General features: G+C 42.3%; 41 protein-coding genes (1 of these 41 cut by a window edge). 28 read left to right on the top strand and 13 right to left on the bottom strand.

Annotation, left to right across the window (positions count from 1 at the left end; translation table 11 throughout):
* From BLR37_RS22030 to BLR37_RS22050, 5 genes are all read right to left on the bottom strand, one after another.
* Positions 1-129, bottom strand: partial view of a MoaD/ThiS family protein gene (locus BLR37_RS22030; RefSeq protein WP_090772433.1) — the 5' portion only. Its footprint begins 105 nt before the window's first position; the window shows 129 of its 234 coding nt (coding positions 1-129); the start codon lies at positions 127-129; its stop codon lies beyond the left edge, outside the window.
* 83 nt (positions 130-212) lie between these two features.
* Positions 213-953 (bottom strand): sulfite exporter TauE/SafE family protein, encoded by a 741-nt coding sequence (locus tag BLR37_RS22035; RefSeq protein WP_090772435.1) that lies wholly within the window; start codon positions 951-953, stop codon positions 213-215.
* A 2-nt stretch (positions 954-955) separates the two neighbouring features.
* Entirely contained in the window at positions 956-2,134 is a 1,179-nt protein-coding gene (locus BLR37_RS22040; protein ID WP_090772437.1) for a molybdopterin molybdotransferase MoeA, read from the bottom strand.
* Between the two features lie 7 nt (positions 2,135-2,141).
* Entirely contained in the window at positions 2,142-3,122 is a 981-nt protein-coding gene (gene moaA / locus BLR37_RS22045; protein WP_090772439.1) for a GTP 3',8-cyclase MoaA, read from the bottom strand.
* Positions 3,123-3,341: 219 nt separating this feature from the next.
* On the bottom strand, positions 3,342-3,572 hold the full coding sequence (locus BLR37_RS22050) for a hypothetical protein (protein WP_039478548.1): 231 nt from the start codon (positions 3,570-3,572) through the stop codon (positions 3,342-3,344).
* A gap of 353 nt (positions 3,573-3,925) precedes the next feature.
* Between BLR37_RS22050 and BLR37_RS22055 the strand changes: the two genes are divergently transcribed.
* The 3 genes from BLR37_RS22055 (at position 3,926) to BLR37_RS22065 (ending at position 5,459) form a co-directional block, all read left to right on the top strand.
* Positions 3,926-4,525, top strand: coding sequence for a sigma-70 family RNA polymerase sigma factor (locus BLR37_RS22055; RefSeq protein WP_090772441.1), 600 nt, complete (start codon positions 3,926-3,928; stop codon positions 4,523-4,525).
* A 1-nt stretch (position 4,526) separates the two neighbouring features.
* On the top strand, positions 4,527-4,793 hold the full coding sequence (locus BLR37_RS22060; protein ID WP_090772443.1) for a hypothetical protein: 267 nt from the start codon (positions 4,527-4,529) through the stop codon (positions 4,791-4,793).
* A gap of 84 nt (positions 4,794-4,877) precedes the next feature.
* A complete protein-coding gene (locus BLR37_RS22065) occupies positions 4,878-5,459 on the top strand; it encodes a peroxiredoxin-like family protein (protein WP_090772446.1) in 582 nt (193 codons plus the stop codon).
* Here BLR37_RS22065 and BLR37_RS22070 read toward each other — a convergent pair.
* The 4 genes from BLR37_RS22070 to BLR37_RS22085 form a co-directional block, all read right to left on the bottom strand.
* Positions 5,456-6,691, bottom strand: coding sequence for an RNA polymerase sigma factor (locus BLR37_RS22070; RefSeq protein WP_090772448.1), 1,236 nt, complete (start codon positions 6,689-6,691; stop codon positions 5,456-5,458). The two genes, BLR37_RS22065 and BLR37_RS22070, sit on opposite strands and share 4 nt — an antisense overlap.
* A gap of 25 nt (positions 6,692-6,716) precedes the next feature.
* Positions 6,717-7,064, bottom strand: a complete 348-nt coding sequence (locus BLR37_RS22075) for a YciI family protein (protein WP_039478540.1) — start codon at positions 7,062-7,064, stop codon at positions 6,717-6,719.
* A gap of 129 nt (positions 7,065-7,193) precedes the next feature.
* Positions 7,194-7,646 (bottom strand): carboxymuconolactone decarboxylase family protein, encoded by a 453-nt coding sequence (locus tag BLR37_RS22080; protein ID WP_090772449.1) that lies wholly within the window; start codon positions 7,644-7,646, stop codon positions 7,194-7,196.
* A gap of 160 nt (positions 7,647-7,806) precedes the next feature.
* A complete protein-coding gene (locus tag BLR37_RS22085; protein WP_090772451.1) occupies positions 7,807-8,511 on the bottom strand; it encodes a FadR/GntR family transcriptional regulator in 705 nt (234 codons plus the stop codon).
* Positions 8,512-8,690: 179 nt separating this feature from the next.
* On the opposite strand from BLR37_RS22085, the gene BLR37_RS22090 reads away from it, so the two are divergent.
* The 8 genes from BLR37_RS22090 (at position 8,691) to BLR37_RS22125 (ending at position 21,810) form a co-directional block, all read left to right on the top strand.
* Complete coding sequence (locus BLR37_RS22090; protein WP_090772453.1) at positions 8,691-11,969, top strand: SusC/RagA family TonB-linked outer membrane protein; 3,279 nt, start codon at positions 8,691-8,693, stop codon at positions 11,967-11,969.
* Between the two features lie 18 nt (positions 11,970-11,987).
* Positions 11,988-13,529 carry a SusD family outer membrane lipoprotein NanU gene (gene nanU, locus BLR37_RS22095; protein ID WP_090772455.1) on the top strand — a complete coding sequence of 514 codons (1,542 nt, stop codon included), beginning with the start codon at positions 11,988-11,990 and terminating at the stop codon, positions 13,527-13,529.
* A 64-nt stretch (positions 13,530-13,593) separates the two neighbouring features.
* Complete coding sequence (locus BLR37_RS22100) at positions 13,594-14,517, top strand: dihydrodipicolinate synthase family protein (RefSeq protein ID WP_090772457.1); 924 nt, start codon at positions 13,594-13,596, stop codon at positions 14,515-14,517.
* A 91-nt stretch (positions 14,518-14,608) separates the two neighbouring features.
* Positions 14,609-15,751 (top strand): tRNA wybutosine-synthesizing protein 4 beta-propeller domain-containing protein, encoded by a 1,143-nt coding sequence (locus tag BLR37_RS22105; protein WP_143009648.1) that lies wholly within the window; start codon positions 14,609-14,611, stop codon positions 15,749-15,751.
* Positions 15,748-16,980, top strand: coding sequence for an MFS transporter (locus BLR37_RS22110; RefSeq protein ID WP_090772461.1), 1,233 nt, complete (start codon positions 15,748-15,750; stop codon positions 16,978-16,980). Before BLR37_RS22105 ends, BLR37_RS22110 begins: the two co-directional genes overlap by 4 nt.
* A complete protein-coding gene (locus tag BLR37_RS22115; RefSeq protein WP_244154732.1) occupies positions 16,973-18,547 on the top strand; it encodes a sialidase family protein in 1,575 nt (524 codons plus the stop codon). The genes BLR37_RS22110 and BLR37_RS22115 overlap by 8 nt, the downstream gene beginning before the upstream one ends.
* A 7-nt stretch (positions 18,548-18,554) precedes the next feature.
* A complete protein-coding gene (locus tag BLR37_RS22120; protein WP_090772463.1) occupies positions 18,555-20,627 on the top strand; it encodes a GDSL-type esterase/lipase family protein in 2,073 nt (690 codons plus the stop codon).
* Between the two features lies 1 nt (position 20,628).
* Positions 20,629-21,810, top strand: a complete 1,182-nt coding sequence (locus BLR37_RS22125) for an AGE family epimerase/isomerase (protein WP_090772465.1) — start codon at positions 20,629-20,631, stop codon at positions 21,808-21,810.
* 6 nt (positions 21,811-21,816) lie between these two features.
* On the opposite strand, the gene BLR37_RS22130 is transcribed toward BLR37_RS22125, so the two are convergent.
* On the bottom strand, positions 21,817-22,434 hold the full coding sequence (locus tag BLR37_RS22130) for a Crp/Fnr family transcriptional regulator (RefSeq protein ID WP_124561191.1): 618 nt from the start codon (positions 22,432-22,434) through the stop codon (positions 21,817-21,819).
* A gap of 199 nt (positions 22,435-22,633) precedes the next feature.
* Positions 22,634-23,854: a helix-turn-helix domain-containing protein gene (locus tag BLR37_RS22135; protein WP_090772469.1), complete on the bottom strand. Its 1,221-nt coding sequence runs from the start codon at positions 23,852-23,854 to the stop codon at positions 22,634-22,636.
* Positions 23,855-24,180: 326 nt separating this feature from the next.
* Between BLR37_RS22135 and BLR37_RS22140 the strand changes: the two genes are divergently transcribed.
* Complete coding sequence (locus BLR37_RS22140) at positions 24,181-25,566, top strand: arylsulfatase (RefSeq protein WP_090772510.1); 1,386 nt, start codon at positions 24,181-24,183, stop codon at positions 25,564-25,566.
* A 43-nt stretch (positions 25,567-25,609) separates the two neighbouring features.
* On the opposite strand, the gene BLR37_RS22145 is transcribed toward BLR37_RS22140, so the two are convergent.
* On the bottom strand, positions 25,610-26,503 hold the full coding sequence (locus BLR37_RS22145; RefSeq protein ID WP_090772471.1) for an AraC family transcriptional regulator: 894 nt from the start codon (positions 26,501-26,503) through the stop codon (positions 25,610-25,612).
* A 519-nt stretch (positions 26,504-27,022) separates the two neighbouring features.
* Here BLR37_RS22145 and spt point away from each other — a divergent pair.
* The 14 genes from spt (at position 27,023) to BLR37_RS22215 (ending at position 46,413) form a co-directional block, all read left to right on the top strand.
* Positions 27,023-28,228, top strand: a complete 1,206-nt coding sequence (gene spt / locus BLR37_RS22150) for a serine palmitoyltransferase (protein WP_090772512.1) — start codon at positions 27,023-27,025, stop codon at positions 28,226-28,228.
* Positions 28,225-29,346 carry a hypothetical protein gene (locus BLR37_RS22155; protein ID WP_090772473.1) on the top strand — a complete coding sequence of 374 codons (1,122 nt, stop codon included), beginning with the start codon at positions 28,225-28,227 and terminating at the stop codon, positions 29,344-29,346. The genes spt and BLR37_RS22155 overlap by 4 nt, the downstream gene beginning before the upstream one ends.
* Positions 29,343-30,332: an NAD-dependent epimerase/dehydratase family protein gene (locus tag BLR37_RS22160; RefSeq protein ID WP_090772475.1), complete on the top strand. Its 990-nt coding sequence runs from the start codon at positions 29,343-29,345 to the stop codon at positions 30,330-30,332. The genes BLR37_RS22155 and BLR37_RS22160 overlap by 4 nt, the downstream gene beginning before the upstream one ends.
* An 18-nt stretch (positions 30,333-30,350) precedes the next feature.
* The gene (locus BLR37_RS22165; protein WP_090772477.1) at positions 30,351-31,676 is read left to right on the top strand and encodes an inositol-3-phosphate synthase; all 1,326 of its coding nucleotides are present in this window, start codon (positions 30,351-30,353) and stop codon (positions 31,674-31,676) included.
* Positions 31,676-32,131, top strand: coding sequence for a phosphatidylglycerophosphatase A family protein (locus BLR37_RS22170; RefSeq protein WP_244154733.1), 456 nt, complete (start codon positions 31,676-31,678; stop codon positions 32,129-32,131). The genes BLR37_RS22165 and BLR37_RS22170 overlap by 1 nt, the downstream gene beginning before the upstream one ends.
* Position 32,132: 1 nt before the next feature.
* Positions 32,133-32,510, top strand: a complete 378-nt coding sequence (locus BLR37_RS22175) for a GtrA family protein (RefSeq protein WP_090772481.1) — start codon at positions 32,133-32,135, stop codon at positions 32,508-32,510.
* Positions 32,507-35,047 (top strand): DUF5686 and carboxypeptidase-like regulatory domain-containing protein, encoded by a 2,541-nt coding sequence (locus BLR37_RS22180; protein WP_090772483.1) that lies wholly within the window; start codon positions 32,507-32,509, stop codon positions 35,045-35,047. The genes BLR37_RS22175 and BLR37_RS22180 overlap by 4 nt, the downstream gene beginning before the upstream one ends.
* A gap of 10 nt (positions 35,048-35,057) precedes the next feature.
* The gene (locus tag BLR37_RS22185; RefSeq protein ID WP_090772486.1) at positions 35,058-36,350 is read left to right on the top strand and encodes a DUF4833 domain-containing protein; all 1,293 of its coding nucleotides are present in this window, start codon (positions 35,058-35,060) and stop codon (positions 36,348-36,350) included.
* Between the two features lie 3 nt (positions 36,351-36,353).
* Positions 36,354-36,995, top strand: a complete 642-nt coding sequence (locus tag BLR37_RS22190) for a sterol desaturase family protein (protein ID WP_090772488.1) — start codon at positions 36,354-36,356, stop codon at positions 36,993-36,995.
* On the top strand, positions 36,973-37,908 hold the full coding sequence (locus tag BLR37_RS22195; protein WP_090772490.1) for a phosphatase PAP2 family protein: 936 nt from the start codon (positions 36,973-36,975) through the stop codon (positions 37,906-37,908). Before BLR37_RS22190 ends, BLR37_RS22195 begins: the two co-directional genes overlap by 23 nt.
* A gap of 908 nt (positions 37,909-38,816) precedes the next feature.
* Positions 38,817-40,202 carry an IPT/TIG domain-containing protein gene (locus BLR37_RS22200; RefSeq protein ID WP_090772514.1) on the top strand — a complete coding sequence of 462 codons (1,386 nt, stop codon included), beginning with the start codon at positions 38,817-38,819 and terminating at the stop codon, positions 40,200-40,202.
* 20 nt (positions 40,203-40,222) lie between these two features.
* Positions 40,223-43,306 carry a SusC/RagA family TonB-linked outer membrane protein gene (locus tag BLR37_RS22205; RefSeq protein ID WP_090772492.1) on the top strand — a complete coding sequence of 1,028 codons (3,084 nt, stop codon included), beginning with the start codon at positions 40,223-40,225 and terminating at the stop codon, positions 43,304-43,306.
* 12 nt (positions 43,307-43,318) lie between these two features.
* Positions 43,319-45,397 (top strand): RagB/SusD family nutrient uptake outer membrane protein, encoded by a 2,079-nt coding sequence (locus tag BLR37_RS22210; RefSeq protein ID WP_090772494.1) that lies wholly within the window; start codon positions 43,319-43,321, stop codon positions 45,395-45,397.
* Between the two features lie 17 nt (positions 45,398-45,414).
* Positions 45,415-46,413, top strand: coding sequence for a DUF4973 domain-containing protein (locus BLR37_RS22215; RefSeq protein ID WP_090772496.1), 999 nt, complete (start codon positions 45,415-45,417; stop codon positions 46,411-46,413).
* A 1,250-nt stretch (positions 46,414-47,663) separates the two neighbouring features.
* On the opposite strand, the gene BLR37_RS22220 is transcribed toward BLR37_RS22215, so the two are convergent.
* Positions 47,664-49,370 carry a glycoside hydrolase family 43 protein gene (locus BLR37_RS22220; RefSeq protein ID WP_090772498.1) on the bottom strand — a complete coding sequence of 569 codons (1,707 nt, stop codon included), beginning with the start codon at positions 49,368-49,370 and terminating at the stop codon, positions 47,664-47,666.
* Between the two features lie 499 nt (positions 49,371-49,869).
* Here BLR37_RS22220 and BLR37_RS22225 point away from each other — a divergent pair, with 499 nt between their 5' ends.
* Positions 49,870-50,607 carry a 3-keto-disaccharide hydrolase gene (locus BLR37_RS22225; protein ID WP_090772500.1) on the top strand — a complete coding sequence of 246 codons (738 nt, stop codon included), beginning with the start codon at positions 49,870-49,872 and terminating at the stop codon, positions 50,605-50,607.
* A gap of 4 nt (positions 50,608-50,611) precedes the next feature.
* Positions 50,612-51,967 (top strand): Gfo/Idh/MocA family protein, encoded by a 1,356-nt coding sequence (locus BLR37_RS22230; RefSeq protein ID WP_090772502.1) that lies wholly within the window; start codon positions 50,612-50,614, stop codon positions 51,965-51,967.
* Positions 51,968-52,468 lie beyond the last annotated feature (501 nt).

Below are 52,468 nucleotides of genomic sequence, written 5' to 3' on the forward strand. Positions count from 1 at the left end.
TTTCAGCTCCGGAAATAAAGTTTCCAGATGTATTTTTAAGTTATCGGTATCGGTAGTTTCAGCGATGTCAATTTTTTGATTACTGACAAATTCGGCAATTTTCCCAAAACTGATGATTTCAATTTCCATCCGGCTAATTTACCTGTAAGATCTCTATTTTGCTCAATCCTTTTACAAATTGTCTGCCAGTGGCAAAATCACTGGCTTTCACCTTACGCATGGGTGAAAAGGAGTTTATAAGCCGCCATGGCCAGTACGCAGGCCAGTACATTTTTCAATACCGTTTGCGGAAATTTTAAAGCCCCGAAATAGGCCCCGCAAATTCCTCCTGCAAAGGCAACGCCTACATAAGCCAGCATGTGACTGTTAAATTCAAATCCTTTAATTAACTGACCACCCAAACCTGAAACAGAGTTAACGAAAATAAAAGCAGCGCTAATGGCTGCGGTTTGTTTCTGATCTGTCCATTTTAGCAATAATAATATAGGTGAGAGGATAATGCCGCCGCCAATGCCAATCATGCCCGATAAGAGGCCAATAATGCCGCCAATGGCTAGCGATAACGGAATATTGGATGGTTTAAAGTCTTTGGGATCGGTGTTTTTAAAGAAGAAAAAACGAATTACAGGGATCAGTAACAATACGCCCAGTATCTTTTTATAGATGGAACTTTCGATTGCCATCATACCGCCGACAAAGGAAAGGGGGATGGACGCAAGGGCAAAAGGCCAAAAGGTTTTCCATTTAAAATGCCCGCCACGGTAAAACTGAATAAAAGAAGTGGAGGAAACAAAAAGGTTGAGTAATAAGGCTGTAGGTTTCATTACAGCGGGCGAAATGGCAAAAATAGCCATCAGGGCTAAATAGCCGCTTGCTCCGCCATGACCTACTGAGGCATATAAAAAGGCTACAATAAATAGTAAACAGTAAAACAGAATAAAGCTCTCTTGCATAGTTATTGGGGTAAAATGAGTACGGTTACAGTTTCTCCGGCTTCGAAATTTTCTTGTGTTTCGTTTAAGCAAATGAGGCAATTGGATTGGGCGAAGGAACTCAGCCGGTATGATTCCTGCGCACCGAGTGGGCTAACTTTTCCGTTTTCGTAGCTGCCTTTCAGGAAATGCGTAAGTCCGGCAGGTTTGTTATAGCCATGGCTAAGCACGGCCTGAACTTCGGTTACAGGATTGCTTTTTAGCGATAAAACCTTAATAGCTGGCAGTACATAATTATAATAGCAGCTTAGTACAGAAGATGGATTGCCGGGTAAACCAAATACCAGTTTTTGGTTATATGTACCAAAGTATAACGGTTTGCCTGGTTTCTGTTTAACTTTATGGAAAATCTGCTTTACCCCACAACGGTTAGCCGCTTCAATCACGAAATCATAATCACCTACACTCACTCCACCGGTTAAGAGCACTAAATCATGTTTATCTAATGCTGTTTGCAGCACGTTTTGCAGGATGTTCAGGTCATCATCGGCCTCGTAAACTGTAATGCTGATTATACCCTCTGCTTTTAAGGCAGCCGACAACGAATAGGAATTAGATTCGTATACCTGACCAAAGGCCAATGCTTCACCAGATTTTTGTAACTCCCTGCCAGTTACAATTAGGGCTACCTTTGGTGAAGGAAATACGCTTACTTCGGTAATGCCGATACCTGCTAAAAAACCAACTGCAGCCGGACTCAGCAAATCTCCTTTTTCCATAGCCAGTGCACCTGCGGTAATTTCAGAGCCTATGCCGCGTACGTTTGAGCCTGATTTTAAGTTGGTATCCTGCAAGGTGATTTTATTACCTGTACGGATAATTTTCTCCTGCATCACCACGGTATCGGCTCCGTCAGGAAGTGGTGCACCGGTAAATATCCTGCTGGTTTCGCCCTCGCTAATGGTTAAGTGGGTTGAAGTACCCGCTGCCATTTCGCCAATCAACTGTAATTCTTTTTCATTGTCTGCAAATTTCATGGCATAACCATCCATTGATGATTGTCTGAAAGCGGGAATATCGAATCGTGCATAAATATTGGCCGCCAGTATAAGTCCCGAAGCCTGCCCAAGATCAATAACAACAGGGGCTAAGGGTGTAATATTTTCAGAAATAAGGTCTTTTGCTGCTTTAACGCTAATCATGAATGTTTTATCCTCCAATGGTAATCATACTCCGGTTTTGAATGGTGGTGGCATCAATTTTTTCAAAATCGGGTGCCAATTGTCCTCCAAGGGCTTTTTTCTTGCTCCAAATGGCTGCTTTAATGAGTGGGAGTATGGCTTCTTTTTTCCTGAGCGCCGTAAGCAAATCGGTTTCACTATCCGAAAAGAGACAGTTTTTTAACTTGCCATCAGCCGTTAGGCGCATGCGGTTGCAGGTATCGCAAAATGGGTTAGTCATGGTGCTGATCACGGCAAATGAGCCATCGTGACCGGGTATCATAAAGTTTTTGGCGGTATCGTGTGCTTCACCTTTTAGCGCAAGTACGGTAAAATCTTTTTCTATAATGGCTAAAATTTCGGCTAAAGAAAACATCTTGTTGCTGGTCCATCTGTTGCCGCTAAAGGGCATAAACTCAATAAACCGTACCTGGATGGGGTTATGTTTGGTCCAGCTGATAAAATCGGTAATTTCATTATCATTGAGGCCCTTCATCACCACCATGTTAATTTTGACCCTGATTTTGTGCTGCAAAAGCAATTCGATATTGCTACGTACCTTATGGAATACATCTCTCCGGGTAATGAGGAAAAATTTTTCGGGTTGCAGCGTATCGAGACTGATATTGATGGATTTAATGCCAGCTGCGATTAAAACCGGTAACATTTCGGCAATCCGGGTTCCGTTGGTGGTAATGGTCAGCTCAACGGGCAGTTTGCCAAGCGCGGTAATGATCTCTGCAGCATCTTTGCGTACCAGGGGTTCGCCACCGGTGAGCCTGATTTTTTTTACCCCATTGGCTACAAATATTTCAGCAAGTTGGATGATTTCGTCAGTTTGCATTAACCGCGAAGCAGGAGTAAAATCGTATTCTTCTTCGGGCATGCAATAAAAGCAGCGGAAATTGCAGTTATCAGTAAGTGATATCCGTAAATAATTGTGCACCCTACCAAAAGAATCTGTTATCATTTACCACGTGTGATTTGATGTAATCCTGTTCTTGTTGCACTTTAATTAGCAATATTGAACAGTTTTAAATCGGGTTTTCTGGTGAAATACGTTGGCTGATGCTAAAATATTCCGTTATTTAATGCTAATTTATGTATTATCTGTTAAAAGGTAATGAAAAATCAGTTAAAAGAACGCAGAAAATGACAATTCGTTGCGGTAAAAGCAGTTGTAAGCTTGTTAAAACGGATCGGAATGGAAAGCTTCGAGATGGGTACAGTTTAAACCAATGCTGTTAAACAGTTCGGTAATTTCTTTTGTCCAGTCTTTATTCGAATCTACCCGGAGAATCTTATCGTTATCCCACAAATCGATGTTCCATTTAATTTCTTTGAAGTAACGGTTCAACAGCGGACTAATTTTACTCAATTCACTATCGGTGAAGACATTTGTTTTGAAAACAGAGATCATAACGTAAGATTTTAGGTTTATTTTATGCTGTAGACGGATGACTTCAGGAATTACTTTAAATTTTTTGAAAATAATTAAGTTTTTTCTCAGCAGGAGGTTTATTAGGTTTTTCCCGCAGATTTAAGGAGATAATCGCAGATTTAATTTTAGTTTTTTCTGCGTGCATCTACGTTATCAGCGGGAGGCTTATTAGTTTTTCCTGCAGATTTAAGGAGATTTTATTATAGCTTGTGGAAGCCTAAAAACCTTCGTAAGAAATGACATTTAACAAGAAAATTAAAATATTTGTAAGGATTTAAGTTTTTCTCAGACTAAAGAATTAAGCATTACATTTATAATAGAAAACAATCCAAATGCAAAATGAAATAAGTAAAGATGTTGATCATAAGCGGTTTGTAGCCGAACCGCTTACCTGGGTAGTAAACTATGCCGACTATTTATACGCATTTGCGATGTCGCGGTTAAGGAATGAAGCGGTAGCCAAAGACCTGGTACAGGATACTTTTTTGGCTGCTTTGCAACGCTTGGATACTTTTGAAGGTAAAAGTCAGGAGAAAACATGGTTAACAGCAATCCTTAAAAACAAGATTGCCGATTTTTACCGTAAAAAATCTTCTGTGGCATTACGCGATTTAAAAATAAGCGATGCAGAAGGCGAACAGCACAATTTTTTTGACGCAGAAACAGGCCATTGGAATAAGGAACATAGCCCAGGGGCATTTGGATTGGAAGCAGAGGATCCGTTAATGATGAAAGAACTCCGTGCAATCTTAAACGATTGTATTGCCAAACTACCTGGGCTTTGGAGTGCTGTATTTTCGATGAAACATATGGATGACCTCGAGTCTGAATTGATCTGTACCGAGCTTAAACTTACTGCTGCCAATTTCTGGGTAATTATGCACCGTACAAAACTTAACCTGAGGGCCTGCCTTCAAAAAAACTGGAACTGATATGACCAATGCACTTAAAAATATAATATACAATTGTAATCAGGCTACTTTTTTGATTGAAAAAAAAATGGCCGGAAAAATTTCTGCCGCACAAACTTTACAATTGAAGGTTCATTTAGCAGGTTGTTCTGTTTGTAAGCTATATATGCAACAGAGTTTGCTAATTAACAGGTTATTTTCCAGCTTTTCTGCAGCTGATTTTAAACTTGATGAAGCTTTTAAAATAAGCCTGACTAAAAAAATAGAGAGAGAAATAAATAAAAATTAATTTTTGTTGTAAGGTATTCCATTATTCTTCGACAAAGGTTTAAAAACAATTAAAATATCAGTAAAACGCTAAAGCATTAAAAACATGAAAAGAATTATCCTATCCCTGGCGCTGGTTGGTACACTGTGTTTACAGGTAAAGGCACAAAAAGGGTTAGCAGTAGGCTCAAAAGCTCCTGTATTTACCGGAACAGACCAAAACGGCAAAGAAGTGAGCCTAAAAAATGCACTTAAAACGCATCGGGCTGTTGTATTGTTTTTCTACCGCGGACAATGGTGCCCATATTGTAATAAACACATTAAGGAACTTCAGGATTCACTGCAATTGCTTACCGCTAAGGATGCTTATGTAATTGGTGTTACCCCCGAAACAAAAGAAAACATTGATAAAACCATAAAAAAAACAAGTGCTGGGTTTTCTATCGTGCAGGATCAGGATGATAGTATTATGAAGGCTTATGGTGTAAACTTTATGATGGATGAAGCCACTTTTACAAAATATAAGGGTTATGGCATCAACCTGGAAACCAACAATGGCAATAACAGGCACACACTTCCGGTACCGGCAACTTATATAATCGATAAATCAGGAAAGATTAAATATATTCATTTTGATCCCGATTATAAGAAAAGAGCCTCTGTAAAGCTTTTGCTGAGCCAGCTTTAATTAATATTTAGTTTTTGAATGCTCTTATCAATCATCTTTTTATCGGCTTCGGTAACCGCTAAATCTGTCGCAGTTTTAAAATGCTTTAACGCCTTTTCGTTATCGATACCACTATACAGATTGCCCAGTAGCGAAAAATAAAGGTGGTTATCGTTGAGTTCCAGTTTTTCTGCTTCTGCTATTGCAGCGGTTTTTCCATTGGTTTTGGCCAAAGCAAAAGTACGGTTCATGGCTATAATGGGCGAATATTCGAGAATGAGCAGCTGGTTGTACAATTGCAAAATGTTTTCCCATTTTTCAGCACTGTCCGCTTTATGCGTGTGCCAGTAGGCTATAGCCGCCTCTAAATGGTATTTACTCAGCGTATTACCTGTTGAGGCCCGGTTGAGGTAATAAATGCCCTGATCAATTAACTCCCGGTTCCATAATTTTTCGTCTTGTTCCTCGTATAAAACAGGAGTGCCGTCAGCATCCGTACGGGCATCGAACCTGGAAGCATGGAAACACATGAGTGCAAATAAAGCATTAGCTGCCGGTAAATCGGTAATGGTATTGCTGATGAGCAGGTGATTTAACCGCATGGCCTCGGCACAAACATCTTTGCGTAGCGTAGCATCGTTTGATACGGAATAATAACCTTCTGAGAAAAGCAGATACAGCGTGGTGAGCACAGTTTCGAGTCTTTGGTTAATGGCTGTAACTTTGGGCTGTTCGATTTTGATACCCGCTTCTTTGAGCTTTTCTTTCGCCCGTTTTAATCTTTTGTAAATGGTATCCTTACCGGTCAAAAATCCATCGGCAATTTCCTGTACCCCAAAACCACACAGCAGGCTTAATGCCAGCGCAATCTGGGCTTCTTTCGAAATTTCCGGATCACAAATGGTAAACATCATGGCCAGCTGACTATCGTTGATGTTTTTGTCAGATAAATCGAGCTCGATTTCTGTTTCTTTTTCTGCTTCGATCTGGATTTGGTTAACCAACTTTTGTTCGAAAATAGCATGGTGCCGCAGGTAATTTTTGGTTTTGTTTTTAGCAACGGTATACAGCCAGGCAGTCGGATTTTCGGGGATGCCTTTCATGCTCCACGATTCGGTAGCGTTTAGAAAAGTGTCGCTCACAATATCTTCGGCAGTTTCGATATGTTCAATACCGAAGCGGTAACAGAGTACCGAAACGATTTTGCGGTACTCTGTTCTGAATAAATGTGGTATCAGTGCGCTTTCTTCCATTTACGGCTAAAGATAAGCTTTTTGGTTATGCAGTTGGGGTAACAGCCATTCTGATTTCGACATTACCACCTAATTTTAGAATCGGGCAACCTTTGGCAATTTCTGCTGCTTCATCATAGTCTTTGGCTCTGATTAACACCAAACCGCCAATAGATTCTTTAATTTCGGCATAAGGACCGTTTATTACATTTTTATCGGCATGCACTACGCGGCCTTCCAGATCCCAGCGTTGCAGGGGCCTAACCAGTTTATCTTGTGCAGCGATGCCACCAAACCAGTCTTGCCATTGTTTAATCGAATCCTGAAGCATCTCAGGTGAGGGCTGATCTTCGTGGGTAAAGGCCCTGCGGAAGATCAATAAAAATTCGTTCATCTTATTGCTTTTAAAGGTTAATTATCTTGTTTCGCGCAGAGGTCGGTGGGGACACCAACCTCTAAGACTAATACTTTTGAATGAAAGAAAAGATGTTATGCTGAACATTCTCTTATCCAATCATTTCTCTTATCCAAACATACCAACTTTATAGCTACCTACTGCATTTGGAAAAGCAAGATTTAAGCGGTTCCAGGTGTTGATGTTGGTTACCAAAAGGGTAAGTTCAATCATTTCTAACTCTGAAAAATGTGCAGTAGCTTCCTGATAAACTTCGTCGGTAACGTGTGCAGCAGTAACGGCTTCGGCCCAGGCCAGTGCAGCTCTTTCGCGATCAGTATAATACGGCGTTTCTCTCCAGGCGCTCAATCCGTAAAGGCGTTGTTCGGTTTCGCCGTTGGCACGGGCATCCTTCGAGTGCATATCCAGACAGTAAGCGCAGGCATTAATTTGCGATACACGGAAATCAACCAGCTCGATAATGGTAGGGCCGATTGATGATTTTTTTAATTGCTGTCCCATTGCGAATAATGGTTTTAATGCGCTCATTCCTTGTTCGAATAAATTAATTCTCTTTTCCATTTTGTTTTAATTTTGATTGTTAAAACCTAATGACACGCGAACGCTGGAAATTGGACAGATTTTGAAAATTTTTTGAAAGAAAATTTTGAAATTTATTTAAAATATTGATTATAAGATAATTACATTTGTATGTTTGGCTTCTTTCTATTGGATTTTAACCCTAATCTTCAGCAAAGAGCCGGTTAAAATGATTTTCGAGGTGATTGCGCATGGCATTGCGGAAAAGCTCAGGCGATCCGTTTTCCAGAATATCAACCAGGCCTTTGTGCGATACGAACTTATGCAGCTGGCCCTGTTTTTTGAGTAAGCCGCTGTTGTGCACAAAATCAAATATAGGCAACAGCATGCTCTGGAATTTTCTCAGTGTCTCATTCCCGGTAATATCGTACAGTTTACCATGAAAAGCAATTTCGTGTTCGATATTAAATAAATGATCCTGAGATGCTTCGGGTTCGTTATCAACTATCGTTCTCAGTTCTTTTAAATCCTCGTCTGTAATGCGCTGGAATAAAAAGTCGGCCATCCCGATTTCTAGCACCAGCCTGATTTCGAAGATCTCTTTCAAGGTACCCTGATCCAGAATGTGTGGATTCATGCTTTTAGAGAGGATTCCAAACAAATCCGGACTGGTTATAACGGCGCCTTTCTTCTTTTTCGATTCAATCAGGCCCATCATACGTAAACGGAGCATAGCTTCTCTAACAACCGTCCGGCTTACGCCCAGTGCAGCACAAAGTTCGAGCTCCGTAGGGATGCTATCACCAACCTTTAGCTTTCGTTCCTGCAAAAGCTGAACAAGCTTATCTTCTACACGATCGACCAACGAACTGGTATCCACTTGTTTAAAATCACTGATGCTATCCATTATTATGTATAATTTATTTTTATTCCAAAAACGGCTTTTAAGGCTGCTTAAAGCGCAAATATAAAGCTAAGTACTTAAAATATAGTTGAGAATAAGCAGAAATTATTTGCAATTAAATAAAATAAATCGGTACTTAGTATTATTATGTATAACATAATACAAATAAAGATAACCAAATTATGAAAGAAACTTACTTCAAACTCATCAGGCTTAGCTTGCCCATGTTGCTACTCTTTGCAACGATTTCGGCATTTGCCCAGCAAACCATTACCGGTAAGGTTACCGACGCCAGCGGGCAGGGGATTCCGAGCGTTACGGTAATGATTAAAGGAACTAAAAACGGAACTTCAACAAGTCCGGCGGGCGCATACAGCATCAAAGCCAATAAAGGCGATGTGCTGGTTTTCAGTTTTACAGGCTACTTAAGTCAGGAAATCAGTATTCAGGAACAAAGCAGCATTAACATTAAGCTTTTAGAAGATAGTAAAGGCCTTGATGAGGTAGTTGTAGTGGGCTATGGTACGCAAAACCGCCGCAGTGTAACCAACTCTATTGCTAAACTGGATAAAGAGGTACTGGCCAATACGCCACGTTCAAATGCGGCTTCGGCATTACAGGGTACCGTACCGGGTTTGCAGGTGGTTACCGCATCTGGTCAGCCAGGAGCTGCGCCTGCTATTTTATTGCGTGGCGGTGCATCTATTAACAGTCCGGGCGCACCACTGGTAATTGTAGATGGAGTAATCCGTTCGTTGAGTGATATTTCTTCGGAGAATATCGAATCGATAGAAACCTTAAAAGATGCTTCTGCAACAGCCATTTATGGCGCAAGAGCCAATAATGGGGTGATTTTAGTAACCACCAAAACCGGTAAATCAGGCAGTTCGCAAATTGCCTATAAATTTACGGGCGGCTACAACCAGGAGCGTAAAGGCTATAACTACATGGGGGCGGGCGATTACATTTATTATACCCGTTTAGGTTATTTAAATGCAGGCCGCACCCTGGCACAAGCCAATGCATCGCGCGGTTTAGGCCTTTCTACCAATGCTGCAGATCTGGCCAGTTTTGATATCAGAACTTACATTCCAGGTACTACCGTGCTGCCTGATGGCTGGCAAGTGCTAAACGACCCTTATGGCGGACAGATTATGTACAAAGACCATGGCGGAGAAGTTGAAGACCTTGTTTTTCAGAACACTTACACCAAAGATCATTACGTGAGTGCAAGTGGTGGTAACGATAAAGGCAAATATTTTGCAGCTTTCGATGCTTTTAACGAAGATGGGGTAATTGTGGGTTCTAAATACAAACGCTATACAGGCGATATTAATGGTTCGTATAAAATTAAGCCGAATCTGGAAATCAGTTCAGGTGTAACGCTCTCTACTTCATCACAACTGGGTACCATTGGCGGTGAGGTGAATACTTTATACCGGAGTTTGGCCATCTGGCCAACTTTTAATCCTTGGATTGACGAAGCTAAAACCGTGGCAAACCCCGGCAATAGCGCCAGTGATGGTAACCCTTTATATTGGTTGGGACGTTTAGACCGCTCGAACGAAGTAAACCGCGTGGTAGCCAATGCCGCCGTGAAATGGGATATTATTCCCGGACTTTACTTTAAAGCAACCGGAAACGCTTACTTGTTTGAAACCCTCGATCAGTCGTTTCAAAAATCGACACAAACCTACGCACAGATTTTTGCTAATTCAGGAAGCAGCACTACCAGGACTTCGAGCAGTACTTTTGGCCGCGATTTCCAGACACAATACAATGGAATATTGAACTACACCAAAAGCTTTGGCAAACACAATTTTAATGTAATGGGTGGAGGCGAGTATTTCGATGTAAAATCTTACGGTTCGCAGGTACTGGGACAAAATGCACCTACCGATGATATTCCTACGGCCAATGCCTCAACTACTTTTGCCGCTGGAAACAATTATACAACCCGTACCGAATATAAAATTCAATCTGCATTTGGCCGTTTTGCTTACGATTTCGATCAGAAATACCTTTTCACAGCAGTATTCAGGATGGATGGAGCTTCAAGTTTGGTCAAAGACAACAGAAATGGTTTCTTCCCGGGTATTTCGGCCGGCTGGAATGTACACCGTGAAGCTTTTTTCAAAAATTCAAAAATCAGTCAGGTAATTTCGAGCCTGAAACCAAGAATCAGCTACGGACAGAATGGAAATATTGCAGGTTTAGGCCGTTACGAAACACAAGGGGTGTACAGCTTGCAGGGAAATTATAACGGAAGTGCAGGATTTTTAAACACCGGTATTATCAATAGTGATTTGCGTTGGGAAAAAAGTAAAACCACCGATTTAGGTTTGGATATGGGTTTACTAAATGATCGCATTACCGTAATTTTTGATTATTATAACCGCAAAACAAGCGATTTGTTGACCAATTTAGACTTGCCAAGTTATACCGGTTTCTCTAGTTTTAGGACGAATTTAGGTACTTTTCAGAATAAGGGTGTTGAGATTGGGGTAGATGCACGGATCATCAGCAAAGGCGATTTGAAATTAAATGCTGGTGCCAATGCCTCTTTTGTTAAAAATAAAATCTTACAACTGCCATTTAACGGCAACGCCAATAACAGACAAGGTGGATTACAGATTTACGATCCGGCAGTAGGCCAGGTAGTTTGGGTAGGTGGTTTACAGGAAGGTCAGCCATTAGGCAATATTTATGGTTACCGTCAGGTTTCCATATTTAAAGATGCTGCCGAGATTGCCGCTGTTGCAGGTAACCGAACCGATGCCATTGCAGGCATTACCGGCCCTAATTTGCCGGCCGGAACCAACGGAAGAATTACCCCGGGCGATGTAAACTGGGAAGATGTAAACGGCGATAACATTATCGATACGCGTGATCAGGTGTATTTGGGCAATATTTATCCAAAATGGACAGGTGGATTTAACTTCAATGCCAGTTATAAAGGCTTTGGTTTATACAACAGATGGGATTTTGCATTGGGCCATACCATTTACAACGATTTGGTAGCGCGTACGCTGGGTAATTATCAGGGTACTTTTAATTATATCGATTTGCAGGCGCAAGCCTGGTCGCCAACCAACACCGATACCGATATTCCAAAAGTTTATTATGCCGATCAGGTTGCCGGTTCGAAACAAAATTATACCCGTGCAAACAATGGTAACGCTGTGTTAAATGGTAACAATTCACGTTTTTACGAAAAAGGCGATTACCTGTGCCTGAGAGAAGTTACCCTTTCTTACGATTTACCAAAAGGATTGCTGCAGAAATCGAAATTCTTTAACAATGCCAAAATTTATGTAACAGGCAGCAATTTGTTGTACATCACTAAATTTTCTGGCCCATCGCCAGAGCCACCGGTATCAGGCGGAACAATTACCGGCATATATTCGGGAACCTACCCAACTCCGAGAACATTTATTATGGGCGTACAACTTGGGTTTTAAAAATAATTAAGGATAGACATGAAAAAGATATTTAGAAATATAGGATTAGTAATTGGCCTGTTCGGATTAACCTTAAGTGGGTGTAAAAACGGATTAGACCTGAGTCCGGTAAGCAGTTTAAGCGATGCCAGTTACTGGCAAACTGCCGATCAGTTTGATGCTTTTGTAAATGGCGTTTATGCCAGGTTCAGGGGGCACAATTCAAGTTTTCAGTATTTGGGTGAGCTGCGGTCTGATATTTTTGGTACCGATCCGGGATCTACAGCCACCTTTACCGGCGAGGCAACCCAGGGTTTAGAGCGCATGTGGCTACAAACTTTAGATGGCGATAATGCGGGGGTAAGTGCTTTTGGTGGTTTTTACAGCAATATTAACCAGATCAATCTGCTCATCCAGAAATTAAATACAACCAGCATTTTAGCCGATGCAAAAAAGAAAAACTACCTGGCCATGGCTTATGGTTTGCGGGCTTTTTATTACTTCCAGATGTACCGGAGCTGGGGAAAGGTGATTATACAAACCGAACCAACCACCACTGTTGATGTTGCCAACCTCGCCAAACCCGCTTCCAGCGAAGCCGAGGTAATGGCATTGATTAAGGCCGATATCGACCTTTCGAACAACAATTTCGGAACAAGCTATGCTTTTGATAGCAAAAACAAAAAAGGATTCTGGTCTAAAGCCGCTACTCAAATGCTCAAGGCAGAAGTTTACCTATGGAATGCACACCGCAGTGGAGGCAATGCCGATGCTACCGTGGCTAAAACAGCTTTAACTGAAATTCAAAGCAATGTTACCGCCTCTTTATTGCCTAACTATGCCGATGTTTTTTCAACCACGAATAAGGATAATAATGAAATCATCTTCGCTTCGAAAAATAAGCTCGATGAAGCAACTTTAGGTTTTATTGGCAACTTTGTGCCTCAAACCGGGCTGATTGTTAACTTTTACGATTCGCTGGCTAACCGCAAATTTGATGTAGCTACCGATAATTATGGAGGATTGTTGCGGGCACCGACTAAAATTGCAACTTACCGCAAATTCAGTAATCTTGATGTTCGAAAAAATATCAGCATCCAGGCGGCCTACGCTAAAAATACAGCAGGTGCTTATACCATTGCAGGTGCTTTCCTTAAAAAATACCTGGGCGAACAAAATGCAGGAAACAGAATTTATACCAACGATTACGTAATTTACAGATATGCAGATTTGTTGCTTTTACTGGCCGAAGCCAAGGTAATGCTGGGCGAAAACCCTGCAGCGGAAATTAACCTGGTAAGGGCAAGGGGTTATGCTGCAAATTACAACGTGGCTACTTTGGGCTATCCGAATCAAACGATAGACAGTAATCCGAACGAAGCCATTTTAAAAGAACGTTTTCTGGAATTTGTAGGCGAGGGCAAGCGCTGGTACGATTTAAGGCGTATGGGCGACACTTATGTTTACGAATATACACCAGTTACAGCGGCAACAGCTTATAAATTGTTATGGCCATTAGACCGCGGTACATTAACCAATAACAGGGCGCTTAACCAAAATCCCGGCTATCCTGTATTTTAAAACATTGCTGGTATGCACTTGGGGTGCATACCGGCACTTAAATTAATTATTACCAATATATCATATGCAAAACATTAAATTAGAAGGTCTTATAGCAGCTCCTTTTACCCCCTTTCATGCTAACGGCGGATTAAACCTGGAAGCCATTCCGAAATACTATCAATTTCTGAAAAAAAATGGTGTTACAGGAGCCTTTATCTGTGGATCAACAGGCGAGGGAGTTTCCTTAACCAAAGAAGAAAAAATGGAGGTTGCTGCAGCATGGGGCAAGGCAACGGCGCAGGATGCTGATTTTAAAGTAATGACTTTATTAGGGGGAACCTGTCTGGCCGACTGTAAATCGCTGGCTAAACATGCTCATGAAGTAGGGTTATACGGGGTTTCCTTTACCGCACCTTCTTACTTCAAACCGGGTAATGTTGCTGTTTTAGCTGAAATGTGTGCCGAAATTGCAGCCGAAGTTCCCGATATGCCCTTTTATTACTACCATATTCCAGTATTAACCGGTGCAAATCTCAATATGATTGATTTGCTGGCCGCTGTAGATGGTAAGATCACCAATTTTGCCGGTGTAAAATACACCCACGAAGATTTTATGGATTTCCTTTCATGCATGAATTTTAATGGCGGTAAATACGATATGCTGTGGGGCCGCGACGAAAATATGCTTTCGGCATTGGTTTTAGGCACAAAAGGGGCTGTAGGCAGTACCTTTAATTACCTTACGCCATTATATAAACAGTTAATTGATGCTTTTGAACAGAACGATCTGAAAACTGCAGCCACACTTCAGCAAAAATCCATAGATTTTATCCGTTTACTGGGTAAATATGGCGGCATTGCGACAGGTAAAGCTTATATGAAACTCGTAGATATGGATTGTGGCGAATTCAGGCTACCTGTAAAAAATATGGACCAACAGCAATTTGAAGAATTTAAAAGCGAGGTTGAAAGTTTAGACTTTGCTGCTTTCAGGTCTGCACATTAAACAAATTAACAGAAAAGGTTTAAAGGTAAAGTGCATCGCCTTAATTATCGTTGGGCAATGGTTATCTTTATTTAAATCCCGATTCGCATTAATGAAAAAACTCTTTTTATACCTTATTTTCTTGCTCACCGCTATTTCATTTTCAAAATTACAGGCGCAGCAGCATATTCAAACCATAGGTTGGAATGTGGTAGCTAAAATTCCGCCTGCGCCAATGCAGAGCCAGTCAATTGGTTTGGCCGGCGCCATTACAGGTATTCACCAGCATTTACTTTTTATTGCCGGGGGGACAAATTTTCCCGATAAAATGCCTTGGGAAGGCGGTAAAAAGAAATATTACAATGATATTTTTATCTATCGTAAAATGGCACGTGGATTAGCCTTAAGGCCCTATCAAGCCAAATTACCTTTCAATCTTGCTTATGCGGCAGTATGCAGCATACCCGCTGGAATTGTTATCGCTGGTGGCGAAAATGAAACCGGTTTAAGCCCAAAAGCTTTTATCATGCAGTGGGAAAACGGCAAGATAACCTTTAATTCGCTTCCCGATTTACCAGAAGGCCTAACCAATGCTGCTTTAACCCTGGTGGGCGATATTTTGTACCTGGCAGGAGGCGAAACAACCGGTGGGGCCACCGATCAGTTTTTAACGCTCGATTTGAAAAATACAGCAGCAGGCTGGAAAAGACTAATTAACCTGCCTCAACCCGTTTCGCATACGGTATTGTTAACTGCAGGAACGAAAATTTTTGTTATCGGTGGCCGGAAAGGCAATTCGGGCGATACCAGTACCATTTATAAAAATGTATGGATGTTTGATGTCAAAGATCCTGTTTGGAAGGCCAAAACATCTTTGCCAGTCCCATTGTCTGCAGCTTGTGGTGTTGGTGCTCAACAGGAATTGCTGGTATTTAGTGGCGATGAGGGCAAAACTTTCCATCAGGTAGAAAGGCTGATCGGGGAAATAAACCGCGAGAAGGATGAAGAAAGAAAAGCAAAACTGAACCAAAGTAAAGCGGTTATTCAGGCTGCACACCCTGGTTTTAGTCGTAAAGTATTGAAGTATGATATTGCACGCAATGTCTGGACAGTAATCCCGGGCACAATGCCTTACGGAACGGTTACCACCAAGGCCGTGTGGTTCGAGAATGAAATTATTATTGCAGGAGGGGAAATTAAGGCGGGGGTACGCACGCCTAAAATTCTATCGGGTAAAATAAAAACAACCAAATGAAAGAAACAAAAAGATATGCATGGGTAGTGGTTGGTTTACTTTGGTTTGTGGCCCTGCTCAATTACATGGACCGCCAGATGCTCTCTACCATGCGGCCAGCCATGCAGCTGGATATTGCGGACCTGCAATCGGCCACTAATTTTGGCTATTTAATGGCCATTTTTCTGTGGATTTATGGTTTTATGAGCCCCATATCGGGCATTATTGCCGACAAATTGAACCGCAAATGGCTTATTGTGGGGAGTTTGCTCGTATGGTCGGCGGTTACTTTTTTAATGGGCTATGCTACTACTTTTAACCAGATTTACTGGTTAAGGGCTTTAATGGGAGTAAGCGAAGCATTATATATTCCTGCTGGTTTATCGCTCATTGCCGATTACCACAGCTCCAAAACAAGGTCGGTAGCTATTGGTATCCACATGACGGGTTTATACATGGGGCAGGCCCTGGGCGGTTTTGGTGCAACCATTGCTTCGAAATTTTCGTGGCAGGCCACTTTCCATTCCTTTGGCCTGGTAGGTATTGTTTACGCACTCGTGTTGGTTTTCTTCTTACAGGAGAAAAAGGCTTCAGTCGTGCAGGAAAGTGAAAGTATTCGGGTAAAGCCAAATCTTTTTAAAGGCCTGGCACTGCTTTTTAGCAACATTTCTTTTTGGGTAATCCTCATTTACTTTGCCATTCCAAGTTTGCCGGGTTGGGCAACCAAAAACTGGTTACCTACTTTATTTGCCAATAACCTGAAAATAGATATGGCGCAGGCCGGGCCAATTTCGACCATTACCATTGCCGCATCCTCATTTTTGGGGGTAATTTTTGGCGGAATTTTGTCAGACAGGTGGGTGCAGAAAAATATTAAAGGCCGCATTTATACCAGTGCTATTGGTTTAGCCTTAACCATTCCATCGCTATTGTTAATTGGTTTTGGCCACTCCTTGTTTAATATCATTGGGGCTGCATTTTGCTTTGGTTTCGGTTTTGGTATGTTCGATGCCAACAATATGCCCATACTCTGTCAGTTTGTTTCTGCCAAATACCGGGCTACAGCTTATGGTATTATGAATATGACTGGTGTATTTGCCGGCGCTTTTATTACCGATTTCCTGGGTAAATCGACCGATTCGGGCAGTTTGGGTAAAGATTTTGCCATGCTCTCAGTTATTGTACTGATTGCTTTACTGGTTCAGCTCTATTTTTTGCGACCAAAGTTTAATGATTTTGAAGATGCTTAATTCAACAAAAATGATGATGAAATTGATTAAAAATAAAATACAGTTTGGATTATTAGTCCTGCTTACACTTTGTACACTCCATGCTTTTTCGCAAAAAGGTATCGAAATTAACTCCACAACGCAGGTTATTCCGGTTTTAAAAGGCATAGAAAGCAATCAGCTTTTGCGCTTAAGGATATATGTTCCGGCAGGAGCTGAAATCCCACTCAAAAAAATAACAGCAAAGCTCAATCCTGATGGAATAAAAGCCATCGAAAAGCTGGAATTGTATTTTACAGATGTAGAGCCGCTTTTTAACGAAAAAAATAAACTGCTTAGCCTTAATCCTTCAGCTGTAAATATCAGTTTCGATGTAAATCTTAACCTGAAACCGGGGGTTCATTACCTTTGGTTTACCGCTAAACTTAAGGCAGATGCCGATATCGATTCGAAAATTGAATTTCATGTTAACCAGCTGGAAGATGCCCAGGCAAAAGTTTATCGTGTTGCGGAAGAAGGTGCAGGATATGTGAAAAGATTAGGCGTAGCGGTTAAAAAAGCCGGCGATGATGGCGTGAATACTTTCCGCATTCCGGGAATGGCTACTACTGATAAAGGTACTTTAATTACCGTTTACGATATCCGCTATAAAAATTCGGGCGATTTACCTGGCAATATTGATGTAGGAACAAGCCGCAGTACCGATGGAGGGCGCACCTGGCAAGCCACAAAAGTAATTATGGATATGGGCGAACCCAATGAAAATAACGGTGTAGGCGATCCGGCTGTGCTTTTCGACCCCATTACTAAAAAAATATGGGTAGCTGCCTTGTGGAGCAAAGGAAACCGCTCGATTGCAGGCTCTAAACCCGGTTTGTCAGAAGACGTTACCGGACAGCTGGTATTGGTAAGCAGTGATGATGACGGCCTCACCTGGTCGGCGCCTAAAAGCATTACAGCGGGAACCAAAGATCCGGCCTGGAATCTGTTTTTTAACGGCCCCGGCAGTGGTATCGCCATGGCTGATGGTAAGCTGGTATTTGCCGCCCAATATTGGGATGAGCATGCCATGCCTTATTCTACTTTGGTGTACAGCGCCGATCATGGTAAAACCTGGAAAACTGAAGACGGGCCTAAAGCCAATACCACCGAGAGTCAGCTAATCGAAACTACACCCGGTGTGCTGATGTTAAACATGCGCGATAACCGCGGGAGTTTTAGAAGTGTAGCCACCACAAACGATATGGGTAAAACCTGGCTCGAGCATCCTACCTCTTACCGAACCTTAGCCGATCCGGTGTGCATGGCCAGTTTCATTAAAGCAAGTGTAAATGTTAAAGGAAAGCAAAAAGAGGTGGTATTTTTCGGCAATGATAATGCACAAACTGCCCGCTACAATTTAACCATTAAAGCCAGTTTAGACCTGTGCGAAAGCTGGGATGCTAAAAACCAGTTGCTTATTGACGAACGAAAATTTTATGGCTATTCTTCGCTGACTAAAATCGACGATAAAACCATTGGCTTCTTTTACGAAGGGGTGAGGGATCTGTATTTTGTCCGCATTCCGGTGAGCGAAATTATCAGGTAAATCAATCATGAAGATTTTTTGGAGCTTAATTTTGCTGGCTTTTTTAGGCCAAACCAAAGGCTACGGACAAAAAATAAAAGTGGCTTGTATCGGCAATTCGGTCACCGCAGGTTATTTGTTGGCCCAGCCCGAAAAACAAGCTTATCCGGCTCAATTGCAACAGCTTTTAGGCGATGGTTATCAGGTAGGTAATTTCGGACACAGCGGAGCAACCTTACTAAAAAAAGGCCACAATCCTTATTTTAAAACAATAGAATTTCGTGAAGCGCTGAATTTTGGGGCAGATATTGCCATCATTCATTTGGGTTTAAATGATACCGATCCGCGCAACTGGCCAAATTATAAAGATCAATTTCAGGCCGATTATCAATGGTTAATTGATACCTTAAAACAGCAAAACCCGAAGCTTAAAGTGTATGTCTGTAAGCTTACTCCAATTTTTAGCGGCCACCCCAGGTTTAAATCGGGTACACGCGACTGGTACTGGCAGGTGCAGGAAAAGATTCTATCCGTAGCCAAAGTCAATAAGCTGGTGCCGGTTGATCTGAATACACCTTTACACAATCGTCCGGAGCTTTTTGCCGATAATCTACATCCCGATAGTACAGGTGCGGCAATAATTGCCAAAACAATCTACCGTGCCATAACGGGTAATTTTGGTGGCTTTCAACCAGACAGGCTGTTTAGCAGCAATATGGTATTGCAACGCGATAAAAATATCCCCGTTTATGGTACTGCCAATGCAGGTGAGGAAATAACGGTCAGTTTTAACGGGAAAACCAGCCGCACAGTTACCGGTGCCGATGGAAAGTGGAAGGTTGTTTTTCCTCCCATGCGATATGGAGGTCCTTACCAGATGAAGATCAGTGGACCAGATAGCAGTCTTGTGCTTAAAAATATCCTCATTGGCGATGTCTGGCTTTGCTCAGGGCAATCGAATATGGCCTTCCCGTTAAAATCATCAGCTGCAGGCACTGCTACTTTACAGCATTTAAACACCAAAATGCCCCTCAGGCTCTTAAAATTTAAGCTTTTGGCCGAAACCGATAACACTGCCTGGGATAAAACAACATTGGCTCAGCTCAATCAGCTTAACTATTTTTCGGGTACCTGGCAAAATCTGAGTGGCGATGCTGCCGCAGATTTTTCAGCCGTAGCTTATTACTTTGGTGAAAAACTAGCCAGGGATGAAAACATTCCCATTGGCTTAATTGAGCTGGCTGTAGGTGGTTCGCCACTCGAATCGTGGCTCGATAGAAGGACTATGGAGCAAGATAATTTACTGGTAGATATGCTGGATAATTGGCGCAAATCAGACTTTTTGCAAGATTGGGTACGCGAAAGAGCCGGTGTAAACCTAAAAAATGCGGTTAATCCAAAGCAAAGACATCCTTATGCACCTGCTTACAATTATGAGGCCGGCGTAGCAGCTATTACGGCATTCCCAATTAAAGGTGTAATCTGGTACCATGGCGAAAGTAATGCGCACAATGTCGAGCTTTTTAGTCATGAGTTTCCTTTGTTGGTTAAAAGCTGGCGGATAAAGTGGAACGATAATTTTCCTTTTTACTACGTACAGCTGTCGGCCATTGACAGGCCATCATGGCCTTATTTTAGAGATGCACAACGAAAATTACAAGCCGTTATTCCCAATTCGGGCATGGCAGTAAGTTCCGACCTTGGCGACTCACTAAACGTGCATCCCATACACAAAAAAGAAATCGGCGAACGGTTGGCTTTGCTGGCACTTAAAAATACCTATCATCAGAATGTAGTGGCCAGCGGCCCCATAGCTTTGAAAGCAGCGAAGGTTAAAAATACCATTGTGATCAAATTTATCAGTGCTCAGAAGCTTAAAACTACCGGGGCAAGCGTATTAACAGGATTCGAACTGGAGGACATTACCGGTGCGCATTTTCTAGTTAAAGCCAGCATTATTCAAAACAAGGTGCACATTTATATTCCACCAGGCAAAACCATAAGCCGGGTTTTGTATGCCTGGCAGCCTTTTACAAGGGCCAATTTAATTAACGAAGCAGGATTACCCGCTTCTACATTTTCCATTTCTATACCCAACTAACATGAGTTATACTTCAAAAGATTTGCAGGAACTAGCCGTATTTTACCAAAACCAGTTGCTTCAAAATACCGTTCCATTTTGGTTTCCAAGATCGATTGATCAGGAACATGGTGGGTATTTGTTTATGCGCGATGCTGATGGCAGTCTGATCGACGATGATAAGGCTGTTTGGATTCAGGGGCGCGCGGCCTGGCTGTTATCGACACTTTACAACACCATTGAACCCAAACAAGAATGGCTCGATGCCGCAAAATCGGGTATTGATTTTTTGAACCAGCATTGTTTTGATACCGATGGGCAGATGTTTTTCCATGTAACGAGGGAAGGGAAGCCTATCCGCAAAAGGCGTTACTATTTTTCTGAAACTTTTGCTGTGATTGCGAATGCCGCCTATGCAAAAGCCAGCGGCGACGAAACAGCAGCTGCAAAAGCCAGGTATTTGTTTGGAAAATGTATTGAATATGCTACCCAACCCGGTTTACTCCCTCCGAAATTTACCGATACCCGGCCTGCTAAAGGAATCGGCGTACCTATGATTATGATGAATACCGCGCAGCAGCTGCGCGAAACCATTGGCGATCCGCGCTGTGACGAATGGATTGCGAAGTGGATTGAGGAGATTAAAAATGATTTTGTTAAAGATGATATTCAGTGTGTAATGGAGCAGGTGGCGCCCAATGGTGCTATCATCGACCATATTGATGGTCGCACGCTAAACCCCGGTCATGCCATTGAAGGAGCCTGGTTCATTTTGCACGAAGCCAAATACCGCAATAACGATCCTGAACTGATTAAGCTGGGCTGTAAAATGCTCGATTACATGTGGGAAAGGGGCTGGGATGAGCAGTATGGTGGTATCCTGTATTTCAGGGATGTATACGGTAAGCCTGTGCAGGAATACTGGCAGGACATGAAATTCTGGTGGCCGCAAAATGAAACCATTATCGCCACGTTACTGGCCTATACTTTAACCGGCGACGAGAAATATGCACGCTGGCACAAAATGATCCACAATTATGCTTACAGCAAATTTCACGATCCTGATCATGGCGAATGGTTTGGCTACCTGCACCGTGATGGCACTGTTGCCCAAACAGCCAAAGGCAACCTGTTTAAGGGGCCTTTTCACCTGCCCAGGCAAGAGTGGTACTGTGCACAACTGTTAAGCCGTTTGGACGATTAAATCCGTTCAGGAGGCCGCATGCAAATCGGCAACCAAAAACTTTGTGCTAATTCTGCTCATGGTTTCCAAACGTATGCCTAAATAACTGGCCAGGTAGCGTTTGGGAACCTTATCAAAAGCTAATCCATTGGCTTCGAGCTTACGGTACCTTTTCGATGCATTCGGGATCCGTGCCAGAATAGCCCTGTCAGATGCCGCATAATAATGCAATTCAAAAAGTTTTCTTCCAATCAGATTAGCTTCCGGATAATGCGAGTAAGCGGCTTCAATCAGGTTGTAAGGGATACTGATTAAAACACAATCTTCAAGTGCCTGTAAATATTCAATTGAGTGGTTATCATGGTCAAACGGATGGCGAATGGCGCCAATAATCTCGTTGCCGAAACTAAACCAGGTACTGATATCTTTTTTACCATCTTTAACAAAACCACGCACCAATCCGCTCACCAAAAAGTAAAGCGAAGTATTGTTGTCGATCGGTGAGAGTACATGTTTATACTTTTTTACATGAATTACCTTACAGTTTTTTTCGTAAGACGCTTTAAATTCACCCGATAGGGGATGAAACTTTTCCAGGTATTGAAAAAGCGGAAGCATAGAAGAATGAGTGCTCAGATATTGCATTTATTAAACCTGCTAAATAGAAAAATTAATGGGACAGCTTTTTTTGTGTAACCATAAACCTGCGCGCCTGGCAAGCGGGCTGATTTGTTTGGTTGACTATGCAAAGTTATCTGTGGATGGTAAAATCGTTGGCTAATTTAGGGCCATCGGCCTCTAACTATTCAGCCGTTAGACCAAAAACAGGCCGGAAAGGCACTTTTTAGCTCAATTCTTTGTTGAAATAGTTGGTAGGCATTACGCCCTTTTCTTTTTTAAAAGCGTTGTAAAAAGTGGCCAGACTTTTAAAGCCTGATTCGGATGCGATGGCTTCGATAGTTAACTTGTCGCTTTTTAAAGGATGTTGGATTAAAAAATGAGCGACCCTGTAGCCGTTAATCCAATCGCGAAAATTTTTACCAATCGTATTGTTGATGATAAAAGAGCAATGGTGAACAGGAATATTGAGTTTTGCCGCCAGATCGATAATCTGAAAATCGTGAAGCAAATAAAGCTGTTCCTCCTCCATTAATGTTGCCATGGCGTGGGAGAGTTCAGTTAGCTGTTCTTCGGATAAGTTTACTTTTTTTGCTGGTTTTGCCGGTTGTTCACCCTTTGTTATTTGTAAACCCAAACTTACAGCCCCTGTCGTGGGGGTATCAGATTCAACCTGTTCGGGCATATTTTTTTTATCCAGTTCTACCGATACCAGTAAATAACCATAAAAAATATGCGGCTTGTGCAAGGCGTATAATACCAGAAACAGCAGTAAAAAGCAATTGGTAATTACAAACGAGGATTGGGTATAGGGAATGTGTAATCCTCTTAAAACTACCGGTGTCAAACTCATTAACTGAAAAAATGTGGCCACACGCAGAAAGAAAACAATCCAGCGTTTACCCGGTTCGTCTCTTTTATCGGTTTTATCCATTTTCCGATAATAGTGCACCCAGGCAAGGCATAAATAAGTAAATACCAGAATGGGGCGTAAGGTGTAATGGAAATAATTTGGAAAGAGCCCTGTTTGAGTCTTAAGCGAAAAATAGCCATTATCTGCCAGCTGTTTCGGGATGGTGGCCCAGTCGAGCTCAGGCCAGCCCTGCCAGGGGAACACATGGATGAGTGCTAACAGTGCAGGAATAAAATGTAGCCACTGCCACTTTCGTAAACCAGTACTTCCATCAATAAAACCCGAAATATAAAGGTAAAAACAGGCCGGTGCAGCGTAGTAAAGCGGTGTGAATGCCTGAAAAACATATACCAATGTTACTGGTTTTTCGGCTGCAATGAGTGCAGAAATTAAAATCTGGCCAAAACGGGCAAAAAATAAAAGTGAAAGTAAAATATTGAGTGTTTTATTCCCTTTTTTAGCAAAAAACAGGTTTATAGCGAATAGAAGCAGAAAGAGACAACAGATGCCGACTAAAAGATTCAAAAACTGCATATTTTCAGCCAAGATAAAGCTTTGTTGGAAAATAGCGCTGTACGAATTTGTTTACAACCTTATCGGCTTGTTTTGTAAACGAAAAGCCGCAACGCCGATTCAAATTAAGGGTGTTATTGCTACAAATTACTCATTTGGGCGACTTATAATGATAAAAGTTGCATAGAAAAGAATAGGTGGCCAGGGATTGAAAATAAATGAGTACGCATAGTGGTTACATTTCGTGTATTAAAAAAGCATGCCCCCATATGTTGGACGTTTTTAACGGTTATAATTTTGCATTGATTAGGTTATATTTACAGGCAAATAGCCTTCAATTATTTAAAATGATCAAGAGAAGTTTAATTATAGCCTGTTTGTCGATTCTTTTTAGCGGATTAACTTTTGCGCAACGAAAATCCGGACAAAAGCCCAATATCGTTTTTATTATGGCCGATGATTTGGGTTATGGCGATGTAGGCGTTTACGGACAAAAGCTGATCCTGACACCCAATATCGATCAGTTGGCTAAGGAAGGGACTAGGTTTACCGATTTTTATGCCGGCGCTCCGGTTTGTTCACCATCAAGGGGTTCAATTCTTACCGGGCTAAATACCGGTCATGCTACCATCAGGGGCAATGCAACCGATCAGGGTGGTCTTCCGGGCAAAAAAGGAAAAAATGTGGTTTACCGGGCTAATCTTACTAAAAACGATTACACCATAGGCAACCTCATGCAGGATGCCGGATACAATACTGCGCTGGTTGGGAAATGGCATGTTGATGGCTACGATTCGCTGGCTACACCTTTGCAAAGGGGATTCGATCAGTTTTCGGGCTGGCTCGTCAACATACCGGCTACATACGCCAGTACCTATTGGCCCGACCATCGTTATGTAAATGGCAAACTCCAAACAATTGAAGCCAATATCAACGCCAGAAAGGGTTATTACGAAACTAACATTTGTACCGACGAAGCATTGGCTTACCTGAAAACACAAAAAGACAATACAAAACCCTTCTTTTTGATGCTGAACTTCAACAATCCGCATTCGCCACTCGATGTTCCCGATCAGGCCATTTATAAAAATAAGAACTGGCCTGAGGATATGAAAACCTATGCCGCCATGGTTTATTACATGGATCAATCAGTAGGAAAGATAAAAGATTACCTCCTTAAAAGTGGATTATCTGAAAATACGATTGTCTTTTTTGCTTCCGATAACGGTCCGCGGTCAGAACCTACCAGTCAGCTCAAAGCTGTTTCGGAGTTTTTCGATTCGAACGGGCAACTAAAGGGCTATAAAAGAGATTTGTACGATGGCGGCATCCGCATTCCGTTTATTGCATGGGCACCTTTTATTAAAAATGCACCCAAAACGAGCAGTGTACCGGGATACTTCCCCGATATTATGCCCACATTTGCCGAAATTGCAGGTAAAACCAGTGGTTTTAAAACAGATGGCGCCAGTATTTATCCCGTAATTAAAGGGAGCAAGGCTAATGCAGACCGTTTTTTGTATTGGGAATTTTTTGAGCTAGGCTTTGAGCAAGCTGTGCGTTATGGCCAGTGGAAAGGTGTAAAAAGGCACCATAAACTGGAACTTTACGATTTGAAAACCGATATCGGCGAGACTAAAGATGTAGCTGCAGCCCACCCTGATTTGGTAAAGAAAATGGAAGATTACCTGTTAACTGCAAGAACGGAGTCGCCATATTGGACGGTTAAATAAAACAGCACTTAGAACTTGTCTTGTAGCATGCCAAAAAGGTTAGCTACAAGGCGATATTATGATCTCTTTTAAACGATAGCGGAGATAAACCTGCATGTTTTTTAAAGTACTTTCCGAAGAAGGAAGGATTACTGAAATGGAGCTCTTCGGCAATTTCCGAAATGTTCATTACATGCCCGGTAAGTAATAATTTGGCTTCTCTGATTACAAAATCATCTATATGCTCTCCGGCCGACCTTCCGGTAACCTGTTTAACTACCTGCGAAAGATGCCTTGGTGTAATGTGCAGGCAGTTGGCATAATAAATTACCCGTTTTTCTGCTTTAAAACGCTCCGATACCAACGATAAAAACCGGTTGGTAAGCTCTACCTTGCTGTTAATAGCCGCTTCAGGCAGTTTCTTTTGCTTCTCGTTTAGTAAAAAGATATCGTAAACAATAGATAAAAAGCTATTGTGTATAATATCATCAATGTGGCGGGTATGTTTAGAGATCGAAAGCCGGTTTTGAAGTGCCATCATATCAGCCAATACCTGCTCATATTCTGCTTTCGAAAGCGAAAACTTTAACAATTCGTTCCCGTTAAATATTTTATAGGTTTCGGCAATATTAAAGAATATCCCTTTCCGTGCCAGGTAGCTTTTATTAAAATGCGTAAAAATAACCGTAGCATCGGGTTCTTCTGGTATTTCGTAGATATGATCGGGCAGCATACATAAAATGTCGCGGGCGTTTAAAATATGCGCTACAAAATTGATCTTGATTTTCAGGCTCCCTTTTTTAACCATTAAAATCCCGAAATCGGTTGATCGGAAAGGTGATTTGGGGCACTCATTTCCACTGGCACTATTGTATATCGATACCATCAACTCAACACCTCTAAGGGTATCGGCGTGGCCCGATGACGATAGCTTTTTGCCTGGATGCAATTGTCCCATTCTGGTGTTAAATTATTGGTCTTATTAGTCGTTAAAATCGTTTAGGTTTTTGTGTTTCAAATTGTGCTTAAACGAGCCGGTTTTTCCTGGTTTCAAATGTATGTTTTGGACGATAATATTTTTTTATTTTTTAAAAATTTGACGAAATTTTGATTAAAAATCAATCGTTTGATTAATTTTTTAGATAATGTTTTAATGCTTTAATATGTTAAATATTAGTGTTTTGTGTTTGTTTTTGAAGCTTGTTAGGCCTTTTTTAGGTCGATTTTTGAATTTTACCTTTTTATTTAAAAAGTCAAATAGTAGAACGGTCAATTCATCTAAATGTCATATTCAACCGATCCACCTTTTTGACCAATATATCCCACTTTTCAACCTTTTTTTAGGTCAGATTCTGCGTTAAAATTGTGTTAACAAAACATCAGATAAAAGTGAAGGGCTACCGGCTTTTTGCTAATGGAATTGATGCGTTTGGTGTAAAATGATATGCTTCAAACAAGACAGAATAAAGCATTTGGCATGCGTAAAAAACTACAGGATAGAATTGCTTCATTTAAAGATGCAACACTTATAAAAGAAAAAGGATTGTACCCTTATTTCAGGTCAATTGAATCGGCTCAGGATACTGAGGTGGTGATAAATGGGAAAAAAGTACTGATGTTTGGCTCTAATTCTTATTTGGGGCTTACCAATCACCCAGAAATTAAAAAAGCTTCAAAAAATGCCATCGATAAGTATGGTACAGGTTGTGCGGGTTCACGTTTTTTAAACGGCTCACTCGATATTCACCTCGAACTTGAGCAACGCCTGGCAAATTATGTCGGAAAAGAAGCTGCAGTATTATTTAGTACCGGTTTTCAGGTAAATCTGGGCGTAATTTCCTGTCTGCTCGATCGCAACGATTACCTTATTCTGGATGAATACGATCATGCTTCAATTATCGATGGGAGCAGGCTTTCTTTTTCCAGAACGATAAAATACGCCCATAACGATATGGATGATTTGCGCAGTAAACTAAGCCGTTTACCAGCCGATTCTGCTAAGCTTATTGTTTCTGACGGTATTTTTAGCATGGAAGGCGATTTGGTTAATTTGCCCGAAATGGTCGAAATAGCCGACGAGTTTGGCGCCAATATCATGATGGATGATGCCCATAGTCTGGGTGTAATTGGTTTTAATGGGGCAGGTACCGCTTCGCATTTTAACCTGACCAATAAGGTAGACCTGATTATGGGAACTTTCAGTAAATCGCTGGCTTCGCTGGGTGGTTTTATTGCCGCCAATACCGAAACCATCGAATTTATTAAACATCGAGCCCGCTCGCTCATGTTTAGTGCAAGCATGCCACCTTCGGCTGTAGCCAGTGTTATTGCCGCACTCGATATTATAGAAAGGGAGCCCGAGCGTATTGATAAACTCTGGGCCAATACCAATTACGCCAAAAAACTTTTGCTGGATGCCGGATTTGATATCGGTCACAGCAATAGCCCGATTATTCCGGTGTATATCAGAGACAATACGGCAACCTTTATGATTACCAATATCCTGCAGGAGAATGGCATATTCGTTAATCCGGTCGTATCGCCTGCTGTGCCTTCTGATTCTTCGCTCATCCGTTTTTCGCTGATGGCTACGCATAGTTTTGAGCAAATAGAAATGGCTGTAGCACAATTGAAAGCTGCCTTTGTTGCGGTGAATGTTAACCTCTTAAATGTAAGGTTATGAGGGTAATTAAACCGGTCACGGATAAAAAAGATTTAAAGGCTTTTATTGATTTCCCGCATACACTTTATGCCGGCGATCCCAATTATGTGCCCGAACTTTTTATCGCCCAAAGAGATCTGCTTACGCCGGGCAAACATCCGTTTTTTCAACATTCTACCATAGCGCTTTTTTTGCTATTGGATGGAAGTGAAATTATCGGCCGTATTGCAGCCATTGAAAATACACGCCACAATCAGGTTTACGAGGCAACAGATGGTTTTTTTGGCTTTTTTGATTGTATAAACGATGAGGATGCAGCCGAGCTATTAATCCAAAAGGTACATCAATGGCTCGAGGCCAGAAAGCTTACCCGCGTACTAGGACCGGTAAATTTCTCTACCAACGAGGTTTGTGGTTTATTGATTGAAGGTTTTGATGGTCCGCCTGTGGCCATGATGCCTTACAATGCGCCTTATTATTTGCCCCTGCTCGAAAAAATGGGCTACGCAAAAAATGTCGATCTGCGTGCTTATCGCTATACCGTAGAAAATTATAGTGACCGGTCGCTTAAGCTGATGGACCGGATTAAGGAAAGATTACTCCGGAACAACATCACCATCCGCCACATCAACATGAAAAAATTTGCTGAAGAGCGCGATGCCCTGAGAGAAGTGTACAACAAAGCCTGGGATAAAAACCTTGGGTTTGTACCCATGAGCGATGCTGAATTTGAGTATACAGCCAACGATCTTAAGCTGATTCTCGATCCTAAATTCTGTATCATGGCCGAGCAGGAAGGCAAGATTGTCGGTTTTGCACTGGCCATACCCGATATCAATCAGGTGCTCATTAAAATCAAACGAGGCAGGTTGTTTCCAACGGGGTTAATTAAGCTACTGGCTAACAAAAAGAAGATAAATGGCATCAGGATTATGCTGCTGGGGGTGGTAGATGGCTACCGGAAGATGGGCATTGAGGCTTGTCTTTACGGGGAAATCATCAGGCATTTTCTGGAAAAGAAAATGAAATATGCCGAGGCGAGCTGGACACTGGAACATAATGATATGGTAAACAGGCCGATTGAAGATATTGGTGGAAAACTCTATCGCAAGTATCGAATTCTGGAAAAAAATCTATGAAAAAGCGGATTCTGATTACCGGTGCTACAGGTTTTGTGGGTTTTCATTTAATCGAAGCAGCCTTATCAAATGGCCTGGAGGTTTTTGCCAATGTTCGTAAATCGAGCCAAACCGGTCATTTACAGGGTTTAGCTATCAGTTTTGTGGAGCTCGATTTCGAGTCTATTTACCAGATGACCAGGCATATTGAGGAGTACAAGTACGATTATGTAATCCATGCGGCAGCGGTAACCAAGGCCGAAAACCTCGACCAGTACAACAAATACAATGCAGCCTATACCCGCAACCTGGCCATAGCGGTTACGCAGGCAACACATCAGGTAGAAAAGTTTGTGTTTGTAAGCAGCCTTGCTGCATTGGGACCGCTAAAAAAGGTTGGCTATCAGCTGAGTGATAATGGGGCCTCAAATCCGGTAACCTACTATGGTAAAAGTAAAGCTTTGGCCGAAACCTATTTACAAAATATAGAGAAGCTGCCCTGGCTGGTCTTTCGACCAACGGCAGTTTATGGACCACGAGAGCGCGAAATACTGATGGTAATTAAAGCTATAAACCGCGGCGTTGAGGTGTACATGGGCGATAAAGAGCAGCAGCTGAGCTTTGTTTATGTCAAAGATCTAGCCCAAATTATGATCAGTTCGCTGCAATCGGCAGTGGTTAACAAAAGCTATAATGTTTCTGATGGGCAGGTTTACAGCAGGTCTGCCTTTTCTGAGCATACGCGGGCCATTATGCAAAAGAAAACCTTTAAAGTGCAGGTGCCGTTGCCACTCATTAAGGGCATTGCCTGGGGCCTCGAAAAAGGGTATAAGCTCCTCCGTAAAATACCTACGCTAAACATCGATAAGGTGAATGAGCTTACGGGTATTAACTGGAGCTGCGACATTAAAAATATTAAAAACGACCTCGGTTTCAGTCCACGATACCAGCTGCAACAAGGTTTAGAAGAAACAATAAAATGGTATCAGCTTAACAAATGGTTATAAGCATTTAAATAAGATAAGATGACAGAACAAGTAAAATCAGCAAATGGCAAACTGGGAATATTAATGCCAGGTCTGGGGGCGGTAGCTACAACCATGATTTCGGGCGTAGCAGCGGTTAAAAAAGGATTATCAAAGCCAATTGGTTCACTTACACAAATGGGCACCATCCGCATTGGTAAACGTACGGAGAAGAAAGAACCTAAAATTAAAGATTTTGTGCCGTTGGCTGCACTGGAGGATTTGGTTTTTGGTGGCTGGGACGTTTACGAAGATAACGTTTATGAAGCGGCTATGAATGCACGCGTACTGGATGCCAATTTACTGCGCGATGTAAAAGAAGAATTGCAGGCTATTAAGCCTATGCGTGCCGCTTTCGATCGCAATTATGTTAAAAACCTGGATGGCAAGTTTGTAAAAGATATCGATAACCGTTACGAACTGGCACTGGCTGTAATGGATGATATCACCAATTTTAAGGCCGATAACAATTGCGACCGCATTGTATTGGTTTGGTGTGGTTCTACCGAAATTTACTTCGAGCCTTCTGAGGTACACAACTCGCTGGCTGCTTTTGAGCAAGGTTTAAAAGACAACGATCCGCGCATTGCGCCAAGTATGATTTATGCCTATGCGGCACTAAAACTTGGAATTCCTTTTGCCAACGGTGCTCCAAACTTAACAGTCGACATTCCGGCCTTGATCGAATTAGCAAAAGAAACCAATACCCCAATTGCCGGAAAAGATTTTAAAACCGGACAAACCTTAATGAAAACCATTCTGGCTCCGGGCCTTGCCGCCAGGTCTCTTGGTGTAAACGGCTGGTTTTCGGATAATATTTTGGGTAACCGCGATGGTTTGGTGTTGGATGATCCGGATAACTTTAAAACCAAAGAAGTTTCTAAGCTGGGCGTACTGGAAGATATTTTCAAGCCTGAAATCAACGCAGATTTATATGGCGATATGTACCACAAAATCAGAATCAATTACTATCCGCCACATGGCGATAACAAAGAAAGCTGGGATAACATCGACATTTTTGGCTGGTTGGGTTATAAGATGCAGATTAAAATCAACTTCCTTTGTCGCGATTCGATTTTAGCTGCCCCAATTGTACTGGATTTGGCTTTATTTATTGATTTGGCTAAACGTGCAAACCTTTCGGGCATTCAGGAGTGGCTTTCGTTCTATTTAAAATCGCCGCAAACCATTCCGGGGGTACCAGCAGAGAACGACATTTTTAAACAGCTGATTAAGCTTCAAAATACCCTGCGCTACATCATGGGCGAAGAGTTAATTACCCATTTGGGGCAGGATTATGAAGAAGAAGTGGTAGAAACGGCATAGTGTTTTTTCACAAGCTCATATCTACTGCCTTCGGCATTGGCTACATTGGCAAGGGTGCAGGTACCGTCGCTGCGGCGGTTACCTGCGCCCTCTGGTGGTTTTTGCAAACCCCATACACCAATCCGTACCTGTGGCCTTTTTTATCGTCGATATTTATTTTGCTGATTGGCGTAATTACCGGCGATGAAGTAGAAAAAGTATGGGGAAAAGACCACCAAAGGGTGGTGATAGATGAAGTAGCCGGAATGGGCATTGCCTTGCTCTGTGTGCCCTTAAAATGGCCGTATTACTTAATGGCTTTAGTTCTTTTCAGGTTTTTCGATATCGCCAAACCCTTTTACATCAGAGATATGGAAGTATTACCCGGTGGATGGGGCGTAATGGCCGATGATGTACTGGCGGGAATTTATGCCAATGTGGTGTTGCAGGGGATTATTCTTTTAGGCCTGTTTTAATATGCTTACTTTTTTAAAAGCCCAGGCTTCATCGCTAACCGCCTCGGCTACCGATTTTTTAGTTACCGCCCTTACCGTAAGCATTTTTGGCTGGTGGTACCTGGCCGGAAGCATTACCGGTACCGTGGCTGGCGGACTTGTTAACTTTTACATCAACCGGAACTGGGTTTTTAATGCCGGCAGGGCAGAAGTGAGGCAACAAATGATCAGGTACATGCTGGTTTGGGTTGGCAATTTATTACTGGTAACCTCATTTGTTTACCTGCTTACCCATTTTTTTAAGCTCAATTACCTGTTCTCCAAAATAGCAGTTTCTGTGGTAATCGGAATCAGCTACAATTATTATATGCAAAAGCAGTTTATTTTTCCCTTAAAATGAAAGTTGTTTATTCATTTTTTATAGCCATGGTTTGGTTGGCAACAGGTTTAAGTGCTTTTGCACAAAAAACGGTCGTTAGCGGTACCGTGCGCGATGCCGTTTCTAAAGAGCCCTTGCCTTATGTATCTGTTTTTTTTAAAGGTACCACTATCGGCACCCAAACCGATCTTAACGGGAATTATGTACTTAGTTCGGTGAGCCCGCAAGAGGGATTGAGTTTTAATTATGTGGGTTATATCACCCTGTCGAAGCATATAAATCCCGGTTTTGAGCAAAAGCTGGATGTTACCCTGGTACCCGATGCAAAAGCTTTGGGCGAGGTTACTGTAGTGGGGGGCAAAAAAGCGCGTTATCGCAATAAGGATAACCCTGCGGTAGAACTGATCAGGCAGGTAATTGCCCACAGGGAAGAAAACCGGATCAGCAATTTCAATACAGCCGCTTTCAGGCAGTACGATAAAATGCTTTTTTCGATGAGCAATGTGTCTGAAAAGTTTAAAAACAAGCGGATTTTCCGGAACTATCAGTTTCTTTTTCAGGAGCAGGATTCGACGCTTATTGGAGGCAAAAATTTGTTGCCCATTTACATACAGGAAAAGTTAACTGATAAATATTTTGCCAGCGATCCAACACGGAACAAATCAGTGATAATTGGCGAAAAACAGGTTAATTTCGATCAGCAACTGGTTGATAACAACGGTATGAAGGTTTATTTTGAGCGGATGTACCAGGATATTGATATTTATAAAAACAATATTTCGGTTATCAGCAATGAGTTTTTAAGCCCCATTGCCAACGCTGCACCTTCCTTTTATAAGTTTTTTATTACCGATACCATTAAAACGGGCAATGGCGAGGTGATTGAGCTTGCTTTTACGCCAAGAAACGGCACCGATATGCTGTTTGAGGGTAAATTGTACGTGAGCAACGACAAGCATTATGCCGTTACAGGTGTATCAATGGGGGTAAATAAAAACATCAACCTTAATTTTGTACGGGCTTTAAAAATCGACCTTGATTTTGAACCTACAGTTTCGGGTAAATACAGTTTAGCCAAAAGTAAGCTGATTGCCGATTTCGGCCTGGGCAAAACCAAAGGCATGGGTTTTACCGGAGAGCGTTCTTCAACCTATAAAAATTATCAGTACGATATTAAACTCCCCGATACCATTTTTCAGGGCAGGAGTATTGTTGCAGTTGCAGGCGCATCTGCGCGCGATGAGCAATATTGGGAAAAGAACCGTTTAGATCCCTTATCAAAAGAGCAGGCGAAGATTTATCACAACATCGATACCCTGCAAAAAATACCTTCTTTTCAGCGTACCGTAAAAATTGCCACCTTGCTTTTTGCAGGTTATGGTAATCTTGGTCCTTACGAAATCGGTCCCGTTAACACCTTTTATAGTTTTAACAACGTAGAGGGTTTTCGCCTGCGTTTTGGCGGACGTACCACACCCGAACTCAGCAAGAGGTTTTATTTCGAAAATTATGCTGCTTATGGTTTTAAAGATGAAAAATGGAAATTCTTCCTGTCGGCAACCTATTCCATTAACAATAAATCCATTTATCAGTTTCCGCAAAATTATGTGCGGGGAAGTTTTCAGCGCGATACCAAAATTCCGGGACAGGAGCTGCAGTTTGTGCAGGAAGATAATTTCCTTTTGTCGTTTAAGCGTGGGCTGAACGATATGTTGCTCTATAACGATTTCTATCGACTGGATTATGTGCACGAGTACGAAAACCACTTTTCTTATGCTTTTGGCTTTAAAAAATGGAGCCAAACGCCTGCCGGAGGCTTGAACTATCTGGCCAATGGCGGAGGATTGATTAACCGCTTAACCACAAGCGAACTTTCAGTGGCTTTACGCTATGCACCTAACGAGAAGTTTATTCAGGGCAAGATTTACCGTGTACCCATTGCCGATCGTTACCCGGTGTTTAACCTGCGTTATACGGCAGGGATAAAAGGTTTGCTCGGGGGCGAATACAATTATCATAACCTGACCGGAAGTGTTGATAAGCGTTTTTATCTATCGCAACTGGGTTATAGCGATGTTACCGTAGAAGGGAGTTACATAGCTGGCAAGGTGCCTTTTCCGCTGCTGGCCATCCACAGGGCTAACCAAACCTATGCCTATCAGCTCAATTCCTATAACCTCATGAATTTTCTGGAGTTTGTGAGCGACCATTATGTGAGTGTGAACATCGATCATAATTTTAATGGCTTTTTCTTCAATAAGCTACCCCTCATTAAAAAGCTGAAGTTAAGGGAGGTTGTCTCATTTAAAGCGCTTTATGGTGGTTTGCGCGATGAGAACAATCCGGTAAGCGGTAGTGGTATTTACCAGTTGCCTGCATTCGATAACGGTCTGCAAAGAACCTATTCGCTGGGTAACCAACCTTACATGGAAGGTAGTGTAGGCATTGGCAATATTTTTAAGTTGTTGAGGGTTGACCTGGTCAGGCGTTTTACCTACCTGGATAATCCGGAAGTAACTAAATGGGGGATAAGGGCAAGGGTTAAATTTGATTTTTAAATAAAAATATATGGAAAGCGTAAAATTAAGAGATCGCCTTCAGCTGGCTATTTACAAGGTGATTAATCCCTTTGTAAAAGGGCTTATTAAAATGGGTTTAACCCCTAACATGGTAACCAGTATAGGTTTGGTGCTGAACATAGGAGTGGCGGTAATTTTTGTGCTGGGCGCCGAAAAATCTAACCGTGGCGACATGTCATACATTGGCTGGGGAGGAGCACTCGTGCTGTTTGCAGGCTTATTCGATATGCTCGATGGGCAGGTAGCCCGCCTGGGCAATATGAGCTCCAGGTTTGGGGCACTATACGATTCGGTACTCGATCGCTACAGCGAAATGATTATGTTTCTGGGTATTTGCTATTATCTGGTTGCACACCATTACTTTTTAAGCTCGCTATTTGCTTTTATTGCGCTTATTGGCTCAATGATGGTGAGTTATACCCGTGCCCGCGCAGAAGGTTTGGGCGTAGAATGTAAAGGCGGCTTAATGCAACGGCCTGAAAGGGTAGTAACCATAGGTGTATTTGCCATTGCTTGCGGGGTAACCGGACATTTTATTGGCGGCGATTATAAAATTTACCTTCCGGGTATTTCTTTTCATGTATTCGAAACCATGTCGGTTTTTACTTTACCCATTACGTTGATGGCTGTTTTAACCAATATTACAGCGGTAAAAAGGTTGCAGGAAGCTAAAAAAGGCTTGGAGGAGCAGGAAAGAAATGAAAAAAAGACCAGCAATAAAGCAGCTTTAGTGGCTGCTGCCTTGCTGATTGCAGGAATGGGTGCTATGGCGCCGGCTAATGTAATGGCACAGGGAGATAATCCATCGCCAATTGTTTTTCCAACACCAGAAGGTATAGCCAATCAGCTTTTTTATTTACAGCGCGATCCCAATACCAACACCATTGTTTGCCAGTTAAATGTAGATAAACATGGCGAAGTAATTAAAGAGCAGCCCATAAATGTTTTCTGGATGCGCTATGGCGATAAAGGAGAAAAGAAAGAGCTCAGCTACATACAGCGCAAATTTGCCTACGGCATTGTGAGTAAAGATTTGGGGAACGGGCAATTCGAGCTTCGCTTTGTTTCCCATAAAAAACTGCCCATGTACCTGCGTAAATCAGCAGCCGATAAAAAGTACCATGTTTACGCCACCATCAACGATAAAAAGATGGAAATCGAACGCATATTTCTGCGCATAGAAGGGGGCACTTTCTGGTTTCCTAACGTAAAATATGTCGAAATAAAAGGTCGCGATGCTGCTGCACCAGCCAAAGCATTTACAGAAAGGATTAAAATTTAAGGTATGAAGAAGAATTTTGTATCCAACAGTACCGCATCGGTAAGGATGTTTAAAAGTGATTTGATGGAAAGCCTGTCGAAAGTTCGTTTTTATGTTCCCCTGATTGTATATGTTCCGGTAATTGCTTTTTTGAGCTATAGATCACTGTGGCAAAACCAAATGCCACTGGTTAATTTTGTATTGTGGTTGCTATTTGGACTGGGGATATGGACCATAACCGAATATTTTTTGCACCGATATGTGTTTCATTTCGAACCAAAATCGGGCTGGGGACAACGCATCCATTTTATTTTTCATGGGGTTCACCATGATTATCCAAACGATGCCAAAAGGCTGGTGATGCCCCCTTCGGCCAGTATTCCGATGGCATTGGGCTTTTACTTTTTGTTTAAGTGGCTGCTACCACAAAATTGCGATTATCCGTTTTTTATTGGCTTTATAATTGGCTATCTGTTTTACGATATGGTACATTATGCCCTTCACCATGCCAATTTTAAAAGCGGTTTCTGGAAAAAATTGAAACAACACCATATGCTGCACCATTACTCCGATTCGACCAAAGGTTACGGGGTAAGCTGGACATTCTGGGACCATATATTTCGCTCAAATTTTGATAAGAAGGATGGAAAAACAACCGGGAACTAAAGGTTTTTACCACCGCAGTTTCGTGTATGCTGCTTTATCTGTGTCAGCAGGCTATTTGTTGCTTTCAAAGTTTCTGGTAGGCTTTAAAACCGATCAGCTGGTACTGGTTTTTATCTTTAACGCGCTGTTCTTTTTTTCTAAAGCCACACGCAAGTTTATTTTGGGTTTTTCTATTTTTATCGTGTACTGGATCCTTTTCGATTACATGAAAGCATTCCCCAATTACCGGTATAACATGGTGCATATTCAGGATCTTTACGAGGCAGAAAAACACGTTTTCGGGATTAGCCTGCATGGCCTGATCGTAACGCCCAACGAATTCTGGAAAGCAAACAGCAGTGCTTTTTTAGATGTATTAACCGGCCTGTTCTACCTGATGTGGGTTCCTGTTCCTTTGGCTTTTGCAGTATACCTGTTTTTTAAAAAGAAAACAGAATTTGTGCATTTTTCGCTGGTGTTTGTTTGGGTAAACCTGCTGGGTTTTGTGGTGTATTATCTTTTTCCGGCTGCGCCGCCCTGGTATGTGCAAACGCATGGTTTTAACTTTATAGCGGGTACGCCTGGTAATACCGCTGGTTTGGCCCGCTTCGATCAGTTTTTCAACATTACACTTTTTAAGGGAATTTACAGTAAAGGCTCTAACGTTTTTGCGGCGATGCCTTCATTGCATTCTTCTTACCCGCTTATTGTGGTATATTATACCCTCAAAAATAAACTGGGTGGCATTAATATCTTTTTTATTACTGTAATGGTAGGTATCTGGTTTTCGGCAGTTTACAGTAGTCACCATTATTGTTTAGATGTGTTGGCCGGAATAAGCTGCGCCATATTGGGTATTGTTTCCTTTCAGTTTTTAGTGAAAAAAGCTCCACTAAAACACTTTGTGGCTTATATGGTGCAGAAAATAGCTTAAAAATAACCGGAAGGCTGATCAATTTACCTTCCGGTTAATTCTTCCCCTTTCATTTGCCTGCCGTTCTGGCTGGTAAGCCTTCCCGCTATGCTAACAGCTCGTTTTCACATTTGTTAAGACAGGCTGTCTCAGCTCATTATTTTCTCAAACTGAATAATGTATTTTGTTTGTAGTGTCTGATTTTCAGTTGTCTATGGGTTTGTGTTGTTGATTTTGTCTCACAATTTTGAGACAAATCGACAAAAGGTTGAACAGATAATAAAAGCCGTATTGCTTTACTTTGATTCAGTTAACCAAATAATAAACCACAATGCAAACATCTTAAGCCGGTAACCCTGTGCTTTTTGCAGCTCTAGTACTTTTTATGAGAAATAAATTATTTAATCGCGACGGCTAATTCATGGCAATTTACCCCAAACCAATTTATTAACGGAAACCCAAAACTATTTTATATGATGCTCAAAAAACTTTACTCATCCTACCTACATTCCAATACCATTAAACAAATCTGTAATTGCTAACCTGACAAATGCCGAAAAAGGTATTTGCAGACGTTTTTTAAGTTCCAGACATTTTTCAGAAAACAGAACGGTCATCTGCGTTTAACGTAAATGCTTGTCTCGCATATGTCTACTGAATAGGCTGGATCAAGAAAACGATCGCTGATATAGGTTTCAATTTTTAGCAACAGGCAGTTCAGGCTTCCAATTGCTGTGGTGTTTAAAAACATCGCAGGGATATGCTTATGCCATTTTTTGAAGGTATTCCGTCTGCTAATGTCTTCATTTTTAGCTAAAAAGCGTTAAGCGGTCTTTATAAAAACGTTTTATCAGGCTCAATTCAAGCAGCAATCAATAAGTAAATGTGATGTAACCTGGCGCGGCAGCCGGGATAAAAGCAATATGTATATGAAAACAAAAAACAATGTTAAAACCAAACGTTGGCAAATCCATTGGATGTTGCTCAGTTTCATTGTGCTTAGCTTAACGCAGTGTAAACACGATGAGCTAACCGAAGAAGTGGGGTATGACCCGGGAAAAGAAGTGGTGATTACCGATTTCTACCCCAAGCAAGGCGCTGTAGGGAACAATCTGGTGATATATGGCGATAATTTTGGAAACGATCTTTCTAAAATAAAAGTAACCATTGGCGGAAAGCCCGCAAAAGTGATAGGTGTAAAAAACAACAGCCTGTATTGTATCATTCCCGAAGCAGCCTATGCCGGCGATATTAAAATCACCATTTTGGGAGGCGATAACCAGCAACTGGCCCAGGCCATATCGAAAGAAGCATTTTCGTATACCCGGAAATTGCTGGTTTCTACCTTTTTGGGGAAATATTATGAAGTAGCCAGTAATTTTGAAGAAAAAGAAGGCCCTTTTAACGATTGCGGCGCATTTAAAGGCATTACCTGGCTTACCATCGATCCGAAAAACCCTGATCACATGTATTTTACCGGTGATGTAAATAGTTGCCGCTTTATCGATTTCGAGAAAAAATACGTGAGCTATTTCAGAACCGACCTCGATCGTGTATCGATCATGAACTGGCGCATTGACGGAAACCAGGACATGATTGTTTCGCACAACCACTCGAGCGATACCAAAAACGGTAATTATATTTTTAGCCGCGAATCCAATTTTCTGCAGAAAAAGGCCATTGAGGTATATGCACGTGGTGTAAACGGAACGATGGTACATCCGCAAAACGGAGAACTTTATTATTCGAGATACAGGGCAGGCGATATCCGCAGGTACGATTTTAACACCAAAGAAGATAAGCTGGTATTTTCTAACCCTTATAGTGCAGTTGCGGTTTATATGGTTATGCACCCTTCTGGAGACTATGCCTATCTGGTTGAATATGAGAAGCATTATATCATGCGTACTGATTACGATCGCGATAAGAAAACCTTTAAAACACCTTATACCATTTGTGGTGCTGCAGGTACTGCCGGTTATGCCGACGGAATTGGTACCAATGCCCGTTTAAATAACCCTGTGCAAGGCGTGTTTGTTAAAAATCCTGATTATGAGACCTCAGGAGGAGATCAGTACGATTTCTATTTCTGCGATAAAGCCAATCATGCCATCCGCACTTTAACGCCACAGGGTAGGGTAAGCACCTTTGCCGGTCGCGGTAATAACGGAACCAACGGATATGCCGATGGCGATTTACGTACCGAAGCCCGTTTCAATAGTCCGCAGGCAATTGCTTACGATGAAACCCGAAAATGCTTTTACATCGGTGATACCGGTAACTGGCTGATCAGAAAAATAGCAAAAGAAGAATAATTAAATATACCCACGATATAATGATGAGATTTATTTTACTAACATGCATCGTCTTGCTAGGCATTACCTTTAATGTGGCTGCACAGCAGGAGGTGATCATAAAAGGGACGGTAACAGATGTCGGGAAACTACCCTTACCCGGGGTAAGTATTTCTGTTGCCAACCGGCCCGGATTGGGTGCAATAACCGATGGAGACGGAAAATTCAGTATAAAAGTGCCTCCATATCAAACCCTCGTATTTACCTCTGTAGGTTACGAAAAACAAGAAGTACTGATCAAAGAACAGCGCGTGGTGAATGTAACCATGAAAGAATCTGATGCCAGTGTGTTAAACGAGGTAGTGGTTACCGCTACCGGTGGGCAGAAAAAGATTTCCATTACCGGCGCAGTTACCACAGTAAACGTCGATCAGTTAAAATCAAACCCATCTACCTCTATGGCCGATGCCCTGGCAGGAGTAGTACCCGGTATACAGGCCATGCAAACTTCGGGCAGGCCCGGTAGTATTTCCGAATTCTGGGTGCGTAGTATCTCTACTTTCGGAGCCAGTAATGCCGCATTGGTATTAATTGATGGTTTTGAACGCGATATGAATGAAATTAACGTAGAAGATGTTGAGTCATTTTCAGTGTTAAAAGATGCTTCTGCAACCGCCATGTATGGCAGCAGGGGTGCCAATGGGGTAATCTTAATTAAAACCAAACGCGGTAAAGAGGGTAAAGTAAACATTAATGCCAAGGTAGAAGGTTTTTATAATCAGCTAACCAAACTGCCCGAATTTGTTGATGGATATACCTATGCATCGATGGCTAACGAAGCCAAAATTGTGCGTAATCAGGAACCACTTTTTTCAAAGTCGGAGCTTGAAGTACTGCGCCTGGGTTTAGATCCGGATTTGTTCCCTAACGTTGACTGGATGGATGTGATTTTACGTGATGGCGCAAAAAGCCAGCGCAGTATGCTCAATTTAAGCGGTGGTGGAAAAACAGCCCGTTACTATTTGTCTGGTAGTTATCAGGATCAGGAGGGGATGTATAAGGTAGACGATGCACTGAAGAATTATAATACCAACGCCAATTTCAAAAAATATACCTACCGCTTAAGTGTAGATATGGACATTACCAAATCGACCTTGTTAACTGCGGGTGTTTCAGGCTCATTGCGCAAGCAAAATGACCCTGGGGTAGGTAGTGATGCCATTTGGACAGCACTTATGGGCTACAATGCTATTACAGCGCCATTGCGTTATTCGGACGGAAAAATTCCGGCCAGCGACGACCGAGATGGTAACCCGGATAACGATCAGGACCGCTTTAATCCTTGGGTTCAGGGAACCATGACCGGTTACAATGAAAACTGGAGCAACAACATCCAAACCACCTTAAATTTAGACCAGCGATTGGATTTTATTACCAAAGGCCTGCGTTTTCTTGGTCGCTTTGGTTACGATACCTACAACAACAACTGGATTAAACGCTACAAGTTTCCCGAATTGTGGAGCGCAAACCGCTACCGCAATACTGCCGGAGACCTGGTGTTTAAACGCATCAGAGAAGAGCAGAAAATGACCCAAACTTCTGGTTCTGATGGCGAAAAACGCGAATTTTTTGAATGGGAAACCCACTACAACAACAATATCGGTGCACATAATTTTGGTGCCGTAATTAAATATACCCAGGCTTCGAAAGTATTTACGCAGAATATCGGTACCGATCTTAAAAACGGTATTGCACGTCGTAATCAGGGATTTGCTGGCCGCGCCAATTACAACTGGAACTCGCGTTACTATGTAGACTTTAACTTCGGCTACACCGGTTCAGAGAATTTTCATAAAGATTATCGCTTCGGTTTCTTTCCGGCCATTTCTGGAGCCTGGAATATTGGCGAAGAAGCTATTGTGAAAAAGTTAGGTTGGATCAACATGCTAAAAGTCCGCTATTCTTACGGAAAAACCGGAAACGACAATATGGGCGATATCAGGTTTCCTTACCTGTACACCATCGAGCAGATGGCAGGCGGAGGTTACAATTTCGGCGATTACGATTCTTCAAACCAATGGACCGGAATCCGCTATTCAAGCGTAGCATCGCCCAATGTAACCTGGGAAATTGCTACCAAGCAGGATTTAGGGATCGACTATTCCTTATTCCACGATAAGTTTAGCGGAGCTATAGATTTCTTCCGCGAGCGCCGCGAAGGAATTTACATGAGCCGTAATTCCCTGCCTGGATTTGTTGGCTTGGAGAACAATCCATCGGCCAACGTAGGGGAGGTAAAAGCCGAAGGATTTGATGGCAATTTTACGCTTAAACAAAAAATAAGCAATATAGATTTTACGCTGCGCGGCAATATTACCTATAGCAAGAACGAGATTATTGAACGTGACGAAGAAAACACCATTTACAAATACAAACTGCAGGAAGGCCACCGGGTTAACCAGGCCAGGGGATTGATAGATTTAGGCTTATTTAAAGATTACGAGGATATTCGCAACAGTCCACGGCAATCTTTCGGCGAAGTAATGCCGGGCGATATCAAGTACAAAGATGTTAATGGCGATGGCTTAATTGATGATAACGATATCGTAGCCATTGGTGCCACAACCCGGCCCAATCTAACCTACGGTTTTGGTTTATCGGCCAGCTGGAAAGGTTTAGATATCAATGTACACTTCCAGGGGATCGGAAAGTCGACCTATTTCATTAATGGTTCGTCTGTTTACATGTTTAGTTTGGGCGAAAACTGGGGTAACGTATTGAGCGATGTGGCCAATGGCAGCCGCTGGAAGTTAGGCGAAAATGAAGATGTGAATGCAGCTTATCCACGTTTAACCTATGGTGCCAATCCCAATAACTACCGGGCTTCTACTTTCTGGCTCAGAGATGGTTCTTACCTGCGTTTAAAAACTTTGGATATTGGCTATTCGCTACCAAAAACACTGGTAAACAAAGCGCATTTAAGTGGTGTACGCTTCTTTTTTATCGGTACCAATCTGTTTACGTTCACCAATTTTAAACTATGGGATCCCGAACTGGGAAGCTCAACCGGTAAAGCGTACCCGCTTAACAAAACACTATCGGTTGGGGTATCAGTTAATTTATAAGCAATGAAGAACATGAAAAAAATAATTACAGCCTTAACCTTCGTAGCTGCCATATCAGTAATTAGCGGATGTAAAAAATACCTCGATTCGGATTATTTGTTTGATGAACGAATGACCACTGAGGAGGTATTTAGCAACCCCGATTATGCCAACAGATGGTTGGCACAGGCTTACTCTTTTATGGCAAGCAATTACATGCAGGATGTAAGCAGCAAAAAATCTGTGCCCTTTAATTTTGCCGATGATATGTATTACGGCGACGAAAGCGACGGATACCGCAGGTGGAAAAACGGTCAGTACACCGAAAATGGCCTAAATGGCGAAAGCAAGGAGATCTGGAATACGGCCTACAAGGGTATCCGTCAGGCTTCTATTTTCATAAAAAATATCGATATCAATAAAAAGTTTACCGCAAAAGAAATTGCTGACCTAAAGGGGCAGGCACGCTTTTTAAGGGCTTATTTTTACTGGATATTGTTGCGTACCTATGGCCCAATACCAATTGTACCTGATGAAGGGATTGATTATACCAAAGAGTACGATGATATTGCACAGCCCCGTAACAGCTACGAAGAATGCGCAGTTTATCTCTCTAACGAACTGGCAGAAGCCGCCAAAGGCCTTTCGCTTCAGCAAGGTATACAACAAATTGCACGGCCAACCCGTGGTGCTGCACTGGCCTTACGTGCCCGGATATTGCTTTACGCGGCAAGCCCCTTAGCCAATGGTAAAGCTCCCGCAGAAGTTGCTGCTGCACTGGTTACCAAAGATGGTAAACCTTTACTTTCGCGCACTTACGACGAATCGAAGTGGGCCAGGGCTGCAGCTGCGGCAAAAGATGTGATGGATTTAGGGCAGTACCGTTTATATGTGGCCTATAAAAAAACAACGGGCGATGCCGCTTACCCGGCAACCGTTACCCCTCCGTTTGACAGTAACTTTTCGAATAGTGCATGGCCTGCCGGCTGGAGCGATATCGACCCTTTCGAATCTTACCGCGCTTTATTTAACGGAACCGTTCCGGCTTACCAAAATTCGGAATTGATTTTTACCCACGGACAAAATCAAGGTGGCGAAGGCATTAACGTGCTCGTATTGCACCAGTTGCCACGTTTAGAAGGTAAAGGTTATAATTCGCATGGTATGACCCAAAAACAGGTTGATGCCTATTACATGAACGACGGTACTGACATTCCCGGAATGAACAACATGTATGCCGGCAGACCAGGATATGAAGGCCGCTACAACACAGCAAACCGTACCGGAGGCTATGTAAAGCAGGAGGAACTGGCCACTTACCCTGAATTAGGTCCACTGGGGGTAGGTGTAAATAAACAGTTTGCCCGTCGCGAGCCCCGTTTTTATGCTTCAGTTTCTTATAACGGCGCCACCTGGAACCTGCTGAATGCTGAAAGTGTGCGTGATGAAAAAAGCAATGTGCAGATCTTTTACTACCGCGGCGACCCGAATGGTTATAAAAACACCACTTACTGGCCACGCACAGGTGTTGGGATTAAAAAATATGTGCATCCCGATGATATCAGTAATGTATCGGTTACGGCTTACGATCAAAGCAGGATGAAGCCGAAGGTAGATCCATCTATCCGCTATGCAGAAGTGTTGCTGATCTATGCCGAAGCCTTGAACGAAATCAATGGTTCTTACAACATTGCTTCGTGGGATGGCAGCAAAACACACGCCATATCACGTAATATTTCAGAAATGAAAAGGGGAATTCAGCCCATCCGCATCCGTGCAGGTTTACCTGATTATGCAGGCGATGTATATTCCGACCCGAATAAATTCCGCATTAAATTAAAAAGGGAGCGCCAGGTTGAGCTGTTTGCCGAAGGACAACGTTATTTCGATTTGCGCCGCTGGGTAGATGCACCATCAGAAGAATCGGCACCGGTTTACGGCTACAATGCTTATGCAACCAAATTGCAGGCCGATCTTTTTCATGTACCCGTTGAAACGCCTTCGCTGCCTTCAATTTTTACCTTAAAAATGTGGTTTTGGCCTATTCATTACGATGAGCTAAGACGCAACAAATACCTGACCCAAAACCCAGGCTGGACAAATCCTGAATAATTATTAGAATCTGCAAAATGAAAAAAAGTATCTATATACTATTTTTAGTGATAACAACAGCGGTATGCTTTGTTTCATGTAACGATGAATGGAAAGAAGAACAATTTGTTCAGATGGCCTCATTCAAATCGAACCCAACGGCGCAAGGGGTAACCTGGTGTTATGTAAGGTATAATGCCGAAGGAAAAGTGCGCTTTAACCTGCCTATAATTATGAGTGGCTCTACGGCAAATGCGAAAAACCGAACCATTCACATCGGTTTAGATCCCGATACTCTGGCCCGGTTAAACCAGGAGCAATATGGGCATCGCCAGGAATTGTATTTCAGACAGCTCGATAATAAATACTATACCATGCCCCAAACAGTTGATGTACCCGCTGGCGTGAGTACGGTTACAGTGCCTGTTGATTTTAAACTCGGCGACCTTGATCAGGCCGATAAATGGGTGTTGCCATTACAGATTTTAAACGATGCTTCGTACGATTATCAGGCCAATCCGAACAAATACTATCGCCGTACCATGTTGCGCATTACGCCGTTTAACGATTATTCGGGCGAATATGGAGGTACTTTGTATAAGATATTTCTCGAAGGCGATACCGAACCCTTAACTTTAAATACCTACCGCACTTTTGTGGTTGATGATAAAACCATTTTCCTTTATGCCGGAATCAGGGATATCGATTATCTTGACCGTAAGAAGTATAAGGTGTTTATCAGGTTCACGAACGATAATATTGATATACAGAAGAAAAAACTGGAAGTCTGGAGCGATAATCCGGATAATAAATTTAAGCTCGGTGCAGCACAATCTTACTACACCAGAGACGAAGCCTGGGATGCCAAACTGCCATACCTGAAACATGTTTATACCACATTGTTTCTGTCGTATGAGTTTGAAGATTATACCACCATACCAGGCCAAAGGTTGAAATATAAGGTAGAAGGTACTTTATCGATGCAGCGCGATCTGAATACGCTGATTCCTGACGAAGATCAGCAGATTCAATGGTAAAATAAAATTGGTTTAGTTTTGTATAAGGAGGGCTGTCCGTAATTTTTCGGGCAGCCTGTTTTTGTTTAAAGCGTTTTCCGTAAATGATTCGTGTGGACACGAACCATTGCTGTAGGGTGTTTTCTTAGTTTGTAAGTCTGAGCCTGTCGAAGACCGTTTGGTGGCGAGGTAGGTGAGACCATGATCCCGATATGCCCCCTCGTTGCGTCCTGCTGATCCGATAGTTATCGGATTTGTTTCAGCATCTCTTCTTTTTATTCGTTATCATCCCCCTGCCCCCTTCAAAAGGAGGACTTGATAAACTCAAGAGTTAGGCCTGGTTTGTCAGTCAGAGCGAAGTAGAAGATCTTTTTATGGGCTTTATTGAAGTCCTTCGACAGGCTCAGGATGACAGATTATTAGATGTTTACACGATTTTTGCTGACCAAAACCAATATTCGATACTATTAAAATACCTATATAGTTTGTCAGTCTGAGCTTATCGAAGACCGTTTGAAGAAAGTAGGAGAGACCCTGAAACACCCGTCCGACCGTCCGGGCGGAAGTTCAGGGTGACGTATGTCTTAGCAAATCCCCTCGTTGCGTCCTGCTGAACTTGTTTCAGCATCTCTTCTATTTATTCTTCATCATCCCCCTGCCCCCTTCAAAGGGGGATTGGATAAGCTCAAGAGTTAGGCCTGGTTTGTCAGTCTGAGCGGAGTAAAAGATCTTTTTATGGGCTTTATTGAAGTCCTTCGACAGGCTCAGGATGACAGATTATTAGATGTTTACACGATTTTTGCTGACCAAAACCAATATTCGATACTATTAAAATACCTATATAGTTTGTCAGTCTGAGCTTGTCGAAGACCGTTTGAAGAAAGTAGGAGAGACCCTGAAACACCCGTCCGACCGTCCGGGCGGAAGTTCAGGGTGACGCGTGTCTTGGTAAATCCCCTCGTTCGTCCTGCTGAACTTGTTTCAGCATCTCTTATTTTTATTCTTTATCATCCCCCTGCCCCCTTCAAAAGGTGGACTGGATAAGCTCAAGAGTTAGGCTTAGTTTGTCAGTCTGAGCTTCCCGATGCATCGGGACAGGTAGTCGAAGACCGTGGGTAATCCATTAGAAAAACGTCATCTCTACTGAAGCGCAGCGAAATGGAGAGATCTATAAACAGTTTTCTCGACTTCGTTGCACTCCGCTCGAAATGACGACCCCGTGGAGAATTTTAATTTGTCAGTCTAAGTGGTCAAAGACCTTACAGTTTAAACTAGTTATTCCTTATCAAAAAACTACTAAACAACCCTTTTTGCGATGGGTTTCCCTTTACCACAATACCAGCGCGGTAGCCCATGCCCCAGGGCACATATTTAGCTGCTAAAAATTCCGTACGGTGCAAGCTCACCCAATCTGAATCCGTTTTTTTATAGAAAAATTCGATCTGTTTGCCATCATCACTAATCTGCATTTTTAGCTGTACAGGCCCTGTCAGGCTTTCTTTATGGCTTTTAAGCTCCGTATAACTTCCTTCAAAATTGTCAAAAATCACCAGGCCCTCTTTGGAAGCTGTAATGCCTATTCCGCCAAGTTCCCCCGGCCATTTGCTTTTAAAAATAGCGCCACCCAAACAAATCCCCGCTTTGGCATCGCCAGGGTTTACCTGAGCCTCGATATTAAAGTTTACCGTTTTGATATATTGGCCCAGAAAAGTACCCAAAGCATGATTTTCGTCAGAAGCAGCCAGACTTAAGCCATTAGCAAAGGTCATTTCAGGTCTTTGCGCCTTTGAAGGCCACTGCCAGGCCAGGTTCAATTTGCTGTCTTTTTCAAAATTGTCTGTAAAATCAAGATCTGATTTAGGCCGGTTAGGTACAGTTGCATTGTGCAATACCGGCCAGCCATCGGCCCCCACAATTAACTCTTCAATAACACCCTCCCTGCCTACAAAAACATCATAACTTTTGTTAAAAGCATGGTAAAGCATAAACATCCTGTCGTCAGCAGTTTTTACCACAGTTCCGTGCCCGGGGCAATTCCATTTTTCGGTACTGACCATAATTGGATTGTTGGCGTATTTCTCCCAAACCCCGCTCGAGAGGTCTTTGGTGCGCGCTATTCCGGTTTTGTAGTTGCACCTGGCATCGCAGCAGCCTCCAACCGAGTATAAACTGTAAATGTATTCGCCGAGACTAAAAAAACAGGCCCCTTCAACCAGTCCCGTTTCCCAGGGCTGGTTATTGGTAAAAACTTTACTTTTTTGTCCAAGCAATTGTGTACGACTTTCGTTAATTTCCTGTTTCCAGATCCAGCTTTCTTTACCACAGCCGTTGCCGTCGTTTTTCCAGAAGGCATAAATTTTACCATCGTGCTGAAGTTCAAAAGCATCAATGGCGCCGCAATCATCTTCTATAATTACGGGGCCGTTATCGGTAAACTTTCCGGTTTCAATTTTATCTGCATTAATCCAGGCAATACCACATTGTAAACCCGGATTGCCTTTGGTTGCCCGGTTGTGGGCAGTATAATAGGCGTATATCCGCTTTTGTTTCGAATCGTAAACCAGCTCAGAAGCCCAGAAATTATTTTCGCCCCACTGGTTTTTCATATCCTTAAAACCTTCAGGGAAAACATGGTTAACCAGTTTCCAGTTTTTAAGATCGGTTGATTTGTAAATGGTGAAATAAGGCGCCCACTCGTTTGTCGTAGAAGTGGCATAGTAAACATTACCAACCCTGATGATGGATGGATCCGGATTATCGCCCGGTAAAGCCGGATTAACCAATTGTGTAGGGACGTGTGGTGTGCTGGCATTATCTACGCGTGTTTTCTTAATTCCACAAGCGGTTACACTTAAGCCAATAAACATATAAATGATGCTATTTCTTAGGTGATGCCTGGTTAGCGATTGTTGGGTTTCCTGCGTTTGCGGGTACTTTGCTTTCTTTTTTAAAAATCTGGATAGCGAAAAATGAATCATGTATTTCGAGGTGAAAAAGTTAGTCTGCTATTGGTTTGTTTTTCGAAAGTAATGAATTCTGAACACGATGAAAGTAAGGTCTGGGCACTGAACGCTGGCATATCAGACCTTTTTTATTACGGATTAATGCAGCGTTTTTATTAGGTTTTTTGTGTTTAAGTTTCTGTTTGTCAGTGTTTTGTTTATATTTAATCGATCGTTTACAATTTAATTTTTCACACAGAATTTCGTTTTTATATCCATTTTTTGATCAGGTAATTGAGACGAATCGACAATAAATTGAACATATTTTACAAAGAGCATTGGCTTACTTTGAAAATAAGAAACCAATTATAAACAGTGTTGCAGGCTCGTACAGCAAATGCCGGCGGCGTAAAGCAGCAGGATATGAATAAAACTGAAATGATAATCATCAATTTTGCTGCATGTAAATTATCATGCACCGATGCCCAAACCAACCATTTTTAAACACATATAAATCACTATAAAATTAAAATTAATGAAAAACTACAGGTTAATTTATACGCTTCTCTTAGGTGTTTTTGCAATAAATATGGCTTATGGACAAAATACCTTAAGCAAAACCGAAAAAAAAGAAGGATTCAAATTGCTTTGGAATGGTAAAGATGCCACGGGATGGCGTGCCATATTTAAAACGGAATTTCCGGCCAAAGGTTGGGAAATTAAAGATGGCATTTTAACTGTATTGCCATCAAACGGAAAGGAGCAGGGTTCGGGTGGTGATATCGTTACCAAAGATGAGTATTCGGCCTTTATTCTAAAATTCGATTTTAAGTTGACTCCAGGCGCCAACAGTGGTGTAAAATATTTTGTAACCGAACAGGAAAAAACCAATTTATCGGGTATTGGCCTGGAATTTCAGGTGCTGGATGATGAAAAACATCCGGATGCAAAACTGGGTAAAAACGGGAACCGTAAACTGGGTTCGTTGTATGATCTGATTCCTTCAAATAAGCCTGCTTCGGTAATTAAGCCTATTGGCGAATGGAACAGCGGCGAAGTAAGGGTTTATCCAAACAACCATGTAGAACACTGGTTAAATGGTGTAAAAGTGGTTGAGTACGAACGCGGATCAGCAGATTTTAAAGCTTTAGTGGCAGGTAGTAAATACAAAACCTGGAAAAACTTTGGCGAAGCCCCAAAAGGTCATATTCTGATTCAGGATCACGGTAACCAGGTTTCTTACAAAAACATTAAAATTAAAACCCTTAAGTAAGGTTATGGAAGAATCAAGAAGAGATTTTATTAAAAAGGCTGCTATTGCCGCTGCAGGTACCTATGTGGGTACTTTCGGCATGTCTGCAAAAAGTTATGCCAATATTCTCGGGGCTAACGATCGTGTGAGGATTGGAGTGGTTGGTTTTTCCGACCGTTTTAAAGATACACTGTTTCCCTGCTTTTTAAACCACAATAAAGAACTGAATTTTGATATTGTAGCCCTTTCCGATTTATGGAATTACCGCCGCAATTTAGGCACCGACTATATCAAAAACAAGATTGGTCACGGCATTACCGCCTGCAAAAACAACGATGAACTTTATGCCCTGAAAGATCTGGATGCGGTAATTATCAGCACGCCCGATTTTGCACATGCCCTACATGCTATCGAAGCAGTTAACCATAAAAAAGATGTATACTGCGAAAAACCTTTTGCCGAAACCATGGATGATGCCAACGCAGCGTTAAAAGCCGTGAGATCATCTAAACAGATTTTACAGATTGGCTCGCAACGCCGTAGCGGACAAAATTATCAGGCCGCTGCCGATTTTATTAAGCAGGGCAAATTTGGCGATATTACCATGGTCGAATTAAGCTGGAATGTAAATCAGCCTGGTCGCTGGCGCCGTCCCGATTTGGTAGCGAAACTGAAAGAAGAAGATACAGACTGGAAACGCTTTTTGCTGAACCGGCCTTACGAAGCTTTTGATCCAAGGATTTATCTTGAATACCGCTTATTCTGGCCGTACTCATCGGGTATGCCAGGGCAATGGATGAGCCACCAGATTGATACCGTGCACTGGTTTACCGGATTGCAGCATCCGCGCAGCGTTACGGCAAACGGCGGCATTTACCAGTGGAAAGATGGCAGGCGGAATTGGGATACCACAACTGCTGTTTTTGATTATGGCCCGCTTGATGATATGACCAAAGGTTTTCAGGTGGTATTTACTTCGAGAATGCACAATGGAGATGAAAAACCCGCCGAAATTTACTACTCGAATGGGGGGGAATTGAACCTGATTACCAATACCATATCGCCACAAGGTGGTTTAACTGCAAGGGCTGCCGCTGCAATGAAAATGCAAGCCAACCTGTTACCAGAAATTAAACTGGCTGCACCATCGGCTGCGGCTGCATCGGCCAATACCGGGGCAGATGTGCTGAGCTCTAACCACATGCGTAACTGGCTGGAGTGCATCAGAAGCAGAAAAGAACCTAATGCACCTGTTGAAGCAGGTTACCAGCATTCCATCGCCAATATCATGACTAATGCTGCTGTGCATACCGGAGAGAAAGCAACCTTCGATGCCAGCCGTAAAGAAGTAATGGTAGGGGGCAAAGTATTTAAATACTAAATTAATCTCAATCAATGAAAAATGCCTGGATAAATTCCGGGCATTTTTGGTTTTAGTGCGCCGGGCATGGCAATCGACTATAGGGTTAGAGTCCCGAACACGCTTAGCAGTAGGAAGTGTTAGCTTAAGACAAGGGTGTCGTGGGTGACTGCGAATCTGAAGGAAGTCGGCGGCAAATATGGGGGCCTACGAACAGAAACTGTATATAAGGCGGATTTAGTCCGGGTGATGTTGCTAACCAAACAGAAGCCCAATACTGCACGGGGACTATTACGTAAATACAGGGGCCACATCCATAGGAAGTAGATTGTCTTACCCCGGGAGATCTGAATGAGTTCTGTCAAGAGTAAGCGCGATTACAGGAGAAGAAACATTTAGCAGTGATGCTAAATGCCTCAATCAGAAGTCAGCAGCGGTAGTAGTACTGCAATACAAATGCAGGAAGGACTGAATGTTGGGATGGCAAAGGAAACAGGAAGTTTATGGCAGAGCGTTTACAGC

Origin of the sequence: Pedobacter soli (assembly GCF_900101435.1) — a bacterium.
Taxonomy (GTDB): Bacteria; Bacteroidota; Bacteroidia; order Sphingobacteriales; family Sphingobacteriaceae; genus Pedobacter; species Pedobacter soli.

Bases quoted from the DNA above. Each gene is read 5' to 3' on its own strand.
- BLR37_RS22085 (WP_090772451.1), bottom strand. From the start codon at position 8,511: ATGGATAGCATCAGTGATTTTAAACAAGTGGATACCAGTTCGTTGGTC.
- BLR37_RS22175 (WP_090772481.1), top strand. From the start codon at position 32,133: ATGCTTACTTTTTTAAAAGCCCAGGCTTCATCGCTAACCGCCTCGGCT.
- BLR37_RS22190 (WP_090772488.1), top strand. From the start codon at position 36,354: ATGAAGAAGAATTTTGTATCCAACAGTACCGCATCGGTAAGGATGTTT.
- BLR37_RS22060 (WP_090772443.1), top strand. From the start codon at position 4,527: ATGACCAATGCACTTAAAAATATAATATACAATTGTAATCAGGCTACT.
- BLR37_RS22105 (WP_143009648.1), top strand. From the start codon at position 14,609: ATGAAAAAACTCTTTTTATACCTTATTTTCTTGCTCACCGCTATTTCA.
- BLR37_RS22075 (WP_039478540.1), bottom strand. From the start codon at position 7,064: ATGAACGAATTTTTATTGATCTTCCGCAGGGCCTTTACCCACGAAGAT.
- BLR37_RS22100 (WP_090772457.1), top strand. From the start codon at position 13,594: ATGCAAAACATTAAATTAGAAGGTCTTATAGCAGCTCCTTTTACCCCC.
- BLR37_RS22180 (WP_090772483.1), top strand. From the start codon at position 32,507: ATGAAAGTTGTTTATTCATTTTTTATAGCCATGGTTTGGTTGGCAACA.
- BLR37_RS22160 (WP_090772475.1), top strand. From the start codon at position 29,343: ATGAAAAAGCGGATTCTGATTACCGGTGCTACAGGTTTTGTGGGTTTT.
- BLR37_RS22040 (WP_090772437.1), bottom strand. From the start codon at position 2,134: ATGATTAGCGTTAAAGCAGCAAAAGACCTTATTTCTGAAAATATTACA.
- BLR37_RS22195 (WP_090772490.1), top strand. From the start codon at position 36,973: ATGGAAAAACAACCGGGAACTAAAGGTTTTTACCACCGCAGTTTCGTG.
- BLR37_RS22210 (WP_090772494.1), top strand. From the start codon at position 43,319: ATGAAAAAAATAATTACAGCCTTAACCTTCGTAGCTGCCATATCAGTA.
- BLR37_RS22145 (WP_090772471.1), bottom strand. From the start codon at position 26,503: ATGGGACAATTGCATCCAGGCAAAAAGCTATCGTCATCGGGCCACGCC.
- BLR37_RS22120 (WP_090772463.1), top strand. From the start codon at position 18,555: ATGAAGATTTTTTGGAGCTTAATTTTGCTGGCTTTTTTAGGCCAAACC.
- BLR37_RS22205 (WP_090772492.1), top strand. From the start codon at position 40,223: ATGATGAGATTTATTTTACTAACATGCATCGTCTTGCTAGGCATTACC.
- BLR37_RS22185 (WP_090772486.1), top strand. From the start codon at position 35,058: ATGGAAAGCGTAAAATTAAGAGATCGCCTTCAGCTGGCTATTTACAAG.
- BLR37_RS22200 (WP_090772514.1), top strand. From the start codon at position 38,817: ATGAAAACAAAAAACAATGTTAAAACCAAACGTTGGCAAATCCATTGG.
- BLR37_RS22155 (WP_090772473.1), top strand. From the start codon at position 28,225: ATGAGGGTAATTAAACCGGTCACGGATAAAAAAGATTTAAAGGCTTTT.
- BLR37_RS22050 (WP_039478548.1), bottom strand. From the start codon at position 3,572: ATGATCTCTGTTTTCAAAACAAATGTCTTCACCGATAGTGAATTGAGT.
- BLR37_RS22115 (WP_244154732.1), top strand. From the start codon at position 16,973: ATGCTTAATTCAACAAAAATGATGATGAAATTGATTAAAAATAAAATA.
- spt (WP_090772512.1), top strand. From the start codon at position 27,023: ATGCGTAAAAAACTACAGGATAGAATTGCTTCATTTAAAGATGCAACA.
- BLR37_RS22090 (WP_090772453.1), top strand. From the start codon at position 8,691: ATGAAAGAAACTTACTTCAAACTCATCAGGCTTAGCTTGCCCATGTTG.
- BLR37_RS22130 (WP_124561191.1), bottom strand. From the start codon at position 22,434: ATGCAATATCTGAGCACTCATTCTTCTATGCTTCCGCTTTTTCAATAC.
- BLR37_RS22135 (WP_090772469.1), bottom strand. From the start codon at position 23,854: ATGCAGTTTTTGAATCTTTTAGTCGGCATCTGTTGTCTCTTTCTGCTT.
- BLR37_RS22055 (WP_090772441.1), top strand. From the start codon at position 3,926: ATGCAAAATGAAATAAGTAAAGATGTTGATCATAAGCGGTTTGTAGCC.
- BLR37_RS22070 (WP_090772448.1), bottom strand. From the start codon at position 6,691: ATGGAAGAAAGCGCACTGATACCACATTTATTCAGAACAGAGTACCGC.
- BLR37_RS22065 (WP_090772446.1), top strand. From the start codon at position 4,878: ATGAAAAGAATTATCCTATCCCTGGCGCTGGTTGGTACACTGTGTTTA.
- BLR37_RS22080 (WP_090772449.1), bottom strand. From the start codon at position 7,646: ATGGAAAAGAGAATTAATTTATTCGAACAAGGAATGAGCGCATTAAAA.
- BLR37_RS22230 (WP_090772502.1), top strand. From the start codon at position 50,612: ATGGAAGAATCAAGAAGAGATTTTATTAAAAAGGCTGCTATTGCCGCT.
- BLR37_RS22035 (WP_090772435.1), bottom strand. From the start codon at position 953: ATGCAAGAGAGCTTTATTCTGTTTTACTGTTTACTATTTATTGTAGCC.
- BLR37_RS22220 (WP_090772498.1), bottom strand. From the start codon at position 49,370: ATGATTCATTTTTCGCTATCCAGATTTTTAAAAAAGAAAGCAAAGTAC.
- BLR37_RS22165 (WP_090772477.1), top strand. From the start codon at position 30,351: ATGACAGAACAAGTAAAATCAGCAAATGGCAAACTGGGAATATTAATG.
- nanU (WP_090772455.1), top strand. From the start codon at position 11,988: ATGAAAAAGATATTTAGAAATATAGGATTAGTAATTGGCCTGTTCGGA.
- BLR37_RS22125 (WP_090772465.1), top strand. From the start codon at position 20,629: ATGAGTTATACTTCAAAAGATTTGCAGGAACTAGCCGTATTTTACCAA.
- BLR37_RS22110 (WP_090772461.1), top strand. From the start codon at position 15,748: ATGAAAGAAACAAAAAGATATGCATGGGTAGTGGTTGGTTTACTTTGG.
- BLR37_RS22215 (WP_090772496.1), top strand. From the start codon at position 45,415: ATGAAAAAAAGTATCTATATACTATTTTTAGTGATAACAACAGCGGTA.
- BLR37_RS22225 (WP_090772500.1), top strand. From the start codon at position 49,870: ATGAAAAACTACAGGTTAATTTATACGCTTCTCTTAGGTGTTTTTGCA.
- moaA (WP_090772439.1), bottom strand. From the start codon at position 3,122: ATGATAACAGATTCTTTTGGTAGGGTGCACAATTATTTACGGATATCA.
- BLR37_RS22140 (WP_090772510.1), top strand. From the start codon at position 24,181: ATGATCAAGAGAAGTTTAATTATAGCCTGTTTGTCGATTCTTTTTAGC.